The sequence below is a fragment of the Nocardioides ungokensis genome (assembly GCF_013466985.1).
Lineage (GTDB): Bacteria > Actinomycetota > Actinomycetes > Propionibacteriales > Nocardioidaceae > Nocardioides > Nocardioides ungokensis.
Genome location: NZ_CP059164.1, coordinates 4,555,901 through 4,611,119, shown reverse-complemented (window position 1 = coordinate 4,611,119; position 55,219 = coordinate 4,555,901). Strand labels below are relative to the sequence as shown.

At 71.9% G+C, this 55,219-nt stretch carries 58 protein-coding genes and 2 pseudogenes (2 of these 60 cut by a window edge); 34 read left to right on the top strand and 26 right to left on the bottom strand.

The annotated features are described in order from the left end of the window. The 5 genes from H0S67_RS22860 to H0S67_RS22840 all read right to left on the bottom strand — a co-directional run. A protein-coding gene (locus H0S67_RS22860; RefSeq protein ID WP_180934922.1) for a protein kinase family protein crosses the window boundary here: on the bottom strand, positions 1–1,367 show its 5' portion. It extends 658 nt beyond the left edge of the window; only the first 1,367 of its 2,025 coding nucleotides appear in the window; the start codon lies at positions 1,365–1,367; its stop codon lies off the left edge, out of view. A 45-nt stretch (positions 1,368–1,412) separates the two neighbouring features. After that, entirely contained in the window at positions 1,413–3,074 is a 1,662-nt protein-coding gene (gene murJ / locus H0S67_RS22855) for a murein biosynthesis integral membrane protein MurJ (protein ID WP_180934921.1), read from the bottom strand. Positions 3,075–3,084: 10 nt separating this feature from the next. Continuing rightward, positions 3,085–3,654: a DUF6049 family protein gene (locus tag H0S67_RS22850; protein ID WP_180934920.1), complete on the bottom strand. Its 570-nt coding sequence runs from the start codon at positions 3,652–3,654 to the stop codon at positions 3,085–3,087. A 340-nt stretch (positions 3,655–3,994) separates the two neighbouring features. Further along, positions 3,995–5,047, bottom strand: coding sequence for a hypothetical protein (locus tag H0S67_RS22845; RefSeq protein ID WP_180934919.1), 1,053 nt, complete (start codon positions 5,045–5,047; stop codon positions 3,995–3,997). After that, the gene (locus tag H0S67_RS22840) at positions 5,044–5,319 is read right to left on the bottom strand and encodes a hypothetical protein (RefSeq protein WP_180934918.1); all 276 of its coding nucleotides are present in this window, start codon (positions 5,317–5,319) and stop codon (positions 5,044–5,046) included. The genes H0S67_RS22845 and H0S67_RS22840 overlap by 4 nt, the downstream gene beginning before the upstream one ends. Positions 5,320–5,404: 85 nt before the next feature. Between H0S67_RS22840 and H0S67_RS22835 the strand changes: the two genes are divergently transcribed. Further along, positions 5,405–6,856, top strand: a complete 1,452-nt coding sequence (locus H0S67_RS22835; RefSeq protein ID WP_180934917.1) for a CCA tRNA nucleotidyltransferase — start codon at positions 5,405–5,407, stop codon at positions 6,854–6,856. Between the two features lie 53 nt (positions 6,857–6,909). On the opposite strand, the gene H0S67_RS22830 is transcribed toward H0S67_RS22835, so the two are convergent. Further along, the gene (locus H0S67_RS22830) at positions 6,910–7,587 is read right to left on the bottom strand and encodes an NADPH-dependent F420 reductase (protein ID WP_180934916.1); all 678 of its coding nucleotides are present in this window, start codon (positions 7,585–7,587) and stop codon (positions 6,910–6,912) included. Between the two features lie 87 nt (positions 7,588–7,674). Between H0S67_RS22830 and H0S67_RS22825 the strand changes: the two genes are divergently transcribed. The 4 genes from H0S67_RS22825 (at position 7,675) to H0S67_RS22810 (ending at position 10,526) form a co-directional block, all read left to right on the top strand. After that, positions 7,675–8,238: a TetR/AcrR family transcriptional regulator gene (locus tag H0S67_RS22825; protein WP_180934915.1), complete on the top strand. Its 564-nt coding sequence runs from the start codon at positions 7,675–7,677 to the stop codon at positions 8,236–8,238. 57 nt (positions 8,239–8,295) lie between these two features. Continuing rightward, positions 8,296–9,303, top strand: a complete 1,008-nt coding sequence (locus H0S67_RS22820; RefSeq protein WP_180934914.1) for an aldo/keto reductase — start codon at positions 8,296–8,298, stop codon at positions 9,301–9,303. A 9-nt stretch (positions 9,304–9,312) separates the two neighbouring features. Then, entirely contained in the window at positions 9,313–9,897 is a 585-nt protein-coding gene (locus H0S67_RS22815) for a TetR/AcrR family transcriptional regulator (protein WP_180934913.1), read from the top strand. A gap of 131 nt (positions 9,898–10,028) precedes the next feature. Further along, entirely contained in the window at positions 10,029–10,526 is a 498-nt protein-coding gene (locus tag H0S67_RS22810; protein WP_180934912.1) for an SRPBCC family protein, read from the top strand. 76 nt (positions 10,527–10,602) lie between these two features. Here H0S67_RS22810 and H0S67_RS22805 read toward each other — a convergent pair. After that, positions 10,603–11,687, bottom strand: a pseudogene (locus tag H0S67_RS22805) (inositol-3-phosphate synthase). 20 nt (positions 11,688–11,707) lie between these two features. Beyond that, the gene (locus H0S67_RS22800) at positions 11,708–12,340 is read right to left on the bottom strand and encodes a PadR family transcriptional regulator (protein ID WP_246354985.1); all 633 of its coding nucleotides are present in this window, start codon (positions 12,338–12,340) and stop codon (positions 11,708–11,710) included. Between the two features lie 184 nt (positions 12,341–12,524). On the opposite strand from H0S67_RS22800, the gene H0S67_RS22795 reads away from it, so the two are divergent. After that, entirely contained in the window at positions 12,525–14,816 is a 2,292-nt protein-coding gene (locus tag H0S67_RS22795; RefSeq protein ID WP_246354984.1) for a transglycosylase domain-containing protein, read from the top strand. Further along, on the top strand, positions 14,813–16,255 hold the full coding sequence (locus tag H0S67_RS22790) for a glycosyltransferase family 87 protein (protein WP_180934910.1): 1,443 nt from the start codon (positions 14,813–14,815) through the stop codon (positions 16,253–16,255). Before H0S67_RS22795 ends, H0S67_RS22790 begins: the two co-directional genes overlap by 4 nt. 34 nt (positions 16,256–16,289) lie before the next feature. On the opposite strand, the gene H0S67_RS22785 is transcribed toward H0S67_RS22790, so the two are convergent. After that, complete coding sequence (locus H0S67_RS22785; protein WP_180934909.1) at positions 16,290–17,387, bottom strand: alanine racemase; 1,098 nt, start codon at positions 17,385–17,387, stop codon at positions 16,290–16,292. Between the two features lie 4 nt (positions 17,388–17,391). Continuing rightward, on the bottom strand, positions 17,392–18,561 hold the full coding sequence (locus H0S67_RS22780) for a lipid II:glycine glycyltransferase FemX (protein WP_246354983.1): 1,170 nt from the start codon (positions 18,559–18,561) through the stop codon (positions 17,392–17,394). Positions 18,562–18,674: 113 nt separating this feature from the next. Between H0S67_RS22780 and H0S67_RS22775 the strand changes: the two genes are divergently transcribed. From H0S67_RS22775 to H0S67_RS27095, 6 genes are all read left to right on the top strand, one after another. Then, a complete protein-coding gene (locus H0S67_RS22775; RefSeq protein WP_180934908.1) occupies positions 18,675–19,328 on the top strand; it encodes an RNA polymerase sigma factor in 654 nt (217 codons plus the stop codon). After that, complete coding sequence (locus tag H0S67_RS22770) at positions 19,328–19,798, top strand: hypothetical protein (protein ID WP_180934907.1); 471 nt, start codon at positions 19,328–19,330, stop codon at positions 19,796–19,798. The genes H0S67_RS22775 and H0S67_RS22770 overlap by 1 nt, the downstream gene beginning before the upstream one ends. A 13-nt stretch (positions 19,799–19,811) precedes the next feature. After that, a complete protein-coding gene (locus tag H0S67_RS22765) occupies positions 19,812–20,273 on the top strand; it encodes a hypothetical protein (RefSeq protein ID WP_180934906.1) in 462 nt (153 codons plus the stop codon). 219 nt (positions 20,274–20,492) lie between these two features. Next, complete coding sequence (locus H0S67_RS22760) at positions 20,493–20,858, top strand: hypothetical protein (protein WP_180934905.1); 366 nt, start codon at positions 20,493–20,495, stop codon at positions 20,856–20,858. Further along, entirely contained in the window at positions 20,836–21,363 is a 528-nt protein-coding gene (locus H0S67_RS22755) for a S8 family serine peptidase (protein WP_281369056.1), read from the top strand. Before H0S67_RS22760 ends, H0S67_RS22755 begins: the two co-directional genes overlap by 23 nt. A 256-nt stretch (positions 21,364–21,619) precedes the next feature. Further along, complete coding sequence (locus H0S67_RS27095; protein ID WP_180934903.1) at positions 21,620–23,830, top strand: CHAT domain-containing protein; 2,211 nt, start codon at positions 21,620–21,622, stop codon at positions 23,828–23,830. A gap of 174 nt (positions 23,831–24,004) precedes the next feature. On the opposite strand, the gene H0S67_RS22745 is transcribed toward H0S67_RS27095, so the two are convergent. Continuing rightward, positions 24,005–24,799, bottom strand: coding sequence for a deoxyribonuclease IV (locus H0S67_RS22745; protein ID WP_180934902.1), 795 nt, complete (start codon positions 24,797–24,799; stop codon positions 24,005–24,007). A gap of 261 nt (positions 24,800–25,060) precedes the next feature. Between H0S67_RS22745 and rpsF the strand changes: the two genes are divergently transcribed. The 4 genes from rpsF (at position 25,061) to rplI (ending at position 26,782) form a co-directional block, all read left to right on the top strand. Next, a complete protein-coding gene (rpsF, locus tag H0S67_RS22740) occupies positions 25,061–25,351 on the top strand; it encodes a 30S ribosomal protein S6 (RefSeq protein ID WP_180934901.1) in 291 nt (96 codons plus the stop codon). Positions 25,352–25,435: 84 nt separating this feature from the next. Then, positions 25,436–26,008: a single-stranded DNA-binding protein gene (locus tag H0S67_RS22735; protein WP_180934900.1), complete on the top strand. Its 573-nt coding sequence runs from the start codon at positions 25,436–25,438 to the stop codon at positions 26,006–26,008. Between the two features lie 76 nt (positions 26,009–26,084). Next, on the top strand, positions 26,085–26,321 hold the full coding sequence (gene rpsR, locus H0S67_RS22730) for a 30S ribosomal protein S18 (protein ID WP_179661957.1): 237 nt from the start codon (positions 26,085–26,087) through the stop codon (positions 26,319–26,321). Between the two features lie 14 nt (positions 26,322–26,335). After that, entirely contained in the window at positions 26,336–26,782 is a 447-nt protein-coding gene (rplI, locus tag H0S67_RS22725; protein WP_180934899.1) for a 50S ribosomal protein L9, read from the top strand. Between the two features lie 100 nt (positions 26,783–26,882). Here the strand turns inward: rplI and H0S67_RS22720 are convergent, their stop codons facing one another. Genes H0S67_RS22720 through H0S67_RS22715 form a run of 3 tightly spaced genes read right to left on the bottom strand, consistent with a single transcriptional unit; the run spans position 26,883 to position 28,803 of the window. Then, positions 26,883–27,434 (bottom strand): hypothetical protein, encoded by a 552-nt coding sequence (locus H0S67_RS22720; RefSeq protein WP_180934898.1) that lies wholly within the window; start codon positions 27,432–27,434, stop codon positions 26,883–26,885. Between the two features lie 9 nt (positions 27,435–27,443). Continuing rightward, positions 27,444–27,956, bottom strand: a complete 513-nt coding sequence (locus H0S67_RS26295; protein WP_246355433.1) for an MATE family efflux transporter — start codon at positions 27,954–27,956, stop codon at positions 27,444–27,446. Then, positions 27,886–28,803 (bottom strand): MATE family efflux transporter, encoded by a 918-nt coding sequence (locus H0S67_RS22715; protein ID WP_246354982.1) that lies wholly within the window; start codon positions 28,801–28,803, stop codon positions 27,886–27,888. Before H0S67_RS22715 ends, H0S67_RS26295 begins: the two co-directional genes overlap by 71 nt. Positions 28,804–29,361: 558 nt before the next feature. On the opposite strand from H0S67_RS22715, the gene dnaB reads away from it, so the two are divergent. Further along, a complete protein-coding gene (gene dnaB / locus H0S67_RS22710; protein ID WP_425489951.1) occupies positions 29,362–30,747 on the top strand; it encodes a replicative DNA helicase in 1,386 nt (461 codons plus the stop codon). A gap of 83 nt (positions 30,748–30,830) precedes the next feature. Here the strand turns inward: dnaB and H0S67_RS22705 are convergent, their stop codons facing one another. Further along, entirely contained in the window at positions 30,831–31,109 is a 279-nt protein-coding gene (locus H0S67_RS22705) for a hypothetical protein (protein WP_180934897.1), read from the bottom strand. Between the two features lie 383 nt (positions 31,110–31,492). Further along, positions 31,493–32,365: an LLM class F420-dependent oxidoreductase gene (locus H0S67_RS22700; RefSeq protein WP_180934896.1), complete on the bottom strand. Its 873-nt coding sequence runs from the start codon at positions 32,363–32,365 to the stop codon at positions 31,493–31,495. Between the two features lie 422 nt (positions 32,366–32,787). Here H0S67_RS22700 and H0S67_RS27090 point away from each other — a divergent pair, with 422 nt between their 5' ends. The 7 genes from H0S67_RS27090 to H0S67_RS22670 all read left to right on the top strand — a co-directional run bounded on the left by H0S67_RS27090 (position 32,788) and on the right by H0S67_RS22670 (position 37,580). Next, positions 32,788–32,922, top strand: a complete 135-nt coding sequence (locus H0S67_RS27090) for a hypothetical protein (protein WP_281368924.1) — start codon at positions 32,788–32,790, stop codon at positions 32,920–32,922. Then, a complete protein-coding gene (locus H0S67_RS22695) occupies positions 32,919–34,061 on the top strand; it encodes a N(5)-(carboxyethyl)ornithine synthase (protein WP_180934895.1) in 1,143 nt (380 codons plus the stop codon). The genes H0S67_RS27090 and H0S67_RS22695 overlap by 4 nt, the downstream gene beginning before the upstream one ends. A 234-nt stretch (positions 34,062–34,295) precedes the next feature. Beyond that, positions 34,296–35,774 carry a CASTOR/POLLUX-related putative ion channel gene (locus H0S67_RS22690; protein WP_180934894.1) on the top strand — a complete coding sequence of 493 codons (1,479 nt, stop codon included), beginning with the start codon at positions 34,296–34,298 and terminating at the stop codon, positions 35,772–35,774. Positions 35,775–35,781: 7 nt separating this feature from the next. Then, on the top strand, positions 35,782–35,955 hold the full coding sequence (locus H0S67_RS22685) for a hypothetical protein (RefSeq protein ID WP_180934893.1): 174 nt from the start codon (positions 35,782–35,784) through the stop codon (positions 35,953–35,955). Next, positions 35,955–36,254, top strand: a complete 300-nt coding sequence (locus tag H0S67_RS22680; protein WP_180934892.1) for a hypothetical protein — start codon at positions 35,955–35,957, stop codon at positions 36,252–36,254. Before H0S67_RS22685 ends, H0S67_RS22680 begins: the two co-directional genes overlap by 1 nt. Before the next feature lie 248 nt (positions 36,255–36,502). Continuing rightward, positions 36,503–37,189 carry a ComEA family DNA-binding protein gene (locus H0S67_RS22675; RefSeq protein WP_180934891.1) on the top strand — a complete coding sequence of 229 codons (687 nt, stop codon included), beginning with the start codon at positions 36,503–36,505 and terminating at the stop codon, positions 37,187–37,189. A 208-nt stretch (positions 37,190–37,397) separates the two neighbouring features. After that, on the top strand, positions 37,398–37,580 hold the full coding sequence (locus tag H0S67_RS22670; protein WP_180934890.1) for a hypothetical protein: 183 nt from the start codon (positions 37,398–37,400) through the stop codon (positions 37,578–37,580). Between the two features lie 25 nt (positions 37,581–37,605). Here H0S67_RS22670 and H0S67_RS22665 read toward each other — a convergent pair whose 3' ends face one another. Together H0S67_RS22665 and H0S67_RS22660 are read right to left on the bottom strand one after the other, a co-directional pair. After that, on the bottom strand, positions 37,606–37,974 hold the full coding sequence (locus tag H0S67_RS22665; protein WP_180934889.1) for an MmcQ/YjbR family DNA-binding protein: 369 nt from the start codon (positions 37,972–37,974) through the stop codon (positions 37,606–37,608). A gap of 28 nt (positions 37,975–38,002) precedes the next feature. Next, entirely contained in the window at positions 38,003–38,695 is a 693-nt protein-coding gene (locus H0S67_RS22660; RefSeq protein WP_180934888.1) for a PQ-loop domain-containing transporter, read from the bottom strand. Between the two features lie 303 nt (positions 38,696–38,998). Between H0S67_RS22660 and H0S67_RS22655 the strand changes: the two genes are divergently transcribed. Beyond that, positions 38,999–39,325 carry an HU family DNA-binding protein gene (locus H0S67_RS22655; RefSeq protein WP_180934887.1) on the top strand — a complete coding sequence of 109 codons (327 nt, stop codon included), beginning with the start codon at positions 38,999–39,001 and terminating at the stop codon, positions 39,323–39,325. 38 nt (positions 39,326–39,363) lie between these two features. On the opposite strand, the gene H0S67_RS22650 is transcribed toward H0S67_RS22655, so the two are convergent. Both H0S67_RS22650 and H0S67_RS22645 read right to left on the bottom strand, forming a co-directional pair. Further along, entirely contained in the window at positions 39,364–40,341 is a 978-nt protein-coding gene (locus tag H0S67_RS22650) for a succinylglutamate desuccinylase/aspartoacylase family protein (RefSeq protein WP_180934886.1), read from the bottom strand. Beyond that, positions 40,341–40,814 (bottom strand): ATP-dependent zinc protease family protein, encoded by a 474-nt coding sequence (locus H0S67_RS22645; RefSeq protein WP_246354980.1) that lies wholly within the window; start codon positions 40,812–40,814, stop codon positions 40,341–40,343. The genes H0S67_RS22650 and H0S67_RS22645 overlap by 1 nt, the downstream gene beginning before the upstream one ends. 70 nt (positions 40,815–40,884) lie before the next feature. Here H0S67_RS22645 and H0S67_RS22640 point away from each other — a divergent pair, with 70 nt between their 5' ends. The 3 genes from H0S67_RS22640 to H0S67_RS22630 all read left to right on the top strand — a co-directional run bounded on the left by H0S67_RS22640 (position 40,885) and on the right by H0S67_RS22630 (position 42,974). Further along, entirely contained in the window at positions 40,885–42,075 is a 1,191-nt protein-coding gene (locus H0S67_RS22640) for a RimK family alpha-L-glutamate ligase (RefSeq protein WP_180934884.1), read from the top strand. 70 nt (positions 42,076–42,145) lie between these two features. Further along, complete coding sequence (locus tag H0S67_RS22635) at positions 42,146–42,499, top strand: hypothetical protein (RefSeq protein ID WP_180934883.1); 354 nt, start codon at positions 42,146–42,148, stop codon at positions 42,497–42,499. 88 nt (positions 42,500–42,587) lie between these two features. Beyond that, positions 42,588–42,974, top strand: a complete 387-nt coding sequence (locus H0S67_RS22630; protein WP_180934882.1) for a VOC family protein — start codon at positions 42,588–42,590, stop codon at positions 42,972–42,974. Here H0S67_RS22630 and H0S67_RS22625 read toward each other — a convergent pair. Both H0S67_RS22625 and H0S67_RS22620 read right to left on the bottom strand, forming a co-directional pair. Further along, on the bottom strand, positions 42,958–43,557 hold the full coding sequence (locus tag H0S67_RS22625; protein WP_180934881.1) for a GNAT family N-acetyltransferase: 600 nt from the start codon (positions 43,555–43,557) through the stop codon (positions 42,958–42,960). The two genes, H0S67_RS22630 and H0S67_RS22625, sit on opposite strands and share 17 nt — an antisense overlap. Positions 43,558–43,571: 14 nt before the next feature. Then, positions 43,572–45,035, bottom strand: a complete 1,464-nt coding sequence (locus tag H0S67_RS22620) for an ELWxxDGT repeat protein (protein WP_180934880.1) — start codon at positions 45,033–45,035, stop codon at positions 43,572–43,574. A 241-nt stretch (positions 45,036–45,276) separates the two neighbouring features. Between H0S67_RS22620 and H0S67_RS22615 the strand changes: the two genes are divergently transcribed. The 3 genes from H0S67_RS22615 (at position 45,277) to H0S67_RS22605 (ending at position 48,041) form a co-directional block, all read left to right on the top strand. Beyond that, positions 45,277–47,055, top strand: a complete 1,779-nt coding sequence (locus H0S67_RS22615) for a pre-peptidase C-terminal domain-containing protein (RefSeq protein ID WP_180934879.1) — start codon at positions 45,277–45,279, stop codon at positions 47,053–47,055. Continuing rightward, positions 47,052–47,543 carry a hypothetical protein gene (locus H0S67_RS22610; RefSeq protein ID WP_180934878.1) on the top strand — a complete coding sequence of 164 codons (492 nt, stop codon included), beginning with the start codon at positions 47,052–47,054 and terminating at the stop codon, positions 47,541–47,543. The genes H0S67_RS22615 and H0S67_RS22610 overlap by 4 nt, the downstream gene beginning before the upstream one ends. A gap of 63 nt (positions 47,544–47,606) precedes the next feature. After that, positions 47,607–48,041, top strand: coding sequence for a PPOX class F420-dependent oxidoreductase (locus tag H0S67_RS22605; RefSeq protein WP_180934877.1), 435 nt, complete (start codon positions 47,607–47,609; stop codon positions 48,039–48,041). A gap of 21 nt (positions 48,042–48,062) precedes the next feature. Here H0S67_RS22605 and H0S67_RS22600 read toward each other — a convergent pair whose 3' ends face one another. Beyond that, positions 48,063–48,911 carry a DUF427 domain-containing protein gene (locus H0S67_RS22600; protein ID WP_180934876.1) on the bottom strand — a complete coding sequence of 283 codons (849 nt, stop codon included), beginning with the start codon at positions 48,909–48,911 and terminating at the stop codon, positions 48,063–48,065. A gap of 331 nt (positions 48,912–49,242) precedes the next feature. Here H0S67_RS22600 and H0S67_RS27655 point away from each other — a divergent pair. Continuing rightward, a pseudogene (locus H0S67_RS27655) lies at positions 49,243–50,389 on the top strand (alpha-hydroxy-acid oxidizing protein). Between the two features lie 25 nt (positions 50,390–50,414). Here H0S67_RS27655 and H0S67_RS22590 read toward each other — a convergent pair. From H0S67_RS22590 to H0S67_RS28560, 3 genes are read right to left on the bottom strand one after another with little or no spacing between them, the layout of a single operon-like run. Then, the gene (locus H0S67_RS22590; RefSeq protein ID WP_180934875.1) at positions 50,415–51,629 is read right to left on the bottom strand and encodes a cytochrome P450; all 1,215 of its coding nucleotides are present in this window, start codon (positions 51,627–51,629) and stop codon (positions 50,415–50,417) included. A gap of 23 nt (positions 51,630–51,652) precedes the next feature. Next, a complete protein-coding gene (locus tag H0S67_RS22585) occupies positions 51,653–52,234 on the bottom strand; it encodes an HdeD family acid-resistance protein (protein WP_180934874.1) in 582 nt (193 codons plus the stop codon). A gap of 28 nt (positions 52,235–52,262) precedes the next feature. After that, complete coding sequence (locus H0S67_RS28560; protein ID WP_219635397.1) at positions 52,263–54,056, bottom strand: alpha-glucosidase; 1,794 nt, start codon at positions 54,054–54,056, stop codon at positions 52,263–52,265. Between the two features lie 50 nt (positions 54,057–54,106). Here H0S67_RS28560 and H0S67_RS22575 point away from each other — a divergent pair, with 50 nt between their 5' ends. After that, positions 54,107–55,219: the 5' portion of a DUF429 domain-containing protein gene (locus H0S67_RS22575; protein WP_180934873.1), read on the top strand. It continues 651 nt past the right edge of the window; the window shows 1,113 of its 1,764 coding nt (coding positions 1–1,113); its start codon is at positions 54,107–54,109; its stop codon lies beyond the right edge, outside the window.

Below are 55,219 nucleotides of genomic sequence, written 5' to 3'. Positions count from 1 at the left end.
CCCGTGCCGGAGCTGGTGTCCCACGGCCAGTAGTCCCGGGGAGCGGAGCTCCCCGCGGCGTTCGGGCGCGGCCTGCGGGCCGGCTCGCCCTCGGCGGGCTCGGGGGCGAAGAGCGGTCGCTCCGGCACGTCCTCGAACGGCGGTGGCGGCGGCGGCTTCTCCGGGCGAGCCGAGAGCCAGGACACGTCGTCGGTGGCGTCGTCGAAGATCGGCAGGCCGGCCTGGGTCGGCTGCTCGGTGGAGCTCGACGCACCGGGGTCGGTGTCGGTCCGGTCGGTGTCGGTCCGGTCGGTGTCCGTCGGGCCGGTTTCCGTCGGGCCGGCGTGGCCCTCCGCCTCGGCGACCGGCACGGCCCGCGTGGTGTCGCCCTCGGGAACGGCGGGCGCGGCCGGGTCGGTGTCGTCGACCTCGGAGGCCTGCTCCTGCTCCGGGACCGCCGGCTCGACCAGCTCGACCGGCTCGGTCACCGGAGGTGTGGCGGGTGGGGCAGGTGTCCGCGGCTGGGGCGGAGTCCTGCCGGCGGTCGGCAGTCCCGGGAGCACGACGGTCCGGGTCCCGCGCGGTCCGGCGTTGCTGGCCGCCTCGGCCTCGGCCATCCCGGTCGGGTCGCCCACGAAGTCGGCGAGGTAGTCGGCGATGCCGCGCGCGGTGGACAGGTCGTAGCCGTCGCGCGAGCCGGGGCCGGCGTACGGGTTGACCACCTGGTCGCACAGGGCGTCGAGGGGACGGGGGATGCCGGCGCGCACCTGCCGCGGGCGCAGCACCCGGCCGTGCTCGTGGGGGGCGTCGGGGACCTCGGATCGGGACACCCCGGGCCAGCGGCCGGTCAGCGCGGAGTAGAGCAGGCCACCGAGGTCCGCCACGTCGGTCGAGACCCGGCCCGCGGGCAGCCCGTGCAGGGCCGCGTCGACGCAGAAGCCGATCACCCGGACCGAGCCGGTGCGGTCGACGAGGACGTTCTCGGGGACGAGACGGCCGTGGGCGACCCCGGCCTCGTGGCCGGCGGCCACGGAGGCCGCCACCTCCGAGACCAGCCAGGCGGCGCGGCGGGGCGCGAGCACCCCCTCGGTCGCCAGCATGATGTCCAGCGAGCTGCCGGCGCCCCACTCGTTGACGACGTAGCAGAGCCCGTTGACCCGGTCGGCGTCGAGCACCCGCAGCAGCCGGCGGTCCGGGACGGTCGCGGACTGCCGCGCCGCTTCGAGCAGGCCCGCGGCTCGCTCGTCCTCGGCGTCGAGCACGTGCAGGGCGACGTGCCGCTCCAGGACGCGGTCGTGGGCGCGCCAGAACCGGCCGGAACCGCTCTCGACGAGCAGGTCGACCAGGCGGTAACGGTCGGCGAGCACGTCGCCGGGCCGGATGGGCATCGGCTGGCAGCTCCCCTCTACGGCTTACTACGGGTCATCGTAGGCTCAGCGCCCCCCTCGGGAGGGGACCCGCCTGGCCACGGTGTCGACGACCTCGGTCACCTCGCGCAGGCGCAGGAAGCGCGCGAGCACCAGGAAGAGGCCGACGTCGAGTGCGGTGACGAGGAATGCGCGCAGGGCGGCGACGAGGTTGGTCGGGTTCGGGCCCAGCACCCCCAGCAGCTGGAGGAGGACCCACGCCGCGGCCGTCGAGACCGCCACCGCCATCCCCATCCGGACCAGGAAGCGGACCAGGACCGGCGTCTCGAGGCCTCCCAACGTACGCCGCAGCACGGTGTAGGACAGCACCGAGCCCACGGCGTACGCCGCGGCGTAGGCGACCACGAGCGCCGGCGAGGTGTGCTCGGGGTCGGTGGCGGTGACCGCGACCAGCGCGACCACGATGTTGGTGCCCGCGACCGCGCACTGGATCCAGAAGACCGTCCGGTTGCGCTCGAGCGCGTAGAACCCGCGCAGCATCAGGTAGTGCACCGTGAAGAGCAGCACGGCGGGGCCGAACAGCGCGAGCGAGAGCGTGAAGAGCTGGTAGTTGTCGCGCACGGCGCCGAAGGAGATCGTGTTGGCCACGTCGCGAGCGATCAGCGGCATCAGCGCGGCGAACGGCACGATCACGGCGAGGGCGCTGCGCAGGGTGCCGGCCAGGGTGTGCGCGAGCCCGCGCAGGTCGTCGTCCGCAGCGCGGGCCGCCAGCCGCGGCAGGATCGCGGTGGCCAGCGAGACGGTGATGATCGAGTGCGGGACCATCACGATCAGGAAGGTGGTCGAGTAGACGGTGTAGCCGGTGCCGTGCTCCCCGCCGCTGCCGCAGCCGGTGCCGCCGGAGGCGAGCCGGACCACGACGGTGTAGGCGATCTGGTTGACCACCACGAAGAGCACGGTCCACACGCCCAGGCGCAGCGTGTGGGCGAGACCGGTGCCGCGGAAGTCGAAGCGCGGCCGGTAGGTGTAGCCGGCGGCTCGCAGGTAGGGCAGCAGGATCAGCAGCTGGGCCATGATGCCGACGGTCGCCCCGATGCCGAGCAGCATCTCCTGGCCGCTGGTGAACGCGCTGTACTTCTGGCCCTCCGCGACCGGGCCGTAGACGACCAGGTAGACCACGAGCACAGCGACCGAGATGACGTTGTTGGCGATCGGCGCCCACATCATGGGGCCGAAGCGGCCGCGGGAGTTCAGGATCTGCCCGACCAGCACGAACATCCCGTAGAAGAAGACCTGGGGCAGGCAGTAGCGGGCGAAGGCGATCACCGACTCGCGCTGGTCGGCGAGGCCGGGCGAGTCGTAGCAGGAGTTGAGGTAGAGCGACATCACCCACGGCGCCGCGGCGACCAGCACCACGCTGACGACTGCCAGGAAGAGCCCGGCCAGGGTGACGATCCGGTTGGTGTAGGCCTCGCCGCCGTCGGCGTCGTTCTTCATCGCCCGGACCAGCTGGGGGACCAGGACGGCGTTGAACACGCCGCCCGCCAGCAGGATGTAGAGCATGTTCGGGATCGTGTTGCCGATCGTGAACAGGTCGGCGTGCAGGAGGTTGCCCAGGGCCGCGGTGAGCAGGAACGCGCGCACGAAGCCGCTCAGCCGCGACACGACGGTGCCGGCGGCCATCACGGCGCTGGAGCTGAGGATCTTCTGGCTCTCCGAGGAGCTCATCGGTCCCTCCTCATGACTGCCTCGCGGCTCGGGCGGCCGCCCGGATCCGGCGGAAGAGGCGCACCGCGATCGCGCCGAAGAGCAGGGCGACCCCGGTGCCGAGGATCAGCCAGATGACCTTGCTCACCTGGGCCGAGCGGATCGGGAGCTGGTCGGTCGAGCCGAGGGGATGGCCCTGGGCGTCGGTGACCATGAGCGTGACGTTGTGGACGCCGAAGGACTGGAGGGAGGCGTTGAGCAGCACCGTCGTACGCCCGCCCGGGCCCAGCTCCACCGTCTCGGGCCCGTGGATGGCGTGGGGCTCGTCGGTGAGGGCCTGGATGCTGACGGTGACGGGCTCGTCGAGGCCGTTGGTCAGCGTGGCCGCGAACCGCCCGCTGGTGCTCGACAGCGTCACGGCCGGCGGGGCGTCGATCTGGATCGAGCCGAGCTCCTGGTCGATCCAGGACCGGGACCGGTCGATGGCCGCCCGGGAGCCGTCCGGGCTCACCCGGTGGCCGTACGACGTGGAGCTCATCGCCTGGTCGGCCACCGTCGAGGCCACGTTGGTGTTGTCGGTGAGCACACCCTGCAACGTCACGCCCGCCCGGATCAGCTCCTCGGCCGAGGTGAAGTTCGCGTTGTCCAGCTCGACGCGGTCCCGGCCCTCGGGTAGTCGAGCCGGTCGATCGGCACGGGCCGCGCACGGCGGCTCGCCACGTCGTTGACGGTGGTCAGGTGCAGCCAGTTCACGTCGAGGCCCTCGAAGAACCCGTGGACGAGCTCGGGGTCCAGTACGACGGGAGCACCACCACGAGCGGCTTGTGCCCGGGCTCGAGCAGGTGCAGGGCCGCCTCGGCGAGGATCCGCTGGCGCAGCGCGACGGGGGCGAGCGGGTCGTCGGGGCCGGGCCACCGGCGGCCGCGCCCGACGACGCGTGATCAGTCGTGCGCCGGCGACGCGGGCGACCGCCGGGGCTTCGTCGCGTACATCCGGTCGGTGACCAGGACCCTCGAGCGCGCGGGCGTGGCGCGCAGCGCGGGGGCGTCGAGGTACCCGCCCGGCGCGGACACCGCGGGCGTCATCGGCAGGCCCCAGGGGGCGAGCTCGGTGCCGCTGCGCTGCCGCGCCCGGCGGTAGAGCGCGGGGTCGTGCTCGGCGGCGGCGGCGACGTCGAGGTCGCCGTACGGCAGGGCCAGATCTCCTCTCCGCTGAGTGCCTCGTGCAGCCGTCGAGCCAGGCGTTGCCCGACGCTGCGACCGCGGCGAGGGCCGCCTGGTCGGCGTCGCTGGCGTCGGACCCGTCCGAGCTGCCGGACGACGGCGTGGAGCCCGCCTGCGGCGTCGGGCTCGAGCCGCTGCTGCTGCTGTCGTCGCCGCCGGTCGTCCCGGCCGCGGGCGGGGCCAGGGACCGCGCCGGGTTGCCGAGCGTGAGCGACCGGACCACGTCGGGCAGCCCGGGGTCGAGCAGCCAGGTGATCGGGCGGGTTGCCGGCGGCGGCCCCGAAGTCGACCATCTGGCGCAGCCGGCCGCCGGCGCGAGGGCGGTGTTCCACCCCTCGACGTCCTCGATGCTCCCGTCCGGGGCGTAGGAGGCGGTGCGCCGCAGCGGGAGCACCAGGGCGGTGTCCACGGGCGAGTGCGTCGGCGGGAACCAGCGCAGGAAGGTGCGGGCCCGCCGTCGGCACCGTCGAGGCGGCCGTCGGGCCCGGTGCCCAGCGCGTGGACGCCGAACCAGTAGACGCCGGCCTCGCTCACGTGGATCTCGGAGTGCGGCACCGTGATGGCGTACTGCACGGTCTCCCCGGGCGCGATCCGGTCGATGGTGTCGTAGGTGCCGGGCGAGGTGATCCGTCCGCCGACCTCCGCCGTCGGGTCGACCGTGCTCGCCTCGGCCAGCTCGGCGGTCGACCGGATCGGGGTGTCCCCCATGAAGGCGAACATGTAGACCGACGTCCAGTCGCCCTTGTCCTCGTTGGTGACCGAGCCGGTCACCCGGATCGGCCCCTTCCTCGGGACCTCGGAGGGCTGAGCGAGTCGATGGTCACCGAGAGCGGGGTCGTGGGCTGCTGCAGGCGCGCGCTCCGGGCCCGGGTGACCACGTGGGCGACGGCCCTCGCGGTGGCGGCCGGCGGTGACCCGAGCTCGGTGGCCGCGGATGCGGGGCCTGCTGCCCCCAGGCCCGCCACCAGGCCAACCATCAGGCCAACCACCAGGGTCGCCACGACCGCCACGAGGGCAGGCAGCAGCGACGTGGGGCGGGGCACGGCGTTGACTCTATCCGTCGGACCAGCGGCCCCGGGGTGGTGCTCCGGCCCGGCGCGCGAGTCCCGGACGCTAGAGTTGCCGTCCGTGCCCGAAGCCCCGCTGCCGCCTCTCCAGCTGACCGACGTCGAGCGCTCGGTCGCCTCGGAGCTGGACCGGATCTCGCCGGTCATCGACGAGCTGGGACATCGCTTCCGGGCGGCCGGCCACGAGCTGGCCCTGGTCGGCGGCCCGGTCCGCGACGCCATGCTCGGCCGCCGCCACAATGACCTCGACTTCACCACCTCCGCCCGCCCCGAGCAGACCGAGACCCTCCTCAAGGGCTGGGCCGAGGCGATCTGGGACATGGGCCGCGCCTTCGGCACCATCGGGTGCCGCAAGGGCGAGTGGCAGGTCGAGATCACGACGTACCGCTCCGAGACCTACGACCCGACCTCCCGCAAGCCGGACGTCGACTTCGGCGACTCGCTGGCCGGCGACCTGGGGCGGCGCGACTTCACCGTCAACGCGATGGCGGTCTCGGTGCCCGACCGCACCTTCGAGGACCCGTACGGCGGGGTCGTGGACCTGGCCCACCGGGTGCTGCGCACCCCCGGGCGACCCGAGGACTCCTTCTCCGACGACCCGCTGCGGATGATGCGTGCCGCCCGCTTCGCCGCGCAGCTCGGCTTCACCGTCGACCCGGCCGTGGTGACCGCCATGCGGGAGATGGCGGGCCGCATCGAGATCATCTCGGCCGAGCGGGTGCGTGACGAGCTGGTGAAGCTGGTCTGCGCGCCCTACCCGCGGCTGGGCCTGACCCTGCTGGTCGAGACCGGGCTCGCCGACCACGTCCTCCCCGAGCTGCCGGCGCTGGCCCTCGAGCGCGACGAGCACCACCGGCACAAGGACGTCTACGAGCACACCCTGACGGTGCTCGAGCAGTCGATCGACCTCGAGCCGCGGCTGCCGGGCGGCGGCCCCGACCTCGTCTCCCGCTTCGCCGCCCTCATGCACGACGTCGGCAAGCCCCGGACCCGGAAGTTCGTCGACGACGGGACGGTCACCTTCCACCACCACGACGTGGTCGGCGCCAAGATCACCCGGAAGCGGATGAAGGCGCTGCGCTTCTCCAACGACCAGATCGACGCCGTGTCGAAGCTCGTCGAGCTGCACCTGAGGTTCCACGGCTACGGCTCCGGCGAGTGGACCGACTCCGCCGTACGCCGCTACGTGCGCGACGCCGGCGACGAGCTCGAGCGCCTGCACGTGCTCACCCGCGCGGACTGCACGACCCGCAACCAGCGCAAGGCCGACCGGCTGCGGCGCACGTACGACGACCTCGAGGCCCGCATCGAGCGGCTCTCCGAGGAGGAGGAGCTGGCCTCGATCCGGCCCGACCTCGACGGCAACCAGATCATGGAGATCCTCGGCATCGGTCCGGGCCGAGAGGTCGGCCTGGCCTACCGGCACCTGCTCGAGCTGCGCATGGACCGGGGCCCGATGTCCCACGAGGACGCCGAGGCGGCGCTGCGCGAGTGGTGGGTCGCCCGGGGCTGACCCCTGGTCGCCGGCCGGCATCGCTGGGACGCCGGCCGGCCGGGACGGTCAGCTCAGCGGACGATCTTGAAGTTGAACTGCGCGGTGCCCAGGGCGCCCATCAGCCGCAGCCAGATGGGGAGCAGCATCTCGGTGCCGCGGGCGGTCTCCAGCGGCCCGAGGTCGATCACGTCGTCGTGGCCGAAGCTCTCCAGCAGGCCGACCACGGCGGCCTTGGCCACCGCGTCGTCACCCGAGACGAAGATCGTCGAGCTCGCGCCGAGCGACTTCGGGTCGACCATCAGCGACGCGGTCAGCGTGTTGAGGGCCTTGACGACCTTGGCCTCCGGGAAGGCGCGCTGGATCTGCTCGGCGAGCGAGTCGGAGTCCTTCACGAACAGGGTGGGAGGGAAGCCGGCCGAGAAGTCGAGCGGGTTGGCGATGTCGAGCAGCGGCTTGCCGGCCAGGTTGTCCGCTCCGGCGAGGCGGAGCAGCTCGAGGGAGGTGTTGCCGTTGGAGGCGTTGACGACGAGCTCGGCGCCGGCGGCGGCGTCGGCGAACGTGGCCAGGGCGACACCCTGGTGGGCGGCGTGCCAAGCGGCGAACGGCGGGTTCCCCATGCCGTCCGGCTCGGTGCGGGCGAGGGTCGACGCGGGGTCGCGGGTGCCGACCACCACGGAGTGTCCGAGCTCGTGGAGGCGGCCGGCGATCGCCTGGCCCACCATGCCGGTGCCGAGGACTGCGATGTTCATCGTGATTCCTTCTCGAAGGTCGGGAGGTAGACAGATCTGTCTATCGATGAGTGGACGCTAACAGACAGGTCTGTCTATTATCAAGCCATGCCCACGTCCGCTGCCCGTGACCGCATCCTCGACGCCGCCTTCCGGCTGTTCTACGCGCGCGGCATCAAGGCGGTGGGGGTGGACCTGATCATCGCCGAGTCCGGCGTCGCCAAGGCCACCTTCTACAAGCACTTCCCGGCCAAGGACGAGCTCGTGCTCGCCTACCTCGACAGGGTCGACGACGTCTGGACCGGACAGCTCCACGCGGCGGCGCAGGCCGCCGGCCCCCGACCCGCCGACCAGCTGGTCGGCCTCTTCGACGCACTGAGCTCCTCGTGCCGACGCGAGGGCTACCGGGGATGCGCGTTCATCAACGCGGCGGCCGAGGCGCCGCCCGGCACACCCGTGCACGACCGCACCGTCGCACACAAGCAGGCCGTCCTGGCCTGGGTCCGCGGGCTGGCCGACGAGGCCGGCGCCGCCGACCCCGACGCGCTGGCGCGGTCGCTCACCCTGCTCCTCGACGGCGGGCTCGCGAGCGGGGCCCTGGACGCCGACCCCGAGGCCGCCACGCAGGCCCGGGCCTCGGCCAGGATCCTGGTGGCCGCCTCCAGCGGCTGACAGCGACGAAGGACTGACAGAATTGGAAATCTGTCAGTCATGCCGCATGATGGAGGCATGACCACCACTTCCGCTGTCCCGACCCGGCGCCTCGGCGCCACCGGCCCCAGCGTCGCGGCCCTCGGCCTCGGCCTGATGGGCATGTCGGACCTCTACGGGCCGGCCGACGAGGCCGAGAGCACCGCCACCATCCACGCCGCCCTCGACGCCGGGCTCACCCTGCTCGACACCGGCGACTTCTACGGCATGGGCCACAACGAGATGCTGCTGCGCGACGCCCTGCGCGGCCGCGCCCGCGACCGCGCGGTGATCAGCGTCAAGTTCGGCGCCCTGCGCGGCCCGGACGGCTCCTGGTCCGGCGTGGACACCCGACCCGCGGCGGTCAAGAACTTCCTGGCCTACTCGCTCAAGCGGCTCGGGACCGACCACGTCGACGTCTACCGGCCGGCCCGCTTCGACCCCAGCGTCCCGATCGAGGAGACCGTCGGCGCGATGGCCGAGCTGGTCGAGGCCGGCTGGGTCCGGCACATCGGGCTCTCCGAGGTCGGGGCCGAGACGCTGCGCCGGGCGCACGCGGTCCACCCGATCAGCGACCTGCAGATCGAGTACTCCCTGATCTCGCGGGGCATCGAGGCCGAGATCCTCCCCGTCGCCCGCGAGCTCGGCGTCGGCATCACGGCGTACGGCGTGCTCTCGCGAGGCCTGCTGTCGGGGCACTGGAGCGCCGACCGGGACGTGCGGGACTTCCGCGCCCACCTGCCGCGCTTCTCGGGGGACAACCTCGACGCCAACCTCCGCGTGGTCGAGGCGCTGCGCGGGGTCGCCGAGGCCCGCGGCGCCACCGTCGCCCAGGTGGCCATCGCGTGGGTGGCCGCGCAGGGGACGGACATCGTCCCCCTGGTGGGCGCCAGGACCCGGGTCCGGCTCGAGGAGTCGCTCGGCGCCCTCACCCTCGCGCTGTCGGCCGACGACCTGGCCGCGATCGAGGCGGCGGTCCCGGCCGGGGCGGCGGCGGGCACGAGGTACGACGCCATGCAGATGTCGTTCCTCGACAGCGAGAAGTAGCGTTCGGCCGTGGCCGGACCGCTGACCCGCGAGGGGATCCTCGACACCGCCGAGCAGGTGCTGCGGCGCTACGGCCCGGCCAAGACCACCGTGGTCGACGTGGCGCGGGCCCTCGACGTCAGCCACGGCTCGGTCTACCGGCACTTCTCCAGCAAGGCGGCGCTGCGCGACGCGGTCACGCAGCGCTGGCTGGACCGGGTGTCCGCGCCCCTGGAGGAGATCGTGGCGGGGTCGGGGAGCGCCGAGGGCCGGCTGCGCGACTGGGTGCGCACGCTGGCGGCGACCAAGCAGGGCATCGCCCGGGAGGACCCGGAGCTCTTCGCGACGTTCCGCAGGGTCACCGACGAAGCCGGCGAGGTGGTGGCGGCCCACGTCGACCACCTCGCCGCCCAGGTGGGCCGGATCGTCGCCGACGGGGTGGCCTCGGGCGAGCTGGCCGCGGTCGACCCGGAGGTCGCGGGGCGCGCGGTGCTGCGGGCCACCGCGCTCTTCCACCATCCCGCCCACGCCGACGAGTGGGGCGACCCGCGCCTCGACGACCAGCTCGACGCGGTGCTCGACCTGCTGCTCGACGGGCTTCGCCCCCGGAGCTGAGCTCCCGGAGCTGAGTCCTCGGAGCTGAGTCCTCGGAGCCGGGTCAGTGCGGACGTGGCGGGGGTCACTGCGCTGTTGAATTCGTGTCAGTAAGTTGGCTCCGCACGCCCACCACGCCGAGGAGCACCGCCATGACGACGGACCAGTCGACCCCCACCGACCCGCAGCTCGAGGAGACGATCGAGGTGGCCGCGCCCCCGGAGGCGGTCTGGGCCCTCGTCTCCGACGTACGCCGGATGGCGAGCTGGAGCCCGCAGGTCGTGCGGGCCTTCGTCCGCGGCGGCGGGGTGGTCGGTCCCGGGACCCGCACCGTCAACCTGAACCGTCGCGGGCCGCTCTTCTGGCCGACCCAGGCGAAGGTGGTGCGCTTCGAGCCGCACCGCGAGTTCGCGCTGCGGATCAAGGACAACTACACGATCTGGTCCTTCACCCTCGAGCCCACCGACACCGGCACGCGGGTCGTCCAGCGGCGCGAGACGCCCGACGGCATCTCCACGATCTCGCTGCGCCTGACCAAGGCGGTCCTCGGCGGCCAGGACGTCTTCACCGAGGAGCTCCGGGCCGGGATGCGCCAGACCCTGGCGCGGATCAAGGCCGAGCTCGAGGAGCGCCGACCCGTCACCTCCTGAACCCGCAAATGCACCGACCCGTCGTCAGCTGACGACGGGTCGGTGCTTGTTCAGCGTGAGAACGCGGTGGGGTCGGTCACTCCTCGCCGCGGATGAAGGCCTCCACGCGGCGGCGGCCCTCGTCGTCGGGGAGCTGCACCGGCGGGGACTTCATCAGGTACGACGAGGCCGAGATGATCGGGCCGCCGATGCCGCGGTCCTTGGCGATCTTCGCCGCCCGGATCGCGTCGATGATGATGCCCGCGGAGTTCGGGGAGTCCCAGACCTCGAGCTTGTACTCGAGGTTCAGCGGGGCGTCACCGAAGGCGCGGCCCTCGAGGCGGACGTAGGCCCACTTGCGGTCGTCGAGCCACGCGACGTGGTCCGACGGCCCGATGTGCACGTTGCGGTCGGAGACCTTGCCGGCGAGCTCGCCCTTGAGGTTCGAGGTGACGGCCTGGGTCTTGGAGACCTTCTTGGACTCCAGGCGCTCGCGCTCGAGCATGTTCTTGAAGTCCATGTTGCCGCCGACGTTGAGCTGGTAGGTGCGGTCCAGCGTCACGCCGCGGTCCTCGAAAGCTTCGCCATCACGCGGTGGGTGATGGTGGCGCCGACCTGCGACTTGATGTCGTCACCGACGATCGGGACGCCGGCGTCCTCGAACTTCTTGGCCCACTCCGGGTCGGAGGCGATGAAGACGGGGAGGGCGTTGACGAAGGCCACGCCCGCGTCGATGGCGCACTGGGCGTAGAACTTGTCGGCCTCCTCCGAGCCCACCGGCAGGTAGGAGACGATCACGTCGGCCTGGGTGTCCTTGAGGACCTGGACGACGTCGACGGGGTCGGCGGCCGACTCCTCGATGGTCTCGCGGTAGTACTTGCCGAGCCCGTCGAGGGTGTGGCCGCGCTGGACCTCCACGCCGAGGGTGGGGACGTCGCTGATCTTGATCGTGTTGTTCTGCGAGGCGTTGATGGCCTCGGAGAGGTCCTTGCCGACCTTCATGTCGTCCACGTCGAACGCCGCGACGAACTCGACGTCGTTGACGTGGTACTCACCGAACAGGACGTGCATGAGCCCCGGAACGGTCGTCGCGGGGTCGGCGTCCCTGTAGTAGTGCACGCCCTGGACGAGGGAGCTGGCGCAGTTGCCGACTCCCACGATTGCTACTCGTACCGAACCCATCGGGATTCCTTTCGTTCTCACTACTGGTCGGCCGTGGGGCCGGCTGGTTGCCTGTCGGCAGTGGGTGGGGTGGTGGCTGGCTGGTGGGGAGTGGCCCCGTCGGGCGGCCCCGCCTCGGAGCTGCGCTCGGCCTGGATCAGCTCGGAGAGCCACCGGACCTCGCGCTCGACCGACTCGACACCGTGGCGCTGCAGCTCGGCGGCGTAGCGGTCGACTTCCTTCTGGGTCATCGCCAGCTGGTTCTGGACCCGGTCCAGCCGTTCCTGGAGGCGGGTGCGGCGGCCCTCGAGCACGCGCAGCCGGATCTCCATGTCGGTGCGGCCGAAGAAGGCGAAGCGGATGTCGAAGTTGTCGTCCTCCCAGGCGGTGGGACCCACCTCCGACATCAGGCGCTCGAACTCCCGGTGACCGGCCTCGGTCACCTGGTAGACGATGCGCGGGCGCCGGGTGACCGGGGTCAGCGTGGCGGCTGCCTCCTCGATCAGCTGCCCGCGCAGCATCTTCTTCAGCGTGGGGTAGAGGGAGCCGTAGGACAGCACCCGGCCCCAGCCGAGCATGAGGTTGAGCCGCTTGCGCAGCTCGTAGCCGTGCATGGGTCCCTCGTGCAGCAGCCCGAGGACTGCCAGCTCGATGGTCTCTGCACGACGCGCCATGCGACCTATCGTACCGATATATCCAGGTTTCGTGAACACGTGGGGATCGGGCGGGTCGGGGTGCCGGTGCGTACCCTGTTGAGGTCGCCCACGCCGAGCGCGCGGTCCGACCTGTCCGTCGAACGCGCCCCGAGTCCCCGGAGAGCCGAAGTTGAGTGGAAAGCGCAGGGCCGCCAGCCCCGCCGTGAAGACGCCCCCGAAGCCACCCACGAGCACCAAGGCCCGCCTCAAGCGTGTCGCCAAGTGGCTGCTGATCGCGGCCCTCGCCGGGAGCCTCCTGCTGGCCGGTGCGGTCTTCTACCTCTACAAGACCACCGACATCCCGAACCCGAACAAGGACTTCCAGACGCAGACGTCCTTCGTCTACTACGCCGACGGCAAGACGCAGCTCGGGCAGTACGCCACGCAGAACCGTGAGTCGATCCCGCTCAAGGAGATCCCGCAGAAGATGCAGGACGCGGTGGTGGCGGCCGAGAACAAGACGTTCTGGACCGACAAGGGCCTCGACCCCAAGGGGATCCTGCGCGCGGCGTTCAGCAACGCCAGCGGCAACGCGACCCAGGGCGCCTCGACGATCACCCAGCAGTACGTGAAGATCCTCTACCTGACCCAGGAGCGGTCCTACCAGCGCAAGATCAAGGAAGCGATCCTGTCGCTGAAGATCCAGCAGCAGCTGAGCAAGTCGCAGATCCTCGAGGGCTACCTCAACACGATCTACTTCGGGCGCGGTGCGTACGGCGTGCAGGCCGCGGCGAAGGCGTACTTCAACAAGGACGCCAAGGACCTGAGCCTCAAGGAGTGCGCGGTCCTCGCCAGCGTGCTGAACAACCCGACGCTCTTCGACCCCGCCAACGGCAAGGACGCCAAGCACAACCTCAAGGAGCGCTACGGCTACGTGCTCGACGGCATGGCCTCCATGGGCAACATCTCCTCCGACAAGGCGGACAAGGCCGCGAAGCACCTTCCGGTCTTCCCCGAGATCAAGGCGCAGAGCCAGTACGGCGGCCAGAAGGGCTTCATGCTCTCGATGGTCAAGGACGAGCTGCACCAGCTCGGCTTCAGCGACGAGGAGATCGACGGCGGCGGTCTGCGGGTCACCACCACCTTCACCCCGAAGGCAATGCAGGCGGCCGAGCAGGGCGTGCTCGAGGGACGTCCGGACGGCTTCAGCGACAAGCAGCTCCACGTCGCCGTCGCCAGCGTCGAGCCGGGAACGGGTGCGTTGCGCGGGTTCTACGGCGGCCAGGACTACCTCCAGTCCCAGATCAACTGGGCGGAGACCGGCGGCGCACCGGGGTCGTCGTTCAAGCCGTTCGCCCTGGCGACCGGGCTGCGCAACGGCTTCTCGCTCAAGGACACCTTCGACGGGAACTCGCCGTACTACTACAACGGCCAGGGCACCGGTGACCGGATCCGCAACGAGGGCACCGGTCCCGACGGCCTCGGCACCGACTACGGGTCGGCGGTCAACCTGATCACGGCCACCGAGCAGTCGATCAACACGGCGTACGCCGACCTGACCCAGGCGATCCCGGACGGTCCGCAGAAGATCCTCGACACCGCGAACGCGCTCGGCATCCCGAAGTGGAACAAGAAGGACAGCAACTCCTACAACCACCTCCACAACAGCCCCGGCCTCGAGCCGGTCGCCGGCATCGCGCTGGGCTCGGCGACGGTCGCGCCGATCAACATGGCCAACGCCTACGCCAGCATCGCCAACGGCGGCCAGGAGGCCGACGTGCACGTGATCCAGAAGGTCGTGGACCGCAACGGCGAGACTCGGTGGTCCTACAAGCAGGCCACCAAGCCCGCGATCAGCAAGGACGTGGCGGCCGACACCTCCTACGCCCTCCAGCAGGTCGTCCAGCACGGCACCGGCACCGCGGCGCTGGCGCTCGGCCGGCCCGCGGCGGGCAAGACGGGCACCGCGACGAACAGCAAGGACCAGGTGTCCTCGGCCTGGTTCGTCGGCTACACCCCGCAGCTCTCGACCGCGGTGATGTACGTGCGTGGTGGCGGCAACGAGCAGCTCGACGGCTGGCTGCCGTCGTACTTCGGTGCCGACTACCCGGCCCAGACCTGGACCGACGTGATGAAGCGCGACATGGAGGGCCTGGCCGTGGAGGCGTTCCCGCCGCCGGCGAACCTCGACGGGACGGCGCCGCAGAGCGGCCACGACCCGTACACGCCGCCACCGTCGCCGACCTACGTGCCGTCGCCGACGCACTCGCCGTCCAAGAGTCCGAGCGCGTCGTCGACCCCGTCGCCGAGCCACACCCCGCCGGGGCAGACCAAGACCCCGCAGCCGTCGCCGAGCGACACCTGCGGCCCCCTCGGCTGCGGCCCGACCCCGTCCGACTCCTCCTCGCCGTCCCCGTCCAGCACGGGCGGCCCGGGGAACGGGAACGGCAACGGACCGACCAAGTCGCCGAAGCCGATGGCGTCCACGGAGCCCCGCCGGTACTCAGGGCAGTGACGCGGGGCGGGCACGACGCGCGGGTCCACCCGACGCTCGACGACCCGGTCATCGCCGCCCTCAGCGAGGGGGTCGGCGGCCCGGTCGGCGAGCACGCCGGGCGGCACCGGTGGTGGACGCCGGTGCGCGTCGTCCTCGCTCTGACCGCGGTCTGCTTCGCGCTGGGGATGGTCCAGAAGAACAACTGCTACCAGGACTCCTGGCAGAACGGGACCGCGCGCTACTCCCACATGTGCTACTCCGACCTGCCCTACCTCTACACCGACCGCGGGTTCGCCGAGCTCAACTGGCCCTACACCGACGACCCGCAGGTCCGGGCGCGCTACCACGTCATGGAGTACCCCGTCGGGATCTCCTACTGGGCCTGGGGGACCGCCTGGGTCACGCACTGGCTCAGCGGGTCCCCGGACATCGAGTCCCGCTACGGCCAGACCCCGGCCCAGCTGGGCGCCGACAAGACCGTGACGGCCGAGTCACGGCTCTTCGTCACGGTCAACGCCCTCGGCCTCGCCGCGGTCGCGATCCTGGCCGCGTGGTTCCTCGCCGGGGTGGACCGGCGACGTCCGTGGGACGCCGCCATCTTCGCGATCTCACCGGCGCTCGCCCTGACCGCGCTGGTCAACTGGGACCTGCTGTCGGTCGGCCTGGTGGCCGGTGCGCTCTGGGCGTGGTCGCGGGACCGGCCGGTCCTGACCGGCGTGCTCATCGGCCTGGGGACGGCGACCAAGCTCTACCCGCTCTTCCTGCTCGGCGGCCTGCTGATCATCTGCGCGCGCCGTCGGCAGTGGCGACCGTTCGTGCTGGCCGCCGTGGCGGCCGCGGTGGCCTGGGTCGTCGCCGACCTGCCCGCCTACCTCAGCGGCCCCGCCGAGTGGCGGGTCTTCTGGAGCTTCAACTCCGACCGCGGCGCCGACCTCGGCTCGATCTGGCTCGTCATCGCCCAGGCGGGCGACGGCACGGTCGCGGTGCACACGATCAACACCGTCTCGTGGCTGTTCTTCGGGGCGTGGTGCGTGGGCGTGCTGCTGCTCGGCCTGCTCGCCCCGGCGACCCCGCGCCTGGCACAGCTCGGCTTCCTGGTCGTGGCCGGGTTCCTGCTGGTCAACAAGGTCTACTCGCCGCAGTACGTCCTGTGGTTGCTGCCGCTGGCGGCGCTCGCCCGGCCCCGGTGGCGCGACCAGATCGTGTGGCAGGCCGGCGAGGTGTTCTACTTCGCGGCCGTGTGGTGGTACCTCGGCGGCTACCTCGCCCCCGCGTCGGGCAGTGACGCCGGGTTCTACTGGGTGGCGATCGTGGTGCGGATGGCCGCCGAGCTCTACCTGGTCGGGATCGTGGTGCGCGACGTGCTCCGGCCGCAGCACGACCCGGTGCGCGGTCCGGACTGGGTGCGACCCCGTCCGGCTGCCCCGTCGCTGGCGCTGGACCGATCGCTGGGTTGATCGCTGGGTTGGCCGCTGGGCCGGTCGCGACCGGTCAGCTGACCAGCACCCGGTCGAAGGCGGTGGCGGTGAACCGCACCCGCACGTCGACCGGATCGCCGACCGCCGGCACGTGGGCGCCGCGGGGGATGAAGAGCATCGAGGCCTGCATGTGCGGGGGCTCGGCGAAGAGCCGCTGCTTGCCGTCGATCGAGAACGGCGAGCGCACGAAGCCGGCGGCGTCCAGCCCGCCGCGGGCCAGCGTGGCCGCCCGGGCCCGCAGCGTCGACTCGCCGGTCGGGGCCTCCAGGCCGATGCCGTGGGCGGTGCCGCCGCTCACGACCAGGATGTGGCCGGCCTTCGGTGCGGTACGGCCGCGGTAGCCGTAGACGTCACCCCGGGCGACCGGGTGCACGTCGAGGACGGTCGAGGTGACCCGGAGGGCGTCCCGGTCCCCGAGCCACAGGTCGGTCCCGATCCGCGGCCGGATCGTGAAGTCCGGGTAGGAGGTACGCAGCCGGTCGAGCTCGTCGCGGGTCAGGTGGCTGACCCAGACCGTGGTGGCTCCCGGGCCCTCGGGGAGCTCGGCGGCCACGACGTCGTTCATCAGCCGGCTGACCTCGGGCAGGTGGGAGCCGTGGGCCAGCGGCAGGTGCAGCGCGACCCCCTCGAGGCGCGCCTGCGGGTGGTCGCGCATCATCGCGGCCGCGGTCCACAGGTCGCGGGCGGACAGGCCGTGGCGCAGCATGCTGGTCACCCGCTCCAGCACCAGCCGGGCGTCGGGCTGGCGCGCCAGCAGGTCCGCCAGGTCGGAGACCCGGCCGACGGTGTGGATGATCCGCGACGACAGGGCGGGGTCGGTCTCCAGCGCGCTGCCGAAGGGCCGCCAGGGCGTGAGGACCAACAGGTCGCCGTCGAAGCGGGTCGCCACGTGCGGGAGCTCGTCGTACGTGCCGACGGCGAGGGTGTCCCCACCCAGTCCCTTGTCGTGGAGGCCCTGGTCGCGCAGCCACTGCGTCTTGCGGGCGAGCCGGCCCAGGGTGAAGCCGTAGCCGTTGCCCTTGGCGACGGGGACCAGGCCGGGGGTGGCCGCGGCGACCTCGCGCAGGTGGGAGCGCCAGCGCTCGCCGTCGACGGTGAGGGTCAGGCTCATCGGATCAGCCCCTGCGCTTCATGTAGAGGTCGAACGCCGCGTACAACGGCTTGTTGAGCGGCAGGTCCCACTCGCCGGCGTACTCCACCGCCTCGCCGCCGGTGCCGACCTTGAACTGGATCAGGCCGACGTGCGAGTCCTCGGGGTCGAGGGTGTCGGTGATGCCGCGCAGGTCGTAGACGTCGGCGCCGGCCGCCAGTGCGTCGCGGATCATCGCCCACTGGACGGCGTTGGAGCCGCGCACCTCCCGCTTCTCGGTCGACGACGCCCCGTAGGAGTACCACGCGTGGCCGCCGACCCGGATCGCGATCGTGGCGGCGACCAGGTCGCCCTCGTGGCGGGCGAGGTAGAGCCGGATCCGGTCGGGCTCCTCCGAGCCGAGGGCCTCGACCATGGTCCGGAAGTACGACAGCGGCCGCGGGGTGAAGTGGTCGCGCTCGGCGGTGTGCACGTAGAGCTCGTGGAACGCCTGCAGGCTCTCGGCTGCCTCGGCGGCGGTGGTCGACGAGGAGACCTCGACGCCCTCCTTGGCCGCCTTCTTGATGTTGCGGCGCCACAGCTGGTTCATGCCCTTGAGGACGTCGTCCTCGGTGCGCGGCTCGCCCTCCGGGGTCCGCAGCGGGATCTGGAAGTTGTACTGCGGCTGGCCGGCCGCGAAGCCGCCCTCGACCGCCTGCAGGCGCCAGCCCAGCTCGCAGAGCTGCGAGACCACGCGCGCGCCGGTGTGGTCGCGCTCGGAGGGGGGCACCTCGCCGAGGCGGCGCACCGCGTCGTCGGCGATGCCCTCCTTGACCTGGGCCGCGCTCCAGCGGCGGGTCACCACCGGCGGGCCCATGCGGACCCCGAAGGCGCCGCGGGACCGCAGGTGCTCGGTCATCGGCGTCAGCCACGCGGAGAGGTCGTCGTCGGACCAGTCGATGACCGGCCCCTCGGGCAGGTAGGCCAGGTAGCGCTTGACCTTCGGCAGCTGGCGGTAGAGCACCAGCCCGACGCCCACCAGGTCGTCGCCGCGGAAGAAGCCGAGGGACTCCCGGCGCCACTCGGACTTCACCCGGCCCCACGCCGGGGTCTGCAGGAAGCTCGCGGAGCGGCGGCCGCGGATGAAGTCGAGGTGCTGGTCCTCGGTCACCTCGCGCACGGTGAGTGGGCCGGGGGTCCGGGGCGGGGAAGTCACGGGCCGAGGCTACCGGGGTGGTCGGTTCGCCGCCGGAGCGGCCGAATTGGTGCCAGTCTGGGCCGCAGACGTATCAGGAGGGGCCCGGGGCCCTCCACGGGGATGTGAGCGCGATGGGTGTACGGGAGCCAGTCGGCCGTACGACGGGGGCGGCGGCGGTGCCGGCGTCGGGGGCACCTCCGGGGGCGGCGCCCCGTCATGGGGGGACGGACGAGCCGTGGGCGCAGGCTGCCGACCGCTTCGCGCGCTGGTCGGACGGCGACCCGGCCGCGTTGGACGACCTGGTCAGGCTGATGACCCCGGTGCTGTGGCACGTCGTCCGGGCCTACCGGCTGCCGGCCGACGTGGCCGAGGACGTGATCCAGGCCAGCTGGCTGGCGCTGGTCCGCCGCCGGGACGCGATCCGCGACCCCGCCGCCGTGGGCGGCTGGCTGACCACGACGGCCCGCCGCGAGGCCTGGCGCGTCCACGCCTCCCGCGAGCGTGCGACCCCGGTCGAGGACCAGCACCTCGCGCCGCGGCTGCCGCGCCAGACCTCCGCCGAGACGGAGGTCGTCGCGCACGAGCAGCGGCGCGCCCTGTGGGACGCGGTCGACGCGCTGCCGCCGCGGTGCCAGCGGCTGTTGCGGGTGGTCGCGTTCACCAACCGTCCCGACTACGCGCAGCTGGCGGCCGACCTCGGCATGCCCGTCGGCAGCATCGGCCCCACCCGGGGACGCTGCCTGGCCAAGCTGCGGGTGGCCCTGATCGAAGCAGGTGAGTGCTGATGAGCGAGATGAGCCGCGAGGACCTGCTCGACGTCGTACGCCGGGTGTGGGAGCAGCGCGACCCGGTCCCCGACGAGCTGGTGGCCCGGATGCAGGCCGCGGCCGCGCTGGCCGCGTCCGACGTGGACCTGGAGCTGATGGAGCTGGTCGAGCGGGCCACCTCGCTGGCGGGAGCCCGCGGCGCCACGGCGTACACGCTGCGCTTCGTCTACGGCGACACCGACCTGCTGCTGCGGATCGCCGTCGAGGGCGAGGTGTCCCGGGTGGACGGCTGGATCGTGCCGCCGCAGCCCATGACGGTGCACGCGATCCGCACCGCCCCCAACGGGCGCGAGGACTCCGTGGTCAGCGACGTCGGCGACAGCGGCCGGTTCGTGCTGGTCGACCTGCCCGTCGGACAGCTTCAGCTGAGGCTCGAGCCGCGCGACCACAGCCGGGTGGCCATCGCCACGCCTGCCTTCGAGATCTGACCGGACGGACGCCATGCAGCCCTCGGACGACCAGCCCCGCGCCCGCAAGCCCCTCGACCGCGAGCCGGCCGTGCCGCCGAGGTCGACCCTGGCCCCCGTCCAGGGCCGGGTCCTCGACCCCGGGACGGCGATCACGGTCAAGGGGGTGGACCCACGACCCACGGTCTACGTCGGCCCGCGGGTGCTCGTGTCGGCGTCGGTCGACTTCGAGGGGGCGCTCGAGGTCCTGCGGGCCGTCGCGCGGCCCCTGAAGTGGGAGGTCGTGCCCCGCCCCGAGGACCCGAGGACGGCGGGGTTGAAGTACGCCGTCCGCGCGGTCGACATCCGGGTCGCGTCCGGGGAGGCCACCATCGCTCCCGACGGCTGGACGCTGCTGCAGCAGACGCGGGCGCAGTTCGGCAACGACGCGGTGAGGGGCTGGGGCTCGAGCATGTCGTGCTCTCCCGCGACGTCACGCCGAACCCGATCGAGATGAGCATCCCATCGAGATGTCGCACCCGATCGAGATAAGCCACCCGGTCGAGATGAGCCACCCGTCCACGACGTACGGGCTGCCGGGGCAGGGCGGCCGCCAGCCGGTCGCCTACGTCGGGCCGCCGCCGTACCGTCGCGCCGACGCCGACCTGACCGGGCGCCGCCCCGTCGTCGCCATCCTCGACACCGGGGTGGGCGCGCACTCGTGGCTCGACGGGTCGTGGACGAGACGGTCGCCGTGGACGGTCGGCCGATCGGCTACGACCCCGCCACCGACCCGGAGGAGCACGGCGACCTGCTCGGCCCGCTCGACGGCTCCATCGACCCGGTGTCGGGCCACGGCACGTTCATCGCCGGCATGGTGCATCAGGCCTGCCCGGACGCCGACATCCTGTCGTGGCGGGTGGTCCGTCCGAGGGGCCGCTGGTCGAGTCGGACTGGATCGCCGCCCTCGCGCAGGTCCTCGAGCTGGTCCAGCCGGCACGCCGAGGGGCGCCCCGGGGGCCGGCGGTCGACGTCCTCAGCCTCTCGATGGGCTACTACCACGAGACCCCGAGGACGACCTGTTCGATCCGACGCTGCGTGACCTCCTCGTCGAGCTCGGCCGCCTCGGCACCATCGTGGTCTGCTCGGCCGGCAACGACGCCACCAGCCGGCCCTCCTTCCCGGCCGCCTTCGCGCCGTGGTCCGACGCGGACGGGCCGGTCGACGGCTCGGTGGTGCCGGTCGTGTCGGTCGGCGCGCTCAACCCCAACCTGCGGACCGACGCGCTCTTCACCAACGCGGGCCCGTGGGTGCGCGCCTGGGTCCCCGGAGCGGCGGTGGTCAGCACCATCCCGGCGTTCCAGGGCGGGCTGCTCCCGCTGGCCCGCACCCGCGCCTACGGCCGGGTCCGGGAGTGCATCGACCCGACGACTCCGCGGCGGCTTCGCGTGTGGAGCGGTACGTCGTTCGCCGCACCGCTGCTCGCCGGGCGGCTGGCGGCGGCCCTCGCCCCGTCCCTGGGCGGGGCGGACGAGGCGGTCACCGCCCAGGACGCCGTGGCGCGGGCGTGGGCTGCGATCGAGGAACTCACGACCATCAGGCGCTGAGAGGGCCATGATGACGGGGTGCCTCCCGCGGACGAGCTGCACCGGCGAGCCGTCGCGGCGCTGAACGCGCGCCGCTTCACCCAGGCCGACCGGCTGCTCGAGCGCGCCGCCGAGCAGGCCACCGACGCGGACCTCGCCGCCCGGGTGCAGGCCAGCCGCGCGTTCCTGGAGTACGAGACGGGTGAGCCGGCGCGGCGTTCGACCGGTGCACCGCGGTCCTGGCCGAGCCGGGACTCGGCGCGGAGACCGCGGGATCGTGCAGTGCCAGCTCGCCATGCTGCACCTGCGCCGGGGTCGGGTGGCCGAGGCGCTGTCGGGGTTCAGCGAGGCGATCGGCTCGCTGCGCGACCCCGACGAGCTCGGCACCGCCCACGTCAACCGGGGTGGGGTCTACCTCGCCCAGAACCGTGCCGACCTGGCCCGGGCGGACTTCGCGCACGCCCGGGACTACTGGCGCGGCGCGGGCAAGGAGCGCGAGGCCGCGATCGCCACCCACAACCTCGGCTACGCGTGCTTCCTCCTCGGGGACCTGATCGGCGCCCTGGAGCACATGGGGGAGAGCGCGCCGATCCTGGAGGCGATGTCGCCGGTGATGGCGGCGACGGTGAGCCAGGACCGCGCCGAGGTGCTGCTCGCGGCCGGGCTGGTCCGGGAGGGGCGCCAGGCCCTGCAGGAGGCCGCCCGGGCCTTCGGCCGGCGGCGGATGCACCAGCGTCGCGGCGAGGCCGAGCTGGCGCTCGCCCGCACGTTGCTGCTCGACGACCCGCGCCGGGCGCTCGAGGCCGCCCGCGCGGCGGCGCGGCGGTTCCGGCTCGCGGACGCGGAGGCCTGGCGGGCGCGCGCCGAGGCCCAGGGCCTGGCGGCCCAGGTCGGTCTCGGTCGCGCCGGGCCGTCGCTGCTGGAGCGCGGTGACGTCCTGGAGCGGGAGCTGGACGAGCAGGGGCTGCGCTGGGGCGCGACCGCGGTGCGGCTCCAGGCCGGCCGGGTGCTCACCCGGCGGGGGCAGCTCGACCTCGCAGCGGCGCGCCTGGGCCGCGTCGGCGCGGAGGGCACGGCGCCGCTGGCCGTCCGCCTCCTCGGCCGTGACGTGCGGGCCGAGCTGGCCGAGCGGCGGGGGCGCCGGTCCGACGCCCTGCGCCACGTGCGATCCGGCCTGGCCGACCTGCACTCCTGGCAGAGCTCCTTCGGGAGCCTGGACCTCCAGACCTCCGTGGTGGGCCACGGCACCCGGCTCGCGGTCCGCGGCCTGGCGCTCGCCGTCGAGTCGGGACGGTCCGACGTACTGTTCGAGTGGTCGGAGCGGGCCCGGATGCTGGCCAGCCGGATCCAGCCGGTGCGGGCCCCGCAGGACGAGGCGCTGGTGGCCGACCTGACCGAGCTGCGGGCGCTGACGCAGGCCGAGGGGGACCGGCGTACACCCCCCCAGCGGGAGGCGGAGCTGCGGCAGCGGATCCGGGAGCGGGCCTGGCAGCACCGCGGGTCCGGGGCGGTGGTCGACCCGCTCTCGCTGGCCGAGCTGGGTGGTGCGCTGGGACCCGGGACCGCCCTGGTCGCCTACGTCGTCACCGCCGCCCGGGCCGTGGCCCTGGTCGTCACGGACTCGGCCGTCGAGCGGGTGGACCTCGGTGACCGGGCCGCCCTCGACCCGCTCCTGGACGGGCTGCTCCCGGACCTCGACATGGCGGCCTCGGACCTGCCGGACCCGCTCGCGGCCTTCGTCCGCGGGGCGCTCCAGGCACGCCTGACCGACCTCGGGCGGCTGCTGGTCGCGCCGGTGCTGGCCGCGGTCGGCGACCGCCGGGTCGTGCTGACCCCGTCGGGCGTGCTGGCGGGCGTGCCCTGGACGCTGCTGCCCGGGTACGCCGGGCGGCCGCTCGTCGTGGCCCAGTCGGCGACCGCCTGGCTGGCCCGTCAGGCGACCCCGTTGCGGACCGGCCGGGCGGGGTTCGTCGCCGGACCCCGCGTCGACCGGGCGGCCGACGAGGTGGCGGTGGCCGCCCGCGCGTGGGAGCGGCCCACGGTCCTGACGGGCCCGGTTGCGACGGCCACGTCGGTCTCCCGGCTCGCGGCCGACGTCGACGTGCTCCACGTGGCCGCGCACGGTCGCCACTCCGCGGAGAACCCGATGTTCTCCGGCCTCGAGCTCGAGGACGGGCCGTGGTTCGGCTTCGACGTCGACCAGCTGCCCGCGGTCCCCGACGTCGTGCTGCTCTCGGCCTGCGAGCTGGGCAGATCGACCGTGCGGGGCGGCGAGGAGCTGATCGGGATGACGGGGGCCTGGCTGCACGCCGGCAGCCGGTGCGTGCTGGCCTCCACGGCCGCCGTCTCCGACCGGGTGGCCCACGACGTGCTGGTCCGGGTCCACCAGGGGCTCGCCTCCGGCGTCGACCCCGCCGGCGCGCTGGCCGCGGCGCTGCCGGAGCCCGACCCGGCCGCACCCCCCGCGCCGTTCGTCTGCTTCGCCTGAGCACTCGGTCCCGCGGCGCCCGGCACGGATCCGTGGACCGATGTATCAGGGGCGGCGCCGGCCGCTCCTGAGGGGGCGTGCGCCAGGGGGGCCAGGGCGCCAGGGGAGGACCCGGCCGGGATCCGCGGGGGAGCTACCGGCCGGATCCTCCCCTCCCCTCAGATCCGCTTCGCCTCAGATCCGCTCGCGCAGCCAGTCGAAGTCGGCCCGGTGCTCCTCGGCCCCGCCCGGCGTCTCGCAGACCACCGGGGCGCCGGCGTCGCGCACCACCGTCGCCAGCAGCTCGGGGTCGATCCGGCCGTGGCCGAAGTTGGCGTGCCGGTCGGCGCCGGAGTCGAAGTCGTCGCGGCTGTCGTTGCAGTGCACCAGGTCGATGCGGCCGGTGATCCGGCGTACGTCGTCCACCACGGTCTGCAGGTCGTTGCCGCCGGCGTGGGCGTGGCAGGTGTCGAGGCAGAAGCCGACCATGTCGAACTGCTCGGTCGTGGAGATCGCCTCCCACACCCCGGCGATCCGCTCGAGGTAGCGGGTCATGGCGTTGTCGCCGCCCGCGGTGTTCTCGATCAGCAGCGGCAGCTTGAGGTCGGTCGCTTCCACGGCCTTGCGCCAGTTGTCGAAGCCCTTCGCGGGGTCGTCGTCCTTGTTGACGTGGCCGCCGTGCACGATCAGCCCCTTCGCCCCGATCGAGGCCGCGGCGTCGACGTGCTGCTGGAGCAGCTTGCGGCTCGGGATCCGGATCCGGTTGTTGGTCGTGGCGACGTTGACGATGTACGGCGCGTGGACGTACAGGTCGATGCCCGCGGCCTCGGCATCGGCCCGGAGGCCCTCCGCGCCGCCGGCGTAGGCGAACTCCGGGCCCTTGTAGCCCTGCGGGTCACCGAGGAAGAACTGCACCAGCGGCGCCTGCCGGGCCCTGGCCTCGGCGATCGGGTCGGTCTGGTCGACGTGGGCTCCGATGCTGATGCTCATCGGGCCATCCTAGGAAGGCCCACCGACGGGGTGCCGGGCCCGACCCGGGAGCGTCCACAGCAGCCCCGGCAGGGATTTCGGGGCCCCGGTGCCCCGCTGCTAACCTGTGACGTCCTTGTCCCCACCCCACCGACGGGGCCGGCCGGCCAGGGACACCCGCCCATCGTCGTACGACATCCTCGTGCGACCGGTCGGGAACGCAACGCCCTCCTGCCACGGAGAGACCGTGGTCGCCCTAGTCCAGAGGAGGTGGAGACCGCTTTGCGTGCCTATGAAGTCATGGTCATCCTCGACCCCAGCATCGAAGAGCGCACCGTTGAGACGTCGCTCGACAAGTACCTCAACGTCATCCGCACGGATGGTGGAACCGTCGAGTCCGTGGACGTCTGGGGACGTCGCCGGCTCGCGTACGAGGTCAAGAAGAACACCGAGGGCATCTACGCCGTCATCACGCTGAACGCCGAGCCCGCCACGGTCAAGGAGTTCGACCGTCAGCTCGGCCTCAACGAGTCGATCCTCCGCACGAAGGTCATGCGCCCCGACGCTCACTGAGCGTCGATCTGTGGATAACCCTTCCGCCTGTCGGTGCCAGCGGCAACGATGTGCGGACTTGACCAGAACTAGCTAGGAGAGCCCATGGCAGGCGAGACCGTCATCACGGTGGTCGGCAACCTCGTCGACGACCCGGAGCTGCGATTCACCCCCTCGGGTGCGGCCGTGGCCAACTTCCGGATCGCGTCGACGCCGCGCACCTTCGACCGGCAGACCAACGAGTGGAAGGACGGCGACGCGCTGTTCCTCTCCTGCTCGGTCTGGCGGCAGGCCGCGGAGAACGTCGCCGAGTCCCTGCAGCGCGGCATGCGCGTGATCGTGCAGGGTCGCCTGAAGCAGCGCTCCTACGAGACCCGCGAGGGTGAGAAGCGCACCGTCGTGGAGCTCGAGGTCGACGAGGTCGGCCCCGCGCTGGCCTTCGCCACCGCCAAGGTCACCCGGGCCTCGCGCTCGGGTGGCGGGGGCGGCTACTCCGGCGGCGGCCAGGGCGGTCAGCAGTCGCGTCCGCAGCAGTCCGGCGGCGGCGACGACCCGTGGGCCACCCCGGCTCCGCAGTCCGGCGGACAGCAGTCCGGCGGCTACTCCGGCGGCGGCCAGCCCGCGGGCAACGACCCCTGGGGCGCTCCCGGCGTGGGCTCGGACGAGCCTCCGTTCTGACAACCAAACACGAATCCCTCAACCATTCCGGCGCAGTACCCACTCTGGGCCGGGCTTCTAGAAAGGAAGCACCACAATGGCCAAGGCAGTGATTCGCAAGCCCAAGAAGAAGGTTTGCCAGTTCTGCAAGGAGAAGGCGACCGGTGTCGACTACAAGGACACCGCCCTGCTCCGCAAGTTCATCTCGGACCGCGGCAAGATCCGCGCCCGTCGGGTGACCGGCAACTGCGTCCAGCACCAGCGTGACGTGGCGATCGCCGTCAAGAACGCCCGCGAGCTCGCCCTGCTGCCCTACACGTCCACCGGTCGCTGAGAGGAGCACGGAACATGAAGCTCATCCTGACCCAGGAGGTCACCGGTCTCGGTGCCCCCGGTGACGTCGTCGAGGTGAAGGACGGCTACGGCCGCAACTACCTCGTGCCCCGTGGTCTCGGCATCCGCTGGACCCGCGGCGCGGAGAAGACCGTCGAGTCGATCAAGGCCGCCCGCTCCTCGCGTGCGGTCCGCGACCACGACCACGCCGCGCAGATCAAGGCGAAGCTCGAGGCCGCCCCGGTCAGCGTCAAGGTCCGTGCGGGTGAGGGTGGCCGGCTCTTCGGCGCCGTCACCGTCTCCGAGATCGCCGGTGCGCTCGCCGAGACGTCCGGCGAGCAGGTCGACAAGCGCACGATCGTGGTGGACAACCCGATCAAGTCGCTCGGCGCCCACGAGGTCGCCGTCAAGCTGCACGACGAGGTGTCCGCCACGGTGTCCCTCAACGTGATCCCCGCCTGACGACTCGCGTCTCACGCCTCAGGGGCCGTTCCTCCTCCGGGAGGGACGGCCCCTGTCGCATCCCCGGGCCTGCCCGGGCCGGCGGGCGCCTCGCGGCCGGTCAGGCGGTGGTGGGTGCGTCCGGCTGCGCCAGGGTGGGCAGTGCCCAGGCCCGGCCCGAGTAGCGGAACAGCAGCCAGATCAGCAGCACCGCCATCAGCCCGGCCGCGACCACCGACGTCGAGTAGAACGACGCGACGCCGCCCCCGAAGACCAGGATCGGCAGCGCGGCCACGACCAGCATCCCGGTCCGGGTCAGGCGCAGCCAGCGCGTCGCCCGCGTGTCCTCGGCCTCCTCCGCGGTGGCCGCCAGCGCGTGGCACAGCAGGGCGGCGAAGAGCAGCTGGGGGAGGTTGGCGGCCCAGGCCAGGGACGGGTCGGTGTCGTAGAGCGAGTCGGTGACCCCGGGGAACCACAGCACGACCGAGACGACCCCGGCCAGCGAGGCCAGGGCCAGCAGCGACGACCGGTGCGGGACGGCCGGCGACAGGGCGCGCACCCCGAGCAGCACCAGGACCCAGCCGAGGGGGTCCGGGAGCGCGTCGTACCCGTGGAAGCGGGCGACCATCACCACGATGACCAGTCCCATCGCGACGGACTGGAGCGGCTTCACGCCCCCAATCTACGTGGCGCTGGCGACGCCGGCGCGGGGGCCGGTCACCAGCCACGCGGTGCCCCGGGCACGCCGGACCAGGACGACCAGCCGGGCCCCCATGAACACCCCCGCGAAGCAGAGCCAGACCGTCACCAGGCCGGCGGAGGCGGCGCCGAGGACGAGCACGAGGGGTGCGTGGGCGGCCAGGGTCACCAGGCCGCCGCGGGCGAGGTAGGGGCCGTCGCCGGCGCCGATCAGGACGCCGTCGAGGACGAAGACGACGCCCGCGACCGGCTGGCCGAGCGCGGCCACCAGCAGCACCGGGACCAGCAGCTGCTGCACCGCACGGTCGTCGGTGAAGAGCCGGCCGAGGACCGGGCTGGCCGCGGCCAGCAGCAGTCCGGTCACCACCCCGCAGCGGACGCCCCAGACGACCATCCGGCGGGTCGCGGCCCGGGTCCCGTCGACGTCACCGGCTCCCAGGGCTCGGCCGGTGATCGCCTGGGCGGCGATGGCGATGGCGTCGAGGCTGAAGGCCAGGAAGGTCCAGATCGTCAGGGCCAGCTGGTGGGTGGCGAGCTGGACCTGCTGGTCGCGGGCTCCGGTCGCGCCCAGGGTCACGGCGTACGTCGTGACCAGCAGGGCCGCGCGGAGGGTGATGGTGCGGACGACCAGCGCCGCGGCAGCGTGGGCCGCGGCCCGGATGCCCGGAAGATCGGGGCGCAGCGGGTGCGCCCTCGCGGCGCGCGGCCCGGACCACGACCACCACCAGGGCGACGGCGCTCGCCGCCTGGGCGAGGACCGAGCCGAGGGCCGAGCCGGCGATCCCGAGGCCGGGCACGGACCCGGCGCCGAAGACCAGGAGCAGGTTCAGGGCCACGTTGAGGGCGTTGCCGCCCACGGCCACCGCGAGGGGCGTGCGGGTGTCCTGCAGGCCGCGGAGCACGCCGGTGGCGGCGAGCATCACCAGCAGCGGGGTGGTGCCGAGGAAGGCGATCCGCAGGTACGTCGCGGCCGGGCCGGTCACGCTGTCGGCGGCGCCGAAGGCGTGCACGAGCGCCTCCGTGAGCAGGATGCCGGCGACGGTCGTGACCGCGCCGATGCCGACCGCGAGCCAGAGCCCGTCGATGCCCTGGGCGAGGGCGCCGCGCAGGTCGCCGGCCCCGAGCCGCCGGGCGACCCCGGCGGTGGTGCCGTAGGCCAGGAACACGCACAGCCCGACCACGGTCTGCAGGACCGCGCCGGCGAGGCCCAGCCCGGCGAGGGCTGCCGTGCCGAGGTGGCCCACGATGGCGGCGTCGGCGAGCAGGAACAGCGGCTCCGCGACCAGGGCCAGGAAGGCCGGGACGGCGAGGCGCCAGATCTCGCGGTCGGGGGAGGCGGGCACTGGCCCATACTAGTCACGGTAATGACCATTACTCGACATTGCTCCCAACGCGAACTAGTCCCGGGCCCCTGTGGGTAACCATCCCCAGTCTGTGGGAATCCCGGGGTTGCGCACCGGTGCCGACCTGGGGCATGGCGTCCGGGAGGTGACCGTGAGGTGGCCGGAAACTGATCTCCGACAATTTTCGCTCCACACCTGTGCACACACGTTCTCGCAGGTCAGAGCGGCATTCGGCGAGAGATGGACGAACTTGTCCACAGGCCTGTCCCCAACGGGTGCACAACTCTCTGCGTGTCGTCCACGACGTTCGGCACGTTATCCACAGGACCTGTGGACGACGGGCTTTCACCAGGGCCCACCCGCGACGTACGGTCCGGGGGTTGCCGATGGTCAACCGACGGGGTCCGGGGACGTGCCGAGGGTGCGTCCGCGGGTGGATGTCGACGGCCTTCTCTACCCTCGGTCACGCTCGAGTGGGGTCGGATCGCAGATGAGTTCAGGAGGCCCAGGGTGAGCATCGCGGAGCACGACGGTCGGGGGCAGGACTCGCAGGAGTGGGTGGAGCCGCCCCTCGAGGACTGGGGCGACGGGCCCGCGCCGTACGCACCGGGCGAGCGGCCGACGAGGCCGGGGGATCGGACCCCGCCGCAGGACATGGCGGCCGAGCAGTCCGTGCTCGGGTCGATGCTGCTGTCCAAGGACGCCATCGCCGACGTCGCCGAGGTGCTGCGGGGCACCGACTTCTACCGGCCCGCGCACGAGACGATCCACGAGGTCATCATCGACCTCTACGGCCGCAGCGAGCCGGTCGACATGGTCACCGTCGCAGCCGCGCTCCAGCGCCGCGGCGAGCTGCAGCGGATCGGGGGCGCGCCCTACCTCCACACGCTGTCGGCCAACGTGCCGATCGCGGCCAACGCCGGCTACTACGCCGAGATCGTCCGGGAGAAGGCGATCCTGCGTCGCCTCGTCGACGCCGGCACCAAGATCGTGCAGATCGGCTACGCCGGCGAGGGCCAGATCGACGACGTGGTGGACCAGGCCCAGGCCGAGGTCTACAAGATCGCCGACAAGCGCTCGGGCGAGGACTACGTCCCGCTGAGCGACATCATGGACGGCGTCCTCGACGAGATCGAGGCGATCAGCAACCGCGAGGCCGGGCTCTACGGCGTACCGACCGGCTTCGCCGACCTCGACGACCTCACCAACGGTCTGCACTCCGGCCAGATGATCATCGTGGCGGCTCGTCCCGCCATGGGTAAGTCGACCCTTGCCCTCGACTTCTGCCGCGCCGCGTCGATCCACAACAACCTGAGCAGCGTCTTCTTCAGCCTGGAGATGACGCGCTCGGAGATCACGATGCGCCTGCTGTCGGCGGAGGCGAAGGTGCCGCTCAACCACATCCGCAACGGCAACATGAACGACGACGACTGGGCCAAGCTCGCCCGCAAGATGGGCGAGGTCTCCTCGGCGCCGATGTTCATCGACGACTCCCCGAACATGACCATGATGGAGATCCGGGCCAAGGCGCGCCGGCTCAAGCAGCGCCACGACCTGAAGCTGATCGTCATCGACTACATGCAGCTGATGAGCTCGGGCAAGAAGGTCGAGTCCCGCCAGCTCGAGGTCTCGGAGTTCTCCCGCCAGATCAAGCTGCTCGCCAAGGAGCTCGAGCTCCCGATCATCGCGCTCTCCCAGCTCAACCGTGGTCCCGAGCAGCGCGGCGACAAGCGCCCGATGATGAGCGACCTGCGTGAGTCCGGCTCGCTGGAGCAGGACGCCGACATGGTGATCCTGCTGCACCGCGACGACGTCTACGAGAAGGAGTCGACCCGCCCCGGCGAGGCCGACCTGATCGTCGCCAAGCACCGCAACGGCCCCACCCGCGACATCACCGTCGCCTTCCAGGGCCACTACTCGCGCTTCGTCGACATGGCGCACTGACTCCCGCCGCTGCCGAGATCGAGGAAGGCGCGTTGCACGATTCAGTCTGCAGGAGCTGAAGATTGCTCCTCGAGACGGTCGGGTCAGATGCTGACCGCCGCAGGGTGGCGCCGGCGGGTTGCACGGGAACGGCACACAGCCGCGATCACGAGCCAGCTCAGGAGGTAGACGACCAGGAGCGCGGGGGACACCAGCAGGAGCACGACGGCAGCTGCCGCCGAGGTGACGATCGCCGCTCTCACCGCAGGCGTCCCCGCCCGCCATACGGCGCGGATCGCCGCCCACGCCGGACTCTTGCCGTGCACGCGGGCCTTGACGCCCTCGGCACCGGCTCGCTGCGCCAGGCCTCCGGATTCGGCCACGGCGTCCAGCCGGCGTCGGTCAGTTCATCGATGGCGTCGGTGGAGTGGTTCTCGCCTGCAACGGCGCTGAGCTTGTCGATCCAGCCGGCTGTCTTGCGTTCCAGCTTCGCTGCAACGGTCCCCACGGCGGCGTCGAGGACCATGCCGAAGGCTTGGGCCGGGCTGGGACTGCTCTGGGCGCTCTGGTCCCTCGGTACCTCAGTTGTCCTCATGCGTTGCCTCCCTGGGGTGCGTACCCGTTGTGGCCTGATCGACACGGAGGTTCGTCAGCTCACACAGGGAGGGACCGCCGGCTGTCGAGCGCTCCGTGCTCGGCGACTGAAACGGCCTCCCTCCGTCATTGCCCCCAAGACCGTTGATCCACCGGACGACGCCTGTGCGCGTCAGCCGATCGACGTGAGCTGCGGTACGACGTCCTGCCCCACCCGCTGCGCGAACTCGACCGGGTCGCGGTCCGGCATCACCTGCAACTCTGTGACACCGAGGCGCGCATACTGTTCGGCCTGAACCAGGAACGCCTTCGGGTCCTCCAGTGGCGGCAGCAGCGCCAGCACCGTCTTCGTGATCGTGTCGTAGTCGCGGCCCACGTCGGTGCAGTGCGCACGAAGGACGTCGAGCTTGTGTGCCATGTCCTCTGGGCTGGAGCCGAAGAGATTGCACGCGTCCGCATAACGCGCCACGAACAGCAGCGTCTTCTTCTCACCACCTCCGCCGATCATGACGGGCGGATGCGGCCGGGTCAGCGGCGCCGGCACGCATACGGTCTCCGCGAGCTGATAGTGCCTGCCTTCGTACGGCCCGTTGTCCTCGCTCCACATCTGCTTGCAGATCTGCAGCGTCTCCTCGAGCCGCTCGAAGCGCTCGGCCACCGGCACCACGGGCACGCCTAGCCCCCGCTGCTCCCGCTCGTACCACGACGCGCCGATGCCGAGACGGGCGCGGCCGCCCGAGAGCACGTCGAGGGTGGTGACGATCTTCGCCAGCAGACCGGGATGCCGATACATCACGCCCGTGACGAGCAGCCCGAGCGTCATGCGCTCGGTCAGCGCCGCCACATAGCCGAGGGCCGTGTAGCCCTCGAGCATCGGCTCGTCGGCCGCGGTGCTCGGGGTCTCCATCTGGAAGTAGTGGTCCATGGCGGTGAACGAGGCGAAGCCCGCCTGCTCCGCGATGCGCGCCGCCCCGGCCAGCGTCGGTGCGATCCGCGCCGGATCGGCGGGCGTCGAGTAGTTCCAGTAGTGCAGCCCCAACTTCACAGGAAACCTCCGTGGACACCACGGGTCTGCGCAGCGCCGCCCTAGGTCGGGCAGCCTAGCAACGGGAGCGATCGTGCCTCCATCGGCACGAGATACTCCGAACCAAGCCAAGAGCGCGTCGAATGCGAGATTCCGCTGCCGCTCCCGCAAGCGGCTCGGGTGCGGTGCCCGCGCGCAGGAAGCAGTAGCTCTGACGTTGCGAGCGTTTTTCCCCCATTCCGCTTGTCCGGTCGGACAAGCCGAACCTCAACGCCGGCCCGCGATCCTCCGTGCACGGGATGTGTCTTTCCGCCGCCGGTCGGCTGCGCGCGGCGTTCGCGGCTTCGTCGAGAGCGCGGCTGCCCGCACAACGGGTGGTCCCCCGGACAGGCGTACTGTCAGGGCACGGAGCCATTCAGGCTTTCCCTCAGAGAGTTCCCCCCATGAGCGACAAGTCGCCGCGCAAGGTCATGTCCAGGAAGTCCGGGACGTCCATCACGGAGAGCCGCGCAGCGAAGCGCAGCCTTGAGACCGAGGGATCCCTCTCCGACAAGATCCACCCGACGAGCAAGCGGTGACACTCCTGGGACTCGGCGTGATCGGGTCGTCCGCGAAGGAGAACGAGCACCGGCTGCCGCTGCACCCCGAGCACCTTCACCTCCTGGACGCCGACCTGCGGGCTCGGATCACGCTCGAGCACGGGTACGGCGCACGGTTCGGGATCGCCGACGAAGCCCTCCGCGATCACATCGCCGGATTCGCGTCGCGCGAGGAGATCTTGGCGGGATCCGAGGTCGTGCTGCTCCCGAAGCCGCAACACGCGGATGTCGCCGCCCTGGGGCCTGGGCAGGTGCTGTGGGGCTGGCCGCACTGCGTCCAGGACCGGGAGCTCACCCAGATCGCCATCGACCGACGGCTGACCCTGATCGCTTTCGAGGCGATGAACCACTGGACCCGCGACGGCGGGGTCGGCTTGCACGTGTTCCACAAGAACAACGAGCTCGCGGGCTACTGCTCGGTTCTCCACGGGCTCCAGCTGGCCGGCCTGACCGGTGACTACGGCCGGCCCCTGAGCGCGGTGGTGATCGGGTTCGGCGCGACGGCACGCGGTGCCGTGACTGCGCTCAACGCGCATGGCGTGCACCAGGTCGTGGTGTTGACCAACCGCGCCGTGGCCGCAGTCGGCTCGCCGATCCACTCGGTGGTCATCCGGCAGTTCGATCAACAGCCGGACGGCGAGCACCTGAGCCACGTGATCACGGAGAAAGGTCGCGAGCCCCTGGCGGCCTTCCTGGCCGAGAGCGACATCGTCGTCAACTGCACGCTGCAGGACCCCGCCAAGCCGCTCGTGTATCTCAAGACGGCCGACCTGGCCGCTTTCCGCCCTGGCAGTGTCATCGTCGACGTGTCATGCGACCTGGGCATGGGATTCAGCTGGGCTCGCCCGACGACGTTCGACGAGCCGGCCTTCATGGTGGGCGGAAAGGTCCTGTACTACGCGGTCGACCACAGCCCCTCGTACCTGTGGCGCTCGGCCACGTGGGAGAACAGCAACGCGCTGATTCCGTTCCTCCGGCCGGTGCTCGAAGGCGCCACCGCCTGGGACGCCGACGAGACGCTGAGCCGGGCCATCGAGATCCGTGACGGCCGCGTGGTCAACCCCGCGATCCTGGCATTCCAGGGGCGGTCGTCGGAGCCGCCGTATGCCTTGGTCTGAGCAGCGACGGGACCCGTCGGCGAGCATGGGCTTCGCCTCAAGGCCCTCGCAGACGCCCGCAAGATGGGTGAGGTCTCCTCGGCGGCGACAGTGGGGCCACTGGACGTGTCGACCCCTCATTTCGTTGCTTCGGCCTCCAGAACGGGGGCGAAGCCCTAGGCTCGGCGAGCCCTGGTGACTGCACCCCCGGCGACCCGGGCCCCCTGGGACAACTCGGAAGCCACGGAGGGAACGTTGAGTCGGACCAGCCGGTCGCTGCGCAACCGCACCAAGAACACGATCGCGACGAACCCGTCGTCGCCCCGGCGGGTTCGTGCCCGCACAAGTCGCACAGGGCGCATCCGCTACGCCTTCGACAACTCGATGTCGCGAGGCACCCCGGCCCTGGTCGCATGGCTCGGTGCGGCGAGCCTGGTTCTGATCTTGGCGTTCGCCACGGTGATCACCGTCTTCAATCTGCGCGAGGGCAAGGCTGCCGCGGACGGGCACAAGGGCTTCCTCAACGAGCTCTTCCAGACCATGCTCCATGCCCTCGACGCCGGTACGGTCGCCGGAGACGCGGGAAGCTGGCCACTCCTGATCACCATGATGGCGGTGACCGTGGCCGGTCTGTTCATGATCAGTGCCCTGATCGGCATCGTTGCCGCCGGAATCGATGCCAGGATCGCGGACTTGCAGCGCGGCCGGTCCCAGGTCGTCGAGTCAGGGCACACCGTGATGCTCGGATGGTCAGACGCCATCTTTCCGATTCTCTCCGAGTTGGCCATGGCCAACGAGAGTTCCCGGCGTGCGGTGGTCGTCATCCTCGCCGACCGGGACAAGGTCGAGATGGAGCACGAAATCCGGGAGAAGGTGCCTGACCTGCGGACAACGCGGGTGGTGTGCCGTACAGGCTCACCGATCGACATCGCAGATGTGGCGTTGAGCAGCCCGGATGAGGCCCGGTCGATCATCGTGCTCTCCCCCGGGGGCGCCGATCCAGACAGTGACGTCATCAAGACACTGCTGGCATTGACCCACACGGCTCACGACGGCCCGCCGGTGGTTGTCGAGATCGCCAACCCGGACAACGTGGGGACAGCCCGGATGATCGGCAGAGGTCGAGCCATCATCATCGACAAGCGGAGCACGGTGGCCAAGCTCATCGTCCGCACCTCCCGCGAGTCGGGTGCAGCTGCGGTGTACACCGAGCTCTTTGACTTCGAGGGCGACGAGATCTATTTCCACCAAGATCATGGGCTAGCCGAACAGAAATACGGCGCGGTCCTGCGTCACCACGAGAACGCCAGCATCATCGGCCTCTTGGACTGCGACGGCGTCGCCCTGCTCAATCCGCCACACGACACCCCGGTCGGGGAAAGCTCCCTGATCGTGGTGGCCGGGGATGACTCAATGCTCGCCACGCTTCGGCACAGCTGCGCCGAGGTCGACGAGTCGGCCATCACTGCATCGGTGAATGCGGCCGAAGGCCCGAGCCGGGTCCTGCTGATCGGTTGGAACGAGAGCACGAAGACCGTGGTAGCTGAGCTCGACAACTATGCCGAGCCCGGCTCCGTATTGACCGTCCTGACTGAGCTCGGTGAGCCGCAACTCCCGGTACTACGAAACCTGGTCGCGACGATTCAGCGTGGCAGCACGACAGCACGGAAACGTCCTGGAGATGCATGTCACGCCAGCCTTGGACCAGGTCATCGTGCTCCCGTACTCCGATGACCTCGGCGTGCAGCAGGCTGACGCCCGCACCCTCGTGACCTTGCTGCACGTGCGCGACATCATCGGCGAAGAGCCCGGCGGCACGGCGGTGGTCACAGAATTGCTGGACGACCGCAACCGGACCTGGCCGAAGTCGCGCACGTCGACGATGTCATCGTCAGCGACCACATCCTCAGCATGATGATCTCCCAGCTCAGCGACGACCGCCGCCTCGAGCGGGTCTTCGCCGATCTGCTCGACGCCGGCGGAGCTGAGGTCTACTTGCGTCCGGCCGAGTGGTACGTCCATCTGGGCGCGACCGTTTCGTTCGCCACGATCGTCGCGGCAGCTGGAGTGCGCAACGAGACGGCCTTCGGCTACCGCTCGCTGCACAGTGACCAGACCGATCGAACTCGGGGTTCCGTGATCGTCAACCCCGCGAAGTCGGCCAAGTTCACCGTCTTCCCTGGTGATCGGGTCGTCGTCCTGGCAGACAGGTGATACGGGACCATCTGACAAAGTCCGTCGTTCCGCCTACCAGATAGACCAACTTCCGGAACGTTGTCAGCAGGGCAGTTACGCGCGACGCCGTCAGTGACACAGTCCGGTCGCACACCTGCGATCGGACAAGTGCCTGGCGTGGCGCCCTCACCACGCTGCAGGCATGGGTGAGGAGTCTCGATGAGCAACTCGCCCACACTTCCAAAGATTCGGATGCGTGAGCCAAGGGGTCCGCTTAGCATTCCGGAATGCAGCAGCTTGATCCGGGCGGGCCGCGCACGGCGAGCCGGCCACCCAAGTGGTTGTGGGCTTTGCCGGTGTTCTCCTGCGGGCTCCTGTCAGTCGTCCCTCCCATCGTGATCGCCGCGAAGCTCAGGCAGTCGCAGGCCTGGTGGCTGGCGGGCGGATTGACGATCGCATGGTTCCTGGGTTTCGCGTTGGTGGGCTCACAGCCGGAGGGTGCCGACAACTTTTGGACGACTTGCGGGGTGCTGTTCTACCTGGCGTCCTGGATTGGTGGGGTGGTCTACGCCCTCGTCATGGGCCCGAGGCTCGACTGGTCTCCTACGACATCGTCGATGGTGGCCCCGTCGTACGATCCCAACCCGGCTGCGATCGCGGCAATCCAAGCGGGGCGGCGGAAGCGGGAGGAAGCCCGGGAGCTTGCCCGCCGGGACCCACAGATGGCCCGCGATCTCCGGGTGGGGCGTCCAGACCTCGCGCGACAGTACGACGACGGTGGACTGGTCGACGTGAACAGCGCGCCCGAGGTGACCCTGGCGAGGTGGCTGGGCCTGAGTGCGGCGCAGTCAGCCCAGGTGGTCGAGGTTCGGCAGCAACTGACCAGGTTCGAGCATGTGGAGGACCTCGTGAACCTGGCTGGCCTCGAGCCGTCCACGTATGACCAGGTGAAGGACCGCATCATCCTGCTTTGACCGAGGGCGGACTTCCCCTTGCCGAGCCCGCCAGTGGACGCCGCTGCTAAGAAGGCAAGCCAAGCCCAGCGCCCGCTCTTGCCTGCCGCGACCGGCGCTCCGGGCACCTCGTCATTCGATCGCTTCAGTCCCGCAACGCGAACCCGGGTGAACGGGCAGGCGTGGGCGCAGTCGGGACCCGATGAGCCCCCGCGCGTAGGCTCGTGGCGTGACACGGAGTGTCCTCCAGCGCGTGCACAACCCGCGCAACCGCGTCTGCGGCTGCGACCCCGATTGCTGGTGTCGCAGCACGGCCATCGGCCGCGCCGTGAAGTGGTGGTTCCCTGCCAGGTTCGTGGGCCTGCACCACAAGAGCGGTCACTCGGCGGAGTGGAAGCGGGACCAGGAGTAATCGCGAGCGCGAAGCCCTAGGCCGCCTACCGTCGAGGCTCGGCCCGGCCCAGCTCCGCGCGGACCGAACGTGTCAGCCCGGCGACGACCAGGTCGTAGGAGTCCGCGATCAGGCCGCGCACGACGTCGTCCTCGACCGACCCGTCGAGGTCCACGGTGTTCCAGTGCCGCTTGTTCTGGTGGTAGCCCGGCCGGATCCCGGCGTACGCCTCACGCAGCTCGAGGGCCCGTGCAGGGTCGCACTTGAGGTTGACGGACCCGGGGTCCCCGGAGAGCGGCACGAGGGCGAACATCTTGCCGCCGACCTTGATCACCGCGACCTCGTCGCCGAACGGGTACGTCTCCTCCGCCGCCGGCAGGTCGAGGCAGATCGCCAGGACCTCGTCGCGCGTCATGGCCCCCAGTGTGCCCCGGCAGAGACGATCAGGCGGCGAGCTCGTAGTCGTCAGCCTGGAGCGGGAAGCGCCCGGCGACGCCGAGGGCGAGCCGGGCCGCTACCGGCCCCAGGCGGCCACCGGCAACGGCGTGCAGGGTGCGGCGGGGCGGGAGCCGGTACGCCGTGATCGTCGACTGCATGACCAGGCCGGTGACGCTGCAGAGTGCCAGCGCGTGGTCGCCCGCGGCCATGCCGTACGCCGCCCAGAGGAGCCAGCCCATCTGGCCGAGCACCGTGGCCCACGGGTCGAGTCCCCACAGGGGTGCGCCGATGAGGGCCAGCCGGGTCTGCGGCCACAGGCGCACGGAGCTGAGCACGGTGCCGAGCATCGCGAGCGCGAAGGGGCTGACCAGGTGGACCACCGAGAGCGCCACGGCGCCGGCGACGGCGACGGCCAGCAGCGCGGCGACCGCGTCCCGGGCCCAGCTTCCGCCCCGGGCGCGCAGGAGCGCGAACACGAGGAGGACGGCGAACCCGAAGGAGACGGTGTTGTTGACCAGCTGCACGTCGTCCATCACCACGGCGGAGTAGACGCACCACGACACGAGCGCGGCCAGGGTGAGCAGGAGCGAGCTCGTGGAGAGCCCGTCGACGCAACGGCTACGGAGCGCCCGGCGAACCTGCGGCACGGCTGAGGACAGGGAGAAGAACGACGCGACGGCGCCGAGCACGACGAGCACGGGGAAGCACTCCGGTGACGGTGAGCGGGGACGGGGATGGTGCAGCGGGTCCGCCGTCCTGCAGTGACACGTGACCAAGGTGCGCAGAAATTCTAGGGCCGCCGCGCCCGCCTTTCGGCCGATCGCAGGGGATTCCGGGTGAGATACCGGTCACCAGTGCGAGCCGCAGACCGAGGCCGGACGACGTCCTCGTTGAATAGGACCCTGCCCTTCGGGTACACCGTGGCTGCCGGCGTTTTCCGCCGGCAGCGCGTCCGTGGGACGCGCCGGCATGCAAGAGTCGGCCTCGGCCGACCGTGCCGAATGACCAGCCCCGTCCAGGGGCACCCGAGCTCTCGAGAAGGAGCAGCCATGAACAAGACCGAGCTTCGCGACGCGGTGGCGGAGGCGACTGACCTCAGCGCCGCGCAGGCCGACAAGGTCCTCAACGCAGTCCTCGACTCCATCACCTCCGCACTGAGCTCCGGCGACAAGGTGACGCTGCCGGGCTTCGGGACGTTCGAGACCCGAGAGCGTGCCGCCCGCCAGGGCCGCAACCCGCAGACCGGTGAGGCGATCGACATCGCCGCGTCCACCGCACCGGCCTTCAAGCCGGGCGCCCAGCTGAAGCAGGCGGTCAGCAAGGCGTGAGTCGCGCGGCCGGCGACTGGTGAAGTCGCCGGCCCGCCTCACCCCTCGGGGTCGAGCAGGTGCTCCGCGATGTGCACGACGGCGTCGCCGCCGTTCACGACCGGCGCCTCGGTGCGGCCGATCACGATGCCGGTCCGGTCCGCCCGGACCAGGCGCAGGGTGCGGCCGAAGGAGTCGGACAGGCTGCCCAGCCGGTCGCCCTCGGTGACGCGCTGCCCGAGGGGGGCGTCGAGGTGGAGGAACCCGGTGTGCCGGGCGCGCACCCAGCCGCTGGCCCGGCACTCCACGCTGGGCTCGATCGCGGGCAGGGCCGCGGGGTCCGCGGGCTCGACCATGCCCAGCGAGGCGAGCACCCGGCGTACGCCGTCGACCGCTGCGGTGATCGCCCACTCGTCGAAGCGCCAGGCCTCGCCACCCTCGTAGAGCAGCACCGTGGCGCCGCGCTCCCGTGCGGCGTGCCGGAGCGACCCGTCGCGGATCCGCGCGTGCAGCATCACCGGGGCGCCGAAGGCCGTGGCCAGCTCGCGGGTGCGCGGGTCGTCGAGGTCGGCGCGGACCTGCGGCAGGTTGGTACGCCGGTCCGAGCCGGTGTGCAGGTCGATGCCGACCTCGCACTTGGCGACCACCTCGGTCATCATCAGGTGCGCGATCCGGCTCGCCAGCGACCCGCGCGCCGAGCCGGGGAAGGACCGGTTGAGGTCCCGGCGGTCGGGCAGGTAGCGCTCGCCGGTCATCACGCCCAGCACGTTCAGGACCGGTACGGCGATCAGGGTCCCGCGCATCTCCTTGGGCGAGAGGCTGGTGAGCAGCCGGCGGATGACCTCGACCCCGACCACCTCGTCGCCGTGCGTGGCCGCGTTGACCCACACCACCGGCCCGTCCTCGCGGCCGTGGAGGACCCGGACCGGGAGCCCGACGTCGGCGCCGGTGATCAGCCGGGTGATCGGCAGCTCGAGGTCGCGGGCGGCGCCCGCCCGGACCCGCACCGGTCCGATGGCGAACGAGTCGCGCGACATCAACGGCCCCGGTTGCGCCGGCGCACGGACTTGTCGGGCCGCCCGCCGAGGTAGGAGCGGGCCGGGTCGACGACGAAGCCCTGGCGCAGGGCCTCCCGGCCGACCAGCATCCGGAAGCCCATCTGGTCGCGCCGCGACAGCGTCATCTCCGTGGTGACCGTGCGGCCGACCAGGCCGACGGTCATCTGCACGACGTACCGCTCGGCCTCGTGACCCGAGGAGCTGCGCACCACGCGGCGGTCGTGGATCCGGCTCTCCACGGTGGTGGCGTCCTCGCGGGAGCCCTGCCAGGGGTGGATCGAGTAGCGGACCCAGGCCTCGCCGTCGCGCTCGAACTCGACGATGTCGAAGGCGTGGATCGCCGAGGTCCGCGCGCCGGTGTCGAGCTTGGCCTTCACCCACGCGACACCGTGGTCCGGGAGGCTGATCCACTCCCGCCAGCCGGCGATGGTGTGGCCTGGAGTCGTCGACACGGGGCCCATCCTGTCAGGACGCACGGGTGCTTGAATGGGCGACTCTCACCCCCGGTCGGTCAGGATGGGCATGAAGCTAGCGATCCTCTCCCGCGCCCCGCGCGCCTACAGCACCCAACGACTGCGCACGGCGGCGCTCGACCGCGGCCACACGGTCAAGGTGCTCAACACCCTGCGCTTCTCCATCGACCTGTCGGGGGACGAGCCGGACCTGCAGTTCCGCGGGAAGCAGCTCTCGCACTACGACGCGATCCTGCCGCGGATCGGGAACTCGATCACCTACTTCGGCACCGCGGTCGTGCGCCAGTTCGAGCAGATGGACGTCTACACGCCCAACCCGGCGTACGGCATCACCAACAGCCGCGACAAGCTCCGCGCCAGCCAGATCCTGTCCCGGCACAACATCCGGATGCCCGCCACCACGTTCGTGCGCGACCGCGCCGACGTGATCCCGGCGATCGAGCGGGTCGGTGGCGCGCCCGTGGTGATCAAGCTGCTCGAGGGCACCCAGGGCATCGGCGTCATCCTCGCTCCCGACCGCAAGGTCGCCGAGGCGATCATCGAGACCCTGCACAGCACCCAGCAGAACGTGCTGATCCAGCGTTTCGTCAAGGAGAGCAAGGGCCGCGACATCCGGGCCCTGGTGGTCGGCGACCGGGTGGTCGCGGCGATGCGCCGGGTGGCGCAGGGCGACGAGTTCCGGTCCAACGTGCACCGCGGCGGCTCGGTCGAGCCGGTCGCGCTCGACGAGGAGTACGAGCGGACCGCGGTGCAGGCCGCCCAGATCATGGGGCTCCGGGTCGCCGGCGTGGACATGCTCGAGGGCCACGACGGCCCGCTGGTGATGGAGGTCAACTCCTCGCCGGGGCTCGAGGGCATCGAGACCGCCACCCAGCTCGACGTGGCCGGCGCCATCATCGACTTCATCGCCAACCAGGTGGCCTTCCCGGAGATCGACGTGCGCCAGCGGCTCAGCGTCTCGACCGGGTACGGCGTCGCCGAGCTGCTCGTGCACCCGGGCGCCGACATGGTCGGCCGGAAGCTGAGCGAGTCCGGCCTCGACGAGCGCGACATCGTCGTGCTGACGCTGCACCGGGGGCCGCGGGTCATCCCCAACCCGCGGCACAAGGAGGTCGTCGAGGCCGGCGACCGGCTGCTGTGCTTCGGCAAGCTGGAGGAGATGCGCTCGATGATCCCGACCCGGCGCAAGCGCCGGGCCCGCGTGAAGAAGCTGCCCGACCAGCTCATCCACGAGAGCTGAGAGCTCTCCACCGCCACGTCCCGACAGATACCGCTGCGGCGGCGCGCGAACGGACGTAGCGTCAGGCCGCGTGTACAACTACCCGGTCAGCTACCTGATCCAGCTCGTCCTCGAGACGGCGGCCTTCCTCGTCATCGCCGGCGTCGGCCTGGCCCGCTGGCGCGAGGGGCTGTGGGCCGTGCTCGCGACGGTCGGGGGAGCCCTGGCGCTGATCACCGCGGCGCTGCAGCTGACGGTGTACGCCGAGGCGAAGTACTTCGACAGCTCCCACGTGGCGGACTTCGTCCTCGGGGTCACTGACCAGGTCAGCAACGTCCTCGGCTGGACCCGGGTGGTAGGTGTCGTGCTGATCGCCGCCGCACTGGCCGTGAGCACCCGCTCGTCTGCCCCCGGCCGGCGAGAACGCTCCGAGGGGACGTTCTGACGGCGCGTTCTGGGTAAAGCGGTCGGAGTCCCTTGCGGTGCCGCCACCGGTGCCGCCCAATGGGAGCAAACACGTGCGAGGAGGTGCGATGGCGTCATCACTGTTGGCCGTGGTCGTGGACTGCCGGGACGCCCGGGCCCAGGCGACCTTCTGGGCCGAGGCCCTGTCGCGTCGCATGTCCGAGCGCAACACCGACGAGTTCCTGGTGGACGACCCGTCCCGCTCGGGGTCGCCGCTGTACTTCATGAAGGTGCCCGAGGAGAAGCAGGTCAAGAACCGGCTGCACCTCGATCTCGTCACGCCGGGCTCCATGGAGGAGGAGGTGGCGCGGCTGGTGGATGCCGGCGCCACGACCGTCGAGGTCCGTCAGGACCCGCCCTCGCTGGACAACCCGGACGTCTGGACCGTGATGAAGGACCCGGAGGGCAACGAGTTCTGCGTGTTCAGCGACGACTCGGTCACCGGGATGCCCTGACCCCCTCGGCCCGCCGAGCGCGCCACTCCTCGGCGAGGATCGCGTAGGCCAGCCCGTCGAGCCAGGCGCCGCTGCGGTGCAGCGACTCGCGGACGGTGTGGGTCTCCCGGCGCATCCCGAGCTTCTCCATCAGCCGCCACGAGGCCACGTTGTCGGCGAAGCACTGGGCCGTCACCCGGCGCAGCCCGAGGTCCTCGAAGCAGATGCGCAGCAGCGCAGCCGCCGCCTCGGTCGCGTAGCCCTGCCCGGCGTGAGCCGGATCGATCACCCACCCGAGCTCGGCCTGTACGCCGTGCGCCTGGTCGGCCACCTCCGCCTGCGCCCAGGCGTCCTCGACGAGCAGCATCAGGTCACCGACCACCTCGCCGTCCCGCTCGATGACCAACGTCTTGGACAGCCGCTCGGGGTCGGTGAAGACGGCGGCGTACTCCTCCCGGTCGACGGCGGCCCGGGTCAGCCACTCGGCGACCTCCGGGAGCCGCCGGAACCGCCACGTGGCCTCGGCGTCGGCGACCGTGCCGGGCCGGATGGTCAGCCGCTCGGTCCGGACGGGCCACGCGACGGCGCTGAGGTCCTGGGGCATGAGGACATCGTCGGTCATCCGGCGAGCACCGGTGCGGTGCCCTCCGGGGAGCCGTCGCTGGACCAGAGCACGTACTCGGGCTCCGGCGCGCCGTCCGAGACCAGGAACAGCAGCCGGTCACCCGCCGCCGTGCGCGCCGAAACCACGCCCGGTGCGCCGTTGGTGGTGCCGCTGAAGTCGTGCAGCTCGCGGGTGCCTGCGGACGTGCCGTCGCTGACCCACAGGGCGCTGCGAGGCGGGTCGTACATGCCCCCGGGCTCGGAGAAGGCCAGGTACAGCAGGCCCCCGACCACCGCGGAGTCCGCGAAGAGGGAGGAGCTGCTGGGCGGGAGGTCGGCGACCGGGGTGGTCCCCGCCACGGTCCCGTCGGTGCGCCACAGCGCGTTGTGGCCCTCGACGTGGGCGATGAGGTGGAAGGCCCCGGCGTAGGCGACCAGGGCCTGGGGGTTCGAGCCCGGGCCGCAGGCGCCGGGCGAGGCGGTCCGCGGGTCGAGGTCGAGCAGCTGGGTGCCGCGGGTGGTCCCGTTGCTCGACCAGGGCTCCTGGCCGTGGGTGCAGTCGGTGTCGCTGAAGAGCAGCCGGTCGCCGATCGTGGTGAGCTGCTCGGGGTAGGGCCCGTCGTCCCACAGGGAGCGGCCGGTGTCGACGTTGCGGACGTAGCGGGTGCCCTGCGCGGTCCCGTCGGTGCGCCAGATACCGGTGTTGTCGTCGCCCATCTCCGGCCCGTCGTTGGCGACGAAGTAGAGCCGGGTCTCGGCGCCGGTGAAGCTCCCGATCCGGGGGTCGAGGCGGGCGCCCGGCCGGATGTCCTCGACCAGCCGGGTGCCGCGGGCCGAGCCGTCGCTGCGCCACAGCGCACGCCCGGGGCCCACGCCGCGCCGGCCGGCCTCGAAGTAGACGTCGCCGTGCCAGGCATGCAGGTCGGTCGGGTCGATCGGCGAGGCGTCGTGGGTCCGCACCCGGACCGTGCCCGCCGCGGTCCCGTCGGACTTCCACAGCCGCGCCGCGTGCGCACCCTCGAGCGTGAAGAACAGCTCCTTCCCGCGGGCGGTGAGCTCGGAGATGGCCGAGCTGTCCGGGCCGGGGTGGACGTCGCGGACCAGGCGCGTGCCGGCGGCGGTGCCGTCGCTGACCCACAGCTCGGCACCGTGCCGGCCGTCGTCGACAACGAGGAAGAGCCGGTCGCCGACCGCGGCGTACCGCTCGTAGCGGAGCTTTCCGTACGACGGGTCGGTCCCGGCCGGGTCGATGACCGTGACCACCGAGGTGCCCGCGGCGGTGCCGTCGCTCCTCCACAGCGCGCGCCCGTGCACGTCGTCGCTGGCGACGAAGAGCGCTTGGTCGCCGACCGGGGTGAGCTGCCAGACCTTGCGCAGCGTGATGGCCTGGCCGGCAGCCGAGGAGGGCGGAGCGGCCAGCCCGGCCAGTGTCACCGCTGCGGACACGACGGCGGTGAGGACGGGACGAGTGAGTCTCATGACGCCTCCGAGGTCGAGCCGGGCCCGGTCAGGCTAGACCCGCCCGGCGTGGGCTGTCCCGGCTTCCGGAGCGGCGGGCCGTTCGGGGCACGGGCCCCTGTGGACCGGTCTGGTCCTGCCCGTCGGGCGGGTTTGCCGAGGCGGGGCCGCGGGAAGGGACGGGTCACTCGCCCGCCGTAGCGCGCGAGCTGCTTCGTCGTTGACGGGGTGAGTGCTCCACCGGGGAAAGGGTCCGCACACCATGCGCGCAGCGTCATCGAGGTCAGTCCGCACCGTCGTCTCCGGGCTGGGGGCGATGCTGCTCCTCGGCGGCGCCCTCACCGCCCTGGGCAGCGCCGACGCGGCCACCCCGGCGGAGGGATCCGTCTCGGCCGGCGGGGACGGCAGCGTCGGCTGGACCGGTGGCCCCTTCGCCGCCCCGAACGTCACCGGCAACGCCCTCGACGCGCCGGACTGCTCCGCGCCGCAGTCGTGCGACGACTTCACGCTGCACGTCGACACCCCGTCCGGCTACGGGCAGGCGCACCAGCTCAAGGTCTCGGTGAAGTGGTCCAACGCCGCCGCCGACTTCGACCTCTACCTGCTCGACGCCCACGGCGACACGGTCGCGACCGCGGCGTCCAGCAGCGATCCCGAGCTGATCCTGGCCGCGCCGAAGGCCGGCAGCTACACGGTCCGGGTGGTGCCCTACGCCCCGCTGGGCGAGAGCTACCACGCGACCGCGAAGCTGGTCGACAAGCCGGCCAACCCGAGCCCCGGCACCCAGACGCCGCCCACGTTCACCAACTTCAAGGCGCCCAAGGGCCTGCAGGACCACAACAACGCCGGTGAGCCGTCGATCGGCAACAGCTTCAAGACCGGCGCGACGATGTACCAGGCCTACCTGTCCACCTACCGGGTCTCCTTCGGCCACGGGAAGGCGCACTGGAGCGACCGGTCGGCGAACGCCGCGAGCGGATGCCCCCAGGGCAGCACGCAGAGCCTCGACCCGATCCTCTACACCGACCGCACCACGGGCCGCACCTTCGAGTCCCAGCTGACCGGCGTGGACTCCTTCACCTGCTGGACCGACGACGACGGGAAGACCTGGTCGCCCAGCACCGGCGGCGGCATCCCCAGCGGGGTGGACCACCAGACCGTGGGTGGCGGTCCCTTCACCAAGGACGCGATCGGCAACCTGCCGACCACCGACTACCCGCACGCCGTCTACTACTGCAGCCAGGACATCGTGACGGCGTTCTGCGCCTCCTCGCTCGACGGCGGCACGACCTTCGGCGCGGGCGTGCCGACCTACGACCTGACCCAGTGCGGCGGCCTGCACGGGCACGTCAAGGTCGCGCCCGACGGCACGGCGTACCTGCCCAACAAGGGGTGCGGCAAGCACGCCGCCGTCGCGGTCTCCACCGACGACGGCCAGAGCTGGAACGTCCGCCCGGTCCCGTCGAGCACGGTCGGCGACTCCGACCCCTCGGTCGGGATCGGCGCCAACGGCACGGCCTACTTCGGGTACGTCGGGGCCGACGGCCGACCCGGGGTGGCGACCAGCACCGACCGGGGCAAGTCCTGGCTGCACGGGCAGCAGGTCGGGGGCAACCTCGGGGTCAAGAACGCCGTCTTCCCGACCATGGTCGCCGGCAGCGACGGCCGCGCCGCGCTCGCCTACCTCGGCACCACCACCGGCGGGGACTACCAGAACGCCAAGAAGTTCCACGGGGTGTGGCACCTCTACGTCAGCACCACCTATGACGGTGGCCGGCACTGGGTGACCCGGGACGCGACCCCGCACGACCCCGTCCAGCGCGGCTCGCTCTGCACGGCCGGCACGACCTGCGGCAACGACCGCAACCTGCTCGACTTCATGGACGTCACGCTCGACAAGCACGGCCGGATCCTGGTCGGCTACGCCGACGGCTGCATCGGCAAGTGCGTGCGCAACCCGAAGAAGAACGGCCACGACGCCTGGGCCACCATCGCCCGGCAGCGCGGCGGCAAGACGCTCTACGCGAAGTTCGACAGGTGAGGCGCGCGCTGCCGGCCCTCGCGGCCGCGTTCCTGCTGACGGCCGGCCTGTCGGCCTGCGGGTCGAACGACAAGGCCCAGGACCCCGACGCCCAGGGCTCGGACACCGGCGAGCACGCCCTGGAGGCGGCGGCCGACCGCAGCGTCTGCCGGGCCGACGCCAAGCCGGTCGACAAGCCGTACGGCGAGGGCTTCCCCGAGGCCTGGTCGTTCCCGCCGCAGACCACGGTCTACGACGTGGAGGACCGGGGCGAGACGGGCGTCATCGTGACCGGGGTGTCCTCGGCGCCGTTCAAGGACATCCTCGACTACCTCAACCACGACGCCGTCGACGCGGGTTTCGTGGTCACCGAGGGCGAGACCGAGGAGCACGACGCCGAGGCCAACTGGAAGTCCGCCCAGCAGGTCGGCCGCTGGGCGATCCGGGAGTCGGGCGACTGCCCGGGCGAGACGGTCATCCAGGTCTTCGCGGCGCCGCCGTCGTCGTGAGCTGCGGAGCCGGAGCGACAACGTCGAGGGAATAGCCGACCCTGGCGCGGAGGCTGCACCAGCATGGAGCTCGAAGACGCCCTCGCCGTCGCCCGCAACAACCGCGAGGCGGTCCTGACGACGATCCGTTCCAACGGACTGCCCCAGCTCTCCAACGTCCTGGCCGCCGTCGGTGCGGACGGGCTCATCCGGATCTCCACCACCGCTGACCGGGCCAAGTTCAAGAACCTGGCGCGACGGCCGTGGGCGGCCGTGCACGTCAACGGCGAGAACTTCTTCTCCTACGTCGTGCTCGAGGGCGACGTGGAGCTCTCCGAGGTCGCCCAGGAGCCCGATGACGCCGCCGTCGACGAGCTCGTCGAGCTCTACCGGGCGTTGATGGGCGCCGACCACGACGACTGGGACGACTACCGCCGGGCGATGGTCGCCGATCGTCGCGTGGTGGTGCGGATCCACCCCACGCGGGCCTACGGGATGGCGAGACTGCCCCGCGAGTGAGCGCGCGGGCCGGTCCCGGGCTCAGGCCGGCGGCAGGTCCGACCAGGGCGTCCTAGGCCGCGGGAGGTCGACCCCGTCGACGGTCAGGTCGAGCCGCTCGGTGAAGAAGGCGACCAGCCCCCGCACCGGCAGCGCGTCGTGCAGCGGGTCCACGTAGGTCCACGCGATGTCGGGAAGCACGCCGTCACCGACCCGTGCCGACCAGTACGACGCCTGTCCCTTGTAGGCGCACACCGTGTGCCGGCTGCTCGGCTCCAGCAGCTCGGTCGACACGTCCTCGCGCGGGATGTAGTAGCGCACCGGGAGCGGGGTCTCGAAGAGGAGGGTCGCCCGGTCGGTGTCGGCGAGCACCTGCCCGTCGGCCCGCAGGGTCACCCGGCGGCTGCTGTGCAGGCAGTCGATCCGGTCGAAGGGGTCGTGCGGGTGCCCCATCACCGGCTCGTCCTCCTCGTACCACTGGGAGAACGCCTTCCAGTCCAGGACGACGTAGCCGCCCAGGTCGGGGTCGTCGGGTGCGAAGGCCGCGCCGACCAGCTCGTCGCTCCCCGCCCGGATCGTCAGCGGCGTGCCCGGGCAGCTGTGTGTCGAGAACGGCGTGCGCGGGTCCAGCACCGGTGGGCCCGCGCCGAGGGGGACCGGGTGCTCGACCGGGGCCACGTCCGGGTCGACGACGGGGACCAGGTCGCCGGCGACGTCGTCGCGGGGCACGGCGTACGACGGCACCACGCGCCGTGGCTCCCACACCAGCCTCGGCCTGCCCGTGCTGACCACGAGCGCGTCGCCGGCGCGGGCGCGCACCCACTTGTCCACCGGGTGCACCCGGAGCTCGGGCAGGACACCCCTCATGAGGTCGCGCATCTGGACGGCCATGGGACGAGTCTGCGCCTCCGGGAGCCCGCTGCGCCATGGTCCGCGACGTCGCCGTGACGAGGTCCGCGTCAGGGTCCGTGTCATGGTCCGAGGGCTGACCCGGACCACCCCGACGTAGGAGACTGCTCCGGTGACCGAGAGAACGCACCCGGACCGGGCCGTCAGCAGCCCTGTCAGCAACCCAGTCAGCAGCGCCGTGAGCAGTGCCGTCAGCGGCGTCGTCAGCAGGGGCCGGGAGGTGCAGGGGCGGATCTACCGGGACGGCGTCTTCGGCCACCGGCCCGTGGTCCCCGTCGAGCCGGCCGCGCTGGAGGCGGCCGCGCAGCGGCGGATGAGCCCGCAGGCGTGGTCGTACGTCGCCGGCAGCGCGGGCCAGCAGCACACCGCCCGCGCCAACCTGGCGGCGTTCGACCGGCACCGGATCGTGCCGCGGATGCTCGTCGACGTGGAGCAGCGCGACACCTCCGTCGAGCTGTTCGGTCGCCGGCTCCCCGCGCCGCTGCTGTTCGCGCCCATCGGGGTGCTGGAGATGGCGCATCGCGAGGCCGAGCGCGCCGTGGCGGAGGCGGCCCGCGGGCTGGGCCTGCCGATGGTGATCTCGACCCAGGGCTCGCTGCCGATGGAGGAGACCGCGGCCGCGCTCGGGGACTCCCCGCGGTGGTACCAGCTCTACTGGAGCAAGGACGACGACGTCGTCGACTCGTTCGTGGCCCGCGGAGGCGATCGGCAGCGAGGCGATCGTCGTCACCCTCGACACCCACGTGCTGGGCTGGCGCACCCGCGACCTCGACGTCGCCTATCTCCCGTTCGCCCGCGCCGAGGGGATCGCGCAGTACACCAGCGACCCGGCGTTCCGGCGGCTGGTCGAGGAGCGGGCGAAGACCCCTTCGCAGGAGCCGACGCCGCGGCCGACGCTGGCGGCGGTGAAGGCGCTGGTCTCCATGGCGCGGCACTACCCGGGCGACCTGCTCGGCAACCTGCGCTCGCCGCTGCCCCGCGCCGCGGTCGAGACGTTCCTCGACGTCTTCTCCCGCTCCTCGCTGACCTGGGACGACCTGGCCCGGCTGCGCGAGCGGACCTCGCTGCCGATCGTGCTCAAGGGTCTCCAGGACCCCCGGGACGCCACACTCGCCCTCGAGCACGGCGTCGACGGCATCGTCGTCTCCAACCACGGCGGGCGGCAGGTGGACGGGGCGATCGGGTCACTGGACGCGCTGCCCGGGATCGTGGAGGAGGTCGACGGCCGGGTGCCGGTGCTGTTCGACAGCGGCATCCGCAGCGGCGCCGACGTGTTCAAGGCGCTCGCCCTCGGGGCGGACGCCTGCCTCGTCGGGCGGCCGTGGGTCTACGGCCTCGCCCTCGGCGGCGCCGCGGGCGCCCGCGCGGTCATGGAGCACGTGTGGGCCGAGCTGGACCTGACGATGGCGCTCGCCGGCGTCAGCACCGTCGACCAGGTCAGCCGGGACCTGTTGGCCTGAGTGTGATCGGTCCCGCGGGGTCGCGTCAGCAGCGCACGGGGAGCTTCAGGTAGCCGCGCAGCGTCAGGCTGTCGCGGCGTTCGGCACCGCTCACGACCTGGAGGTCCGGGTAGCGCCGGAGCAGGGCCGGTAGCGCAACCTGCGCCTCCAGGCGGGCGAGAGGCGCCCCGAGGCAGTAGTGGATGCCGCCGCCGAAGGACAGGGGTGCCCCCTCGTGGCGGTGCAGGTCCAGCCGGTGCGGATCGGCGAACCGCTGCGGGTCACGGTTGCCCGCCCCCAGGTAGCAGACCAGGTTGGACCCCTGCGGAACGGCGACGCCGGCGACCTCGGTGTCCTGGCGGGCCAGCCGTCCGGAGATCTGGACCGAGCTGTCGTAGCGCAGCAGCTCCTCGACGGCGGACGCCGCCACGTCGGCCTCCCGTCGCAGGACATCGGCCTGGTCGGGGTGGTCCAGGAGCGCGACCAGCCCGTTCCCGAGCAGGTGAGTCGTCGTCTCGAAGCCGGCGGCGAAGAGCAGTGCCGCCATGGTGACCAGCTCCTCCTCGGTCAGCCGGTCACCCTCGTCGACGACCTGCACGAGCGCGCTGAGCAGGTCATCCCTGGGTGCTCGCCGGCGTTCCTGCGCGAGGGCGCGGAGGTACTCGCGGATCTCGGCGGCGGCGTCGTTCGCACGGGCCAGGACCTCCGGGGTGAACACGTCGAGCACCATCGTCCAGTCGCGCACCAACGGCTGGAAGGCGGCCCGGTCCGCAGGCGGCACGCCCAGCAGCTCCCCGATGATGGCGACGGGCAACGGGAAGGCGAACCGGTCCACGAAGTCGCCGCCGCCCTCGAGCTGCGCGAGCAGGCCGTCCACCGTGTCTTCGACCGACGCGCGGAGGAGCTCGACCCTCCTGGCCGTGAAGGCCTTGCTCACCAGGCGGCGCAGGCGGGTGTGCTGGGGAGGGTTGCTGGAGAGCATGCTCGTGCTGATGGTGAAGACCGCCGGCATGGCTCGCCAGTTCGCCAGGCCGACCGCACCGAACGCGTCGTCGGGGTCCGCGCGGCCGAACCGCGGGTCGTGCAGCACGGCCAGGCAGTCGGCATACCGGGTGAGGACGATCGCACCGTCCTCGGCGAGCGCCACCGGAGCAGCGTTCCGCACCGCCTCGTAGCGGGGGTAGGGGTCGGCGCGCCCCTCCGGCTGGGTGAGCTCGAGGAGCCAACGGTCGACCTCGGGGGAACGAACCGGCTGATCCATGACGGCTCCCGCGGCTGGTGAGGTCAGAGGGCGGTCGGGTGCGGGCCGGTGCCGGCTGGGCCGACGTACCCCTCCTCCTCGTGGCGCACCCACAGGCCGACGGTCACGAGCACCGCGCCCCAGGCCAGCGCGATCACGCCTAGCAGCACGGCGATCCCGACGACCGACTTGCCCGGGTTGAGCACGAACAGCAAGCCCAGCACCAGGTCGAGCAGCCCGACGAGCGCGAGCAGCCCGCGGTGCATCGTCACGTGCGACATCGCGGCGGCCATCAGCTCGAACACGCCGCGGGCGACCAGCCAGATGCCGAGGATCCAGGTCAGCGCGACCGCGGTGAGCTGCGGCGAGGTGATCGCGAGGATGCCGACCACCAGGGCCAGGCCTCCCATGGCACCGAGCAGCCAGCGCGACCCGGACTCCGAGCCGGGCCAGAACGCCTGGGCCAGCGCGCCCACGCCGTCGGCGACCGCCCAGATGCCCCACAGCAGCGCGAGAGCCGTCGCGGTCTCGAGCGGCCAGACCATCGCCAGGATGCCGAACACGACCGCGATCGTGCCGCGCACGACCAGCGCCTTCCAGCCGACGCTGAGCCACTCGCTCTCCATGGCGCCTCCCCGTGGTCCCGCCTCGACGCTACGGGGCCGCGGAGGTCGCACGCTTGCCCAGAACTGGGGATGCGGGAGGGCCCTCAGGCGCTGCCCGTGCGCCGGTAGACCCGGGCCTCCCAGGGCGCGAGCTCCGGACCGGTCGGGTCCGCGACGTTGCCCAGCAGCAGCTCGGCCAGCACCCACTCCGACCAGCCGGGGACGTCGGGGCACACCGGGTCGCCGGAGAAGTTGGCGACGGTGAGCAGCTCCACGTCGTCGAGGCGCCGGGTTCGCGTGAAGCGTAGACGACCGGGTCGTCGGGCAGGAGCATCGTGAAGTCGCCGAGGGCGACGGCCGGCACCGTCCGGCGCAGCTCGATCAGCCGCCGGTAGTGGTGGAAGACCGAGTCGGGGTCGGCCAGGGCTGCCTCGGCGTTGACCTCGACGTGGTCGGGGTTGACCGGGATCCACGGCGTGCCCGTGGTGAAGCCGGCGTGGGGGGAGGCGTCCCACTGCATGGGCGTGCGCGCGTTGTCGCGCCCCATCGTCCGCAGCGCGGCGAGCACCTCGTCGGGGTCGGCGCCCAGCGCGACCGCGTGCCGGTAGTGGTTGAGCGCCTCGATGTCGCGGAAGTCCTCGAGGGCGGCGAACGGCGCGTTGGCCATGCCGAGCTCCTCGCCCTGGTAGACGTACGGCGTGCCTCGGTGCAGGTGCAGCACGGTGCCGAGGAGCTTGGCGGAGCGGACCCGGTGCTCCCCGTCGTCACCGAACCGCGACACCGCACGCGGCTGGTCGTGGTTGTTCCAGTAGAGGCTGTTCCAGCCGACCTCGGCCAGGCCCTCCTGCCAGCGTCCCAGCGACCTCTTGAGCGCGGTCAGCTCCAGCGGGCGCACGTCCCACTTGCCGTCCCCTGGTCGAGGGAGACGTGCTCGAACTGGAAGACCATGTCCACCTCGTGGCGGGCCGGGTCGGTGAAGAGCCGGGCCTGCTCGACCGTGACGCCGGGCATCTCGCCGACGGTCAGGAGCGTGGCCTCGTGGCCGGCGACGACCTCGGCGTGCATCTCGGCGAGGAACTCGTGGATGCGCGGGCCGCACAGGTAGTAGGGCCCCCCGTCCCCCTGCGTCCCGCCGGGTGGCACCACCCCGTCGCGCTCCCGCCGTCGGCACGACTCCGTCGCGCGGTGGGAGGTCCTTGGAGAGCATGTTGATGACGTCCATCCGGAAGCCGTCGACGCCGCGGTCGAGCCACCACCGCATCATCTGGTGGACGGCCCGGCGCACCTCGGGGTTCTCCCAGTTGAGGTCGGGCTGCTTGCGGCTGAACAGGTGCAGGTAGTACTCGCCCGTCGTCTCGTCGTACTCCCAGGTGGGCCCTGAGAAGAACGACCCCCAGTTGGTGGGCTCCGCGCCGGGCTCGCCGGGGACGGTGCCCGGCCGGGCCGGGCGCCACCAGTACCAGTCGCGCTTCGGGTTGTCGGTCGAGGAGCGCGACTCGACGAACCACGGGTGCTCGTCGGAGGTGTGGTTGACCACGAGGTCCATCACGACCCGGATACCGCGCGCGTGCGCCTGGGCGATCAGCTCGTCGAGGTCGGGGAGGGTGCCGAAGAGGGGATCGACGCCCTGGTAGTCGCTGATGTCGTAGCCGTTGTCGTCCTGCGGCGAGGGGTAGATCGGCGAGAGCCACAGCACGTCGACGCCGAGCCGCTCGAGGTGGTCCAGCCGCCCGGTGATGCCCGCGAGGTCGCCGATCCCGTCCCCGTCGGAGTCGGCGAAGCTGCGCGGATAGACCTGGTAGACGACCGAGGTGGTCCACCAGGGAGCATCGGTGTGCGGCATGCGCCCATCCTTGCGGGCGTGGACGACGGTGGATAGGGCAGGCTGCAGCCATGTACTTCGTCGGTGTCGACCTCGCGTGGGGGCAGCGCAAGCCCACCGGCCTCGCCGTCCTCGACGAGTCCGGTCGCCTGGTGCACCTCTCGGCCGCAGGCACCGACGACGAGATCGTGGACGCGCTGGCGCCGTACGTCGAGGGCGACTGCCTGGTCGCGATCGACGCGCCGCTGATCGTCCCCAACGCCACCGGCAACCGGCCGGCGGAGGCGGACCTCAACCGCGACTTCGCTCGCTTCGACGCCGGCGCGCACCCCGCGAACACCGGCAAGCCGGAGCTGGCCGGGCCGGGCGGTCCCCGGGGCGCGCGGCTCTGCTCGCGCCTCGGCCTGGACATGAACCCCCGCTCGGGGCGGGCCCGCCGTGCCATCGAGGTCTACCCGCACCCGGCGACGGTCGCGCTGTTCCGGCTCGGCCGCACCCTGAAGTACAAGAACAAGACCGGCCGCTCCCTCGAGGCGCTGCGCGGCGAGCTGCTCGTGCTGATGGGGCTCCTCGAGGGCCTCGCGGACGCCGACCCGGCGCTGAGCGTCAACGGCCCTTGGAAGGAGCTGGTGGTCCGGGTCGAGGACGCCACCCGCAAGAGCGAGCTGCGGGTCGTCGAGGACCAGGTCGACGCCGTGGTGTGCGCGTATGTCGGGCTGTTCGCCGTGCGCCGGCCCGAGCTGACCTCGACGTACGGCGACTTCGCCGGCGGCTACATCGTCACGCCGACCCTGCCCGAGGGGCTCCGGCCGACGCCGCGGGAGCGTCGGGTGGCGGCGGTCGAGGACCCGGTGCGCGTCGCCGTGCGTGAGTACGCCGCGCAGCACGCGACCCTGCGCCAGGCCGCCGACCAGGCGGTGGCGCTGGTGCAGACGATCCTCGACGACGCCGGCATCAACTACCTCAGCGTGACCGGGAGGGCCAAGAGTGTCGCGTCGTTCGCCACCAAGGCCGCGCGCGTCGTCGACGGCGAGCCGGCCTTCCCCGACCCGCTGCGGGACATCACCGACGTGATCGGCGTCCGGGTGATCACCTACGTGCACAGCGACGTGGCCGCGGTGGCCGACCTGCTCGGCGACCAGGTCGTGGTCCACGACGACCGGGACATGGGGCGGGAGACCGCG

Excerpts from the sequence above, each read along its gene's own strand:
- murJ (WP_180934921.1), bottom strand. The coding sequence starts at position 3,074 with ATGAGCTCCTCGGAGAGCCAGAAGATCCTCAGCTCCAGCGCCGTGATG.
- H0S67_RS22830 (WP_180934916.1), bottom strand. The coding sequence starts at position 7,587 with ATGAACATCGCAGTCCTCGGCACCGGCATGGTGGGCCAGGCGATCGCC.
- H0S67_RS22825 (WP_180934915.1), top strand. The coding sequence starts at position 7,675 with ATGCCCACGTCCGCTGCCCGTGACCGCATCCTCGACGCCGCCTTCCGG.
- H0S67_RS22820 (WP_180934914.1), top strand. The coding sequence starts at position 8,296 with ATGACCACCACTTCCGCTGTCCCGACCCGGCGCCTCGGCGCCACCGGC.
- H0S67_RS22810 (WP_180934912.1), top strand. The coding sequence starts at position 10,029 with ATGACGACGGACCAGTCGACCCCCACCGACCCGCAGCTCGAGGAGACG.
- H0S67_RS22800 (WP_246354985.1), bottom strand. The coding sequence starts at position 12,340 with ATGGCGCGTCGTGCAGAGACCATCGAGCTGGCAGTCCTCGGGCTGCTG.
- H0S67_RS22785 (WP_180934909.1), bottom strand. The coding sequence starts at position 17,387 with ATGAGCCTGACCCTCACCGTCGACGGCGAGCGCTGGCGCTCCCACCTG.
- H0S67_RS22775 (WP_180934908.1), top strand. The coding sequence starts at position 18,675 with ATGGGTGTACGGGAGCCAGTCGGCCGTACGACGGGGGCGGCGGCGGTG.
- H0S67_RS22770 (WP_180934907.1), top strand. The coding sequence starts at position 19,328 with ATGAGCGAGATGAGCCGCGAGGACCTGCTCGACGTCGTACGCCGGGTG.
- H0S67_RS22765 (WP_180934906.1), top strand. The coding sequence starts at position 19,812 with ATGCAGCCCTCGGACGACCAGCCCCGCGCCCGCAAGCCCCTCGACCGC.
- H0S67_RS22745 (WP_180934902.1), bottom strand. The coding sequence starts at position 24,799 with ATGAGCATCAGCATCGGAGCCCACGTCGACCAGACCGACCCGATCGCC.
- H0S67_RS22735 (WP_180934900.1), top strand. The coding sequence starts at position 25,436 with ATGGCAGGCGAGACCGTCATCACGGTGGTCGGCAACCTCGTCGACGAC.
- rpsR (WP_179661957.1), top strand. The coding sequence starts at position 26,085 with ATGGCCAAGGCAGTGATTCGCAAGCCCAAGAAGAAGGTTTGCCAGTTC.
- rplI (WP_180934899.1), top strand. The coding sequence starts at position 26,336 with ATGAAGCTCATCCTGACCCAGGAGGTCACCGGTCTCGGTGCCCCCGGT.
- H0S67_RS27090 (WP_281368924.1), top strand. The coding sequence starts at position 32,788 with ATGAGCGACAAGTCGCCGCGCAAGGTCATGTCCAGGAAGTCCGGGACG.
- H0S67_RS22680 (WP_180934892.1), top strand. The coding sequence starts at position 35,955 with ATGATCTCCCAGCTCAGCGACGACCGCCGCCTCGAGCGGGTCTTCGCC.
- H0S67_RS22675 (WP_180934891.1), top strand. The coding sequence starts at position 36,503 with ATGCAGCAGCTTGATCCGGGCGGGCCGCGCACGGCGAGCCGGCCACCC.
- H0S67_RS22665 (WP_180934889.1), bottom strand. The coding sequence starts at position 37,974 with ATGACGCGCGACGAGGTCCTGGCGATCTGCCTCGACCTGCCGGCGGCG.
- H0S67_RS22655 (WP_180934887.1), top strand. The coding sequence starts at position 38,999 with ATGACCAGCCCCGTCCAGGGGCACCCGAGCTCTCGAGAAGGAGCAGCC.
- H0S67_RS22650 (WP_180934886.1), bottom strand. The coding sequence starts at position 40,341 with ATGTCGCGCGACTCGTTCGCCATCGGACCGGTGCGGGTCCGGGCGGGC.
- H0S67_RS22640 (WP_180934884.1), top strand. The coding sequence starts at position 40,885 with ATGAAGCTAGCGATCCTCTCCCGCGCCCCGCGCGCCTACAGCACCCAA.
- H0S67_RS22630 (WP_180934882.1), top strand. The coding sequence starts at position 42,588 with ATGGCGTCATCACTGTTGGCCGTGGTCGTGGACTGCCGGGACGCCCGG.
- H0S67_RS22625 (WP_180934881.1), bottom strand. The coding sequence starts at position 43,557 with ATGCCCCAGGACCTCAGCGCCGTCGCGTGGCCCGTCCGGACCGAGCGG.
- H0S67_RS22620 (WP_180934880.1), bottom strand. The coding sequence starts at position 45,035 with ATGAGACTCACTCGTCCCGTCCTCACCGCCGTCGTGTCCGCAGCGGTG.
- H0S67_RS22615 (WP_180934879.1), top strand. The coding sequence starts at position 45,277 with ATGCGCGCAGCGTCATCGAGGTCAGTCCGCACCGTCGTCTCCGGGCTG.
- H0S67_RS22605 (WP_180934877.1), top strand. The coding sequence starts at position 47,607 with ATGGAGCTCGAAGACGCCCTCGCCGTCGCCCGCAACAACCGCGAGGCG.
- H0S67_RS22600 (WP_180934876.1), bottom strand. The coding sequence starts at position 48,911 with ATGGCCGTCCAGATGCGCGACCTCATGAGGGGTGTCCTGCCCGAGCTC.
- H0S67_RS22590 (WP_180934875.1), bottom strand. The coding sequence starts at position 51,629 with ATGGATCAGCCGGTTCGTTCCCCCGAGGTCGACCGTTGGCTCCTCGAG.
- H0S67_RS22585 (WP_180934874.1), bottom strand. The coding sequence starts at position 52,234 with ATGGAGAGCGAGTGGCTCAGCGTCGGCTGGAAGGCGCTGGTCGTGCGC.
- H0S67_RS28560 (WP_219635397.1), bottom strand. The coding sequence starts at position 54,056 with ATGCCGCACACCGATGCTCCCTGGTGGACCACCTCGGTCGTCTACCAG.